Origin of the sequence: Streptomyces sp. NPDC058052, assembly GCF_042885515.1 — a bacterium.
Taxonomy (GTDB): domain Bacteria; phylum Actinomycetota; class Actinomycetes; order Streptomycetales; family Streptomycetaceae; genus Streptomyces.
In genome coordinates this window covers 112,478-153,261 of record NZ_JBHVRX010000019.1, presented here as the reverse complement: position 1 = coordinate 153,261, position 40,784 = coordinate 112,478, and the positions used below count along the sequence as shown (strand labels likewise).

The following is a 40,784-nucleotide window of genomic DNA, read 5'->3' as shown; positions in this document are numbered from 1 at the left end:
GCCTCCGCTTCACCCACCCCGACACCTACCGCACCGCCGCGACGGCCCTCCGCGAAGCGACCCGCGACGACGAGGCACTCACCCTCCAGATCGCCGGCGACGGCAGCCAGCGGGCGCTCCACGCCCTGCTCGACCGCCTCGACACCGCCGGGATCGAGGCGGACGAGCTCACCGTCCACACGCCCGACCTCGACGACGTCTTCTTCGCCCTCACCGCCGTTCCCGCCGCCGTCCCCGCCCAGCCGAAGGAGGCTGTCCGATGAGCACCCTCGCCCTCGCCGTCCGCGACTCGTCCACGATGCTCCGCCGCAACCTCCTGCACGCCCGCCGCTACCCGTCGCTGACGCTGAACCTGCTGCTCACCCCGGTGATGATGCTGCTGCTCTTCGTCTACATCTTCGGCGACACCATGAGCGCCGGCATGGGCGGCGCGGACCGCGACGCGTACGTCGCCTACCTCGTCCCCGGACTGCTCCTGATGACCATCGGCTCCACCGTCATCGGCACCGCGGTCTCCGTCTCGAACGACATGAGCGAGGGCGTCATCGCCCGCTTCCGCACCATGGCGATCCACCGGCCCTCGATCCTCGTCGGGCACGTCGTCGGCAGCGTCCTCCAGTCGGTGGCCGGCGTGGTCCTGGTCGGCGCGGTCGGCGTCGCGATCGGCTTCCGCTCCACCGGCGCCACCGCCGTGGAGTGGCTGGCCGCCTTCGGTCTCCTCGTCCTCTTCGCCACCGCGATGACCTGGATCGCCGTCGGCATGGGCCTGGTCTCGCCGAACGCCGAGGCCGCGAGCAACAACGCCCTCCCGCTGATCTTCCTGCCGCTGATCTCCAGCGCCTTCGTCCCCGTCCACCAGATGCCGGGCTGGTTCCGGCCCCTCGCCGAGTACCAGCCCTTCACCCCCGCCATCGAGACCCTCCGCGGCCTCCTCCTCGGCACCGGGATCGGCCACAACGGCTGGCTCGCCCTCGCCTGGTGCGCCGGCCTCACCGTCCTCGGCTACCTCTGGTCGACGAAGACCTTCGGCAAGGACCCCCGGTAGGACACGAACCGCCCCGAAGCCCTCCCCGCCCCGCCGGCCCTCCCGCCGGCGGGGCGGTCGCGTCGGGTCCGCGTCCGCTCCCGGCCCGGGTCCGCGTCCGCTCCGGGTCCGCTCCCGGTCCGAGTCCGGGCGCGTCCGGCCCGATCCTGTCGAAACTCTGGCCGTCGCCCTGTTTCGGACCGCCGGGCCTCCCGCCGATCATGGAATCCACCGACCGGTGGAACCGATGGAACGAGGGGGAGCCCGAGATGGCCCTGGAGATGCGCGAACGCTGCGAACGCTGCGGGACGACGGCCCTGCCGGCCGACGGACCCGCCCGGATCTGCTCGTACGAGTGCACCTTCTGCGTGCCCTGTACGGACGCGATGTCCGGCGTCTGTCCCAACTGCGGGGGCGAACTCGTCCCGCGCCCGCGCCGGGTGACGTGACATCACTCCCCTGGTCAGGGACATGACGTGCGGTGGGTACGGTGGGGCCCATGAACATGTGGACGCGGGGGGCGGCCGGGGCCGCCATGTGTGCGGTGCTCGCTCTGACGGGCTGTGAGACCTCGGACGTGTCCGTGAAGCCCCAGGACGCGAAGCCCCAGGACGGGGCGTCGGGCGGCGCGGGTGGTGCGGGCGGTGCCGGTGGTGCCGATCTGGCCCTGGTCGTCGGGGAGTGGAAGGAGGTCAGCGGCGGTGACACTCCCTGGACCATACGGATCTCCGCCGACGGCACCTTCTGGACCAGCGACGGCAGCGACACCTGCCAGGGCACGGTGAAGGCCGTGCCCTCCGAGGCCGACAAGGTCTGGCGCCACTTCCTGGCCGACGCGGACTGCGGCTGGGCCGGCCGGCAGCTGGCCCCGCTGAAGCTCGGCGAGGAGGACGGCGAGGAGAAGCTGATCCTCACCAACGACTCGGGCGAGGGATCGAGCGAGAGCTACCGGCGCGCCGGCTGACGACTGACGAGTGCCGGCTGACGGCTGCCGGCCGGCAGCCGTCAGCCCGGCCGGACTACCGCACGACGTCGAAGACCTGCTTCTGGATGCCGTTGGCGTAGGTCTCGTGCTCGACCAGCCTCAGCTTCTGGGCGTCCTTGTCCGCGGTGCTGAACAGCCGCTTGCCGGCGCCGAGGAGGACCGGGAAGACCAGCAGGTGGTAGCGGTCGACCAGACCGGCGTCGGAGAGCGCGCGGTTCAGGGTCGCGCTGCCGTGGACGATGATCGGGCCGCCCTCGGTCTCCTTGAGGGCGGCGACCTCGTCGAGGGTGCGGAGGATGGTCGTCGGGCCCCAGTCGGAGACCAGGTCGTCCTCGGTGAGCGTGGTGGAGACGACGTACTTCGGCATCTCCTTGTACTCGGCGAAGTCCGCCATCCCCGGCCACACGGGGCTGAACGCCTCGTAGCTGACCCGGCCCAGCAGCATCGCGGTCGCCTCTCCCTGCTCGCGGCCCTTGATCTCGTACGCCTCCGGCAGGAAGTCGATGTCCTTGAAGGTCCAGCCGGCGTTCCGGTAGCCCTCCTCGCCGCCGGGGGCCTCGACGACGCCGTCGAGGGAGACGAAGGCAGAGGTGATCAGAGTGCGCATGGCGTGTTCCTCGTCTGTCGGTGCGTCCGTTGCCGTCCGCCGGGGTGTACTCGTTCGTTCTCATGCTGGTGGACCGGAGGCCCCGGCGAAACTCATCGGTCCCCGCCGGCTCTTCTACGCGCCGGGCCTCGGGCTGAAGCCGTCGCGGTACAGCCGGCCGGTCACCGCGTCCACCCACAGGCGCTCCGTCGTGTCCGAGACGCGCGGGTCGAGCTCCTGCGGGGTCTCGTCGTGGACCATGCCGACGATCCATTCCGGGTGCCAGGCGCCGCCCCGCTCGACCGCCCGCAGGTCGTACGCCTCGATCCGGAGGCCCGGCGGCAGCCCCCGCCCCTTCGCACCGGCCTCCAGATGCCGGCGTACGACCCCGGCCGCCTGGTCCGCGCTCTGCTCCGGGTCCGGGAGGTCCAGGCGCGTGGGGCCGAGGGTCACGTCGACGCGGGCGACGCGGCCGGTCCGGTCGACGTGGACGTTCAGGGTGCGGGGCATGACGATGCCGCCGTCCATCCAGCGCCAGGCGGTGACCCAGCCCTGTGCCGCCCGGGGGCCGAACGGGTACGTCGTCGTGTCGCCGGCGCTCTCCGCCCACGGGTAGTGGGCGCGCATGTAGCGGCGGGCGGTCTCGTACGCCTCCGCCTCCGTCCTCGGCGCCGCGCCGGCGCCCGGCACCGGGAAGCCCGGCGCCGAGCCCGGGCCGGTGAAGCCGGGGGTCCCCGGTTCGACGGTCAGGCGCTTGCCGTCCGGCCATGACAGCGAACCCGTGCCCCCGGGGTCCCCGGGGGCCGCGCCGGGAGGCAGGACGCCGAAGACGAGGTGGGCGCAGGGCACGTCCAGGCACGGCTGGTGGAGAACGTTCCGGACGCCGTACCCGTCGCCGAACGCCTCCCGCACCGCCGCCTCCGCCGCCCTGTGCTGGGCCGGACCGGCGGGGGACAGACCCGTGCCGTCCTGGTGGGTGAAGATGATCGCGGTCCTCGCGAGGACCGTCCCGGCCACCAGGAGGACGGCCGCGGCGACGCCCGCGCCGCGCGCCCAGGCCCGCGGCGCGAAGCCCGGGGCGCGCAGCAGGAACAGGGCCGCCAGGGCCGCGCCCGCGAGCCCGCCGAGGACGTTCATCAGGGCGTCCGAGCTGTCGCAGATCCGGCCCAGTCCGTCCACGGAGCCCTGGACGAACTCGATCGCCGGCGGCAGCGCGACGACCCCGACGAGGACCGGCAGCGGGCGGCGGACGGCGCCGAGGGCGAAGAAGCCGAGCGGCACGGTCATCGCCAGGTTCCACCACCCCTGCGTCGTGCGGAAGGGTTCCAGGACGTCGTGGTTGACCACGCAGGTCCCGAGGGCAGGGCCGCTCCCCATGAAGGTGACGCCGAGGATTCCGGTGAGGGTGGCGGCGAGCCCCGCCCACCACGGGCCGCGCGGGCTCCCCCGGCGGCGGGCCGCCCACCAGGCCGCGCCCCCGAGGACGAGGGCGGCCAGCGCGCAGCCGGCGAGGTGGCCGAGTCGGTCCTGGAAGATCGCGGTCAGCACAGAGGTGTTCCTCGGGGGTCAGGGGGTGAGGGGGTGAGGGCCGGGGCCGCCGGCCGGAAGGCGGAGGGCCGCGGACCCCCGCGGCTTTCGGACGTCGTACGTGTTCCACGCCGAAGATCCACGTCCGGTGGCCGGAGCGGCCCGGACTGTCCGGATCCGGGCACCTTTCCGGCCGGATCCCGGCGCCCCTCCGGCCGGATCCGGGTGTCCCTCCGGCCGGATCTCCCGCCGCCGTCCGCACCGGAACACTTTTTCAAGCAAGCATGCTTGATTGTTTCTCGGATCGCTGCCATGCTCCGACTCCTCAGGCCCGTCCTCCCGAGGGGAGCGCACCGTGTCCGACCCCGGCGCCGTCCGTACGGTTCTCGCCGACCTGCGTGCCGAAGGCGATGAACTCGACCTGATCGTCGGAGGGTTGAGCGACGAGCGGTGGGCGCTCGCGACGCCCGCCGCCGGCTGGACCGTCGCCCACCAGATCGCGCACCTCGCCTGGACCGACCGGGCCGCCCTGCTCGCCGTCACCGATCCCGGCGCGTTCGCCGCGGAGGTCGAGAAGGCGCTCGCCGCGCCCGAGCGGTTCGTCGGCGACGGCGCGGAGGAGGGGGCCGCGCTGCCGCCCGCCGAGCTGCTGGCGCGCTGGCGGGACGGGCGGGAGCTTCTGCGGGAGGCGCTGCTCGCGGTGCCTCCGGGCGACAGGTTCCCCTGGTACGGGCCGCCGATGAGCGCCCCGGCGATGGCGACCGCGCGGCTGATGGAGACCTGGGCGCACGGGCAGGACGTGGCCGACGCGCTCGGCGTCGTCCGCACTCCCACCGCCCGGCTGCGGCACGTCGCCTGGATCGGGCACCGGGCCCGCGACTACGCCCATCTCGTGCGGGGCGAGCAGCCGCCCGCCGAGCCCGTGCGGGTGGAACTCGTCGCGCCGTCCGGCGCGACGTGGACGTTCGGGCCCGAGGAGGCCGGACAGCGGGTCACCGGGACCGCCCTCGACTTCTGCCTGCTGGTCACCCAGCGGGTGCACCGGGACGACACCGCCCTGCGGGCCGAGGGGGACGGCGCCGAGCACTGGCTGCGGATCGCGCAGGCATTCGCCGGACCGGCCGGCGCCGGGCGCGCGCCGAAGGGGGGCGCGCGGTGACGCCGCTCCGGATCGGGAACGCCTCCGGCTTCTACGGCGACCGGTTCGCCGCCGTCCGCGAGATGCTGACGGGCGGACGGCTCGACGTCCTCACCGGCGACTACCTCGCCGAGCTGACCATGCTCATCCTCGGCCGGGACCTGATGAAGGACCCGTCCGGCGGGTACGCGAAGACCTTCCTCCGGCAGATGGAGGAGGGCCTCGGGCTGGCCCACGAGCGCGGCACGCGGATCGTCGCCAACGCCGGCGGGCTCAACCCGGCGGGGCTCGCCGACGCCCTGCGGGCGCTCGCCGGCAGGCTCGGCCTGCCGACCCGCGTCGCGCACGTCGAGGGCGACCTGCTGCCGTCCGGGCCGGGCGTCCTGACCGCCAACGCCTACCTGGGCGGCGCGGGGATCGCCGCCTGTCTCGCCGCGGGCGCGGACGTCGTCGTCACCGGCCGGGTCACCGACGCGGCGCTCGTCACCGGGCCCGCCCAGTGGCACTTCGGCTGGGGCCCGGAGGAGTACGACCGGCTCGCCGGGGCCGTCGTCGCCGGACACGTCCTGGAGTGCGGCACCCAGGCGACCGGCGGCAACCACGCCTTCTTCCGCGAGATCGACCCGAAGCTCCTGCTGCGGCCCGGCTTCCCGCTCGCCGAGCTGCACGAGGACGGGTCCGCGGTCGTCACCAAGCACCCCGGCACCGGTGGTGTCGTCGACGTCGGCACCGTCACCGCCCAGCTGCTGTACGAGACGGCCGGGGCCCGGTACGCCGGGCCCGACGTGACCGCGCGGCTCGACACGGTCCGGCTCACCCAGGAGGGGCCCGACCGGGTGCGGATCGACGGGGTCCGGGGCGAGGCGCCGCCGCCCACCCTCAAGGCGGGCCGCTGCCGGCTCGGCGGCCACCGCAACGAGGTCGTCTTCGTCCTCACCGGCCTCGACGTCGAGGCGAAGGCCGCGCTGGTCCGCGAGCAGATCGGCGCCGCGCTCGCCGCCGCCCCGCCCGCCGAGGTCCGCTGGGAGCTGGCCCGCACCGACCGCCAGGACGCGGCCACCGAGGAGACCGCGAGCGCCCTGCTCCGGCTCGTCGTCCGCGACCGGGACCCGGAGAAGGTGGGCCGGGCGCTGACGGGGGCGGCGATCGAGCTGGCCCTCGCGAGCTACCCCGGCTTCCACGTCACCGCCCCGCCCGGCAAGGGCGCCCCCTACGGCGTCTTCGAGACCGCGTACGTGCCCGCCGCCGACGTCCCGCACACGGCCGTGCTCCCCGACGGGACCCGCGTCGCGATCCCCGTACCGCCGGAGTCCCGCGCCCTGGAGGCCGTGCCCGAGCCGGTTCTTCCCGCGCCGCTGCCGCCGGGGCCGGCCGTGCGGGCGCCGCTCGGGCGGATCGCGGGGGCCCGCAGCGGCGACAAGGGCGGGGACGCCAACGTCGGGGTGTGGGTGCGGACGGAGACGGAGTGGCGGTGGCTCGTCCACACCCTGACCGCGGACCTGTTCCGCGAACTCCTCCCGGAGACCGCCGACCTGCGGGTCACCCGGCACGTACTGCCCCGCCTGCGGGCGCTGAACTTCACCGTCGAGGGGCTGCTCGGCGAGGGCGTCGCCTCCCAGGCCCGTTTCGACCCCCAGGCCAAGGCGGTCGGCGAATGGCTCCGCTCCCGGCACGTCGACGTACCGGAGGCCCTGCTGTGACCGCCCGCCCCGACCTTCCGGAGGGACCGCTGTGACCGTCCTCGCCTCCGCCCTCGACACGGGCGGACCCGACTACGAGGCCCACCGGGCCGCCATGCTGGAGAAGCTCTCCGCCCTCGACGCCGAGCACGCCAAGGCGCTCGCGGGCGGCGGCGAGAAGTACACCGCCCGGCACCGCGGGCGCGGCAAGCTGCTGGCCCGCGAGCGGATCGAACTGCTCGTCGACCCGGACTCGCCGTTCCTGGAGCTGTCCCCGCTCGCCGCCTGGGGCAGCGCCTACCCCGTGGGCGCCTCCCTGGTCACCGGCATCGGGGTGGTGGAGGGCGTCGAGTGCCTGATCACCGCCAACGACCCGACCGTGCGCGGCGGCGCCTCCAACCCGTGGACGCTGAAGAAGGCGCTGCGCGCCAACGAGATCGCGTACGCCAACCGGCTCCCGGTGGTCTCGCTCGTCGAGTCCGGCGGCGCCGACCTGCCCTCCCAGAAGGAGATCTTCATCCCGGGCGGGGCGCTCTTCCGCGACCTCACCCGGCTCTCCGCCGCCGGGATCCCGACGATCGCGGTCGTCTTCGGCAACTCGACGGCCGGCGGGGCGTACGTGCCCGGCATGTCCGACCACACGGTGATGATCGAGGAGCGGTCGAAGGTCTTCCTCGGCGGCCCGCCGCTGGTGAAGATGGCGACCGGCGAGGAGAGCGACGACGAGTCCCTGGGCGGCGCGGCCATGCACGCCCGCGTCTCCGGTCTCGCCGACCACTACGCCGTCGACGAGGCCGACGCGATCCGGCAGGCCCGCCGGATCGTCGCCCGGCTCAACCACCGCAAGGCGCACCCGGATCCGGTGGCGGCCGAGCCGCCGAAGTACGACGCCGAGGAGCTCCTCGGGATCGTGCCCGGCGACCTCAAGACGCCGTTCGACCCGCGCGAGGTGATCGCCCGGATCGTCGACGGCTCCGACTTCGACGAGTTCAAGCCGCTCTACGGCCCTTCGCTCGCCACCGGCTGGGCGCGGCTGCACGGCTATCCGGTCGGCGTCCTCGCCAACGCGCAGGGCGTGCTCTTCTCCGCCGAGTCGCAGAAGGCCGCCCAGTTCATCCAGCTGGCGAACCAGCGGGACATCCCGCTGCTCTTCCTCCACAACACCACCGGCTACATGGTCGGCAAGGAGTACGAGCAGGGCGGCATCATCAAGCACGGCGCGATGATGATCAACGCGGTGTCGAACTCGAAGGTCCCGCACCTCTCCGTCCTCATGGGCGCGAGCTACGGCGCCGGGCACTACGGCATGTGCGGCCGGGCCTACGACCCCCGCTTCCTCTTCGCGTGGCCGAGCGCCAAGTCCGCCGTCATGGGCCCGCAGCAGCTCGCGGGCGTGCTGTCGATCGTGGCGCGGGCCTCCGCGGCGGCGAAGGGGCAGCCGTACGACGACGAGGCCGACGCCGGTCTGCGGGCCCTGGTCGAGGCGCAGATCGAGTCCGAGTCGCTGCCGGCGTTCCTCTCCGGCCTGCTCTACGACGACGGGGTCATAGACCCCCGCGACACCCGCACGGTCCTCGGGCTGTGCCTGTCCGCGATCCACACGGCACCGGTCGAGGGCGCGCGCGGCGGCTTCGGCGTCTTCCGAATGTGAGGCACCAGGTGATTTCCACGCTGCTCGTCGCCAACCGCGGCGAGATCGCCTGCCGCGTCTTCCGCACCTGCCGCGAGCTGGGCATCAGGACCGTCGCCGTCTTCTCCGACGCCGACGCCGACGCGCTGCACGTGCGGGAGGCCGACGCGGCGGTACGGCTGCCGGGGGCCGCGCCCTCGGAGACGTATCTGCGCGGGGACCTCGTCGTGGCGGCGGCGCTCGCCGCGGGCGCGGACGCGGTCCACCCCGGGTACGGCTTCCTCTCCGAGAACGCGGGCTTCGCGCGGGCCGTGACCGAGGCCGGGCTGACCTGGATCGGGCCGCCGCCGGAGGCCATCGAGGCGATGGCGTCCAAGACCCGCGCGAAGGAACTCCTCGGCATCGCCCCGCTCACCGACGTCACCGAGGACGACCTGCCCGTCCTGGTGAAGGCGGCGGCGGGCGGCGGCGGACGCGGGATGCGGATCGTCCGCGAGCTCGCCGGTCTCGAAGCCGCGCTGGAGGCGGCCTCGGCCGAGGCGGCGAGCGCCTTCGGGGACGGCGAGGTGTTCGTCGAGCCGTACGTGGAGAACGGGCGCCACGTCGAGGTGCAGGTGCTCGCCGACACCCACGGCACGGTCTGGACCCTCGGCACCCGCGACTGCTCCCTCCAGCGCCGGCACCAGAAGGTGATCGAGGAGGCCCCGGCGCCCGGCCTGCCGGCCGCGCTCGTCGAGGAGCTGTACGAGCGGTCGGCGGCGGCGGCGAAGGCGGTCGGCTACGCCGGCGCGGGCACGGTGGAGTTCCTCGTCGAGGACGTCCCCCGGGCTCTCGGCTCCGCTCGGGCGGAGGGGAGCCCCAGGGCGCACTTCCTGGAGATGAACACCCGGCTCCAGGTCGAGCACCCGGTGACCGAGGAGGTGTACGGCGTCGACCTCGTCGCCCTCCAGATCGCCGTCGCCGAGGGCGCCCCGCTCCCGCCGGAGCCGCCGGCCGCCCGGGGGCACGCGGTCGAGGCCCGGCTCTACGCGGAGGACCCGGCCGCGGAGTGGGCCCCGCAGACCGGCCGCCTGCACGCCTTCGGTGTGCCCGGCGTCCGCGTCGACACCGGCTACGTCTCCGGGGACACCGTGCCGGTGCATTACGACGCCATGCTCGCCAAGGTCGTCGCGCACGCGCCGACCCGCGCCGAGGCCGTCCGCCGGCTGGCCCACGCGCTGGAGCGGGCGGTCCTCCACGGGCCCGCCACCAACCGGGACCTCCTCGTCGCCTCGCTGCGGCACGCCGACTTCCAGGACGACCGGCGCCTCGACACCGGCTTCTACGAGCGGCACCTCGACGCCCTCGCCGTCCCGCCGGCCGGCGCGGAGCACGCGGCCGTCGCCGCCGCGCTGGCCGAGGCGTCCCGCAACTCCGGCCGCTTCGGCGGCGGCTGGCGCAACGTCCGCTCCGGCGACGAGACCAGGGCGTACGGGGAGCACGAGGTCCGCTACCGGCCCACCCGGGACGGCGGCTTCGAGGTCCTTGCCCCCGGGGGAGTGCGGGTCGTCAGCGCCGCGCCCGACCGCGTCCGCCTCGAAACCGACGGTGTCGTACGGGACTTCGAGGTGGCCTCGTACGGGCCGGGGGACGCGGGCGTCGTCCACGTGGGCCCGCACCGGCTCGCCCCCCGCCCCCGCTTCACCGACCCGCGCGAGCAGACCCTTCCGGGCTCCCTGCTCGCGCCCATGCCCGGCACCGTCGTCCGGCTCGCCGACGGCCTCGCGGTCGGCGACCGGGTCGAGGCGGGGCAGCCCCTGCTCTGGCTGGAGGCCATGAAGATGGAGCACCGGGTCGTCGCTCCCGCCTCCGGCACGCTCACCGCGCTCCACGCCGCCCCCGGCCGCCAGGTCGAGGTCGGTGCCCTGCTCGCCGTCGTACAGACCGAAGCACAGGAGGACCAGACAGCATGAGCACCGACATCGAGCCCCGAGAGCACACCGAGCTCCGCGCCGCGGTCTCCGCGCTCGGCCGCCGCCACGGTCCCGGATTCGACCGGGCGGCCCTGTGGGCGGAGGCCGGCAAGCTCGGCTACCTGGGCGTGAACCTGCCGGAGGAGTACGGCGGCGGGGGCGGCGGCATGGCCGAGCTGTCCATCGTCCTGGAGGAGGCCGGGGCCGCGGGCGCCCCGCTGCTGATGATGGTGGTGTCGCCGGCGATCTGCGGCACGGTCCTCTCCCGCTTCGGTACCGACGGGCAGAAGGCGGCCTGGCTCCCCGGCCTCGCCGACGGGTCGCGGACGATGGCCTTCGGCATCACCGAGCCGGACGCGGGCTCCAACTCGCACCGGATCACCACCACCGCCACCCGCACCGAGGACGGCTGGGTCCTCAACGGGCGGAAGGTCTTCGTCTCGGGCGTCGACATCGCCGACGCCACCCTGATCGTCGGCCGCACCTCCGACGCCCGCACCGGCAACCTCAAGGCGTGCCTCTTCATCGTCCCGCGCGACACCCCCGGCTTCGGCCGGCGCCACATCGAGATGGAACTCGACGCGGACGAGAAGCAGTTCGAGCTGACCCTCGACGATGTCCACCTGCCGGCGGACGCGCTGGTCGGCGACGAGGACGCGGGGCTGCTCCAGCTCTTCGCCGGCCTCAACCCGGAGCGGATCATGACGGCCGCCTTCGCGATCGGCATGGGCCGGTACGCCCTCGACAGGGCGGTCGCCTACGCCAAGGAGCGGCAGGTCTGGAAGGCGCCCATCGGCTCCCACCAGGCCATCGCCCACCCGCTCGCCCAGGCGCACATCGAGCTCGAACTGGCCCGTCTGATGATGCAGAAGGCGGCGAAGCTGTACGACCAGGGCGACGACCTCGGCGCGGGCGAGGCCGCCAACATGGCCAAGTACGCGGCCGCGGAGGCGTGCGTGAGGGCGGTGGACGCGGCCGTCCACACCCTCGGCGGCAACGGCCTGACCAAGGAGTTCGGCCTCGCCCGGCTGGTCACGGCGTCCCGGGTCGCCCGGATCGCCCCGGTCAGCCGGGAGATGATCCTGAACTACGTCTCGGCCCACACCCTGGGGCTGCCCAAGTCGTACTGAGCCCGGGGTTCCGGCGGCGCCGGGGGCCGTCCGGCCGATCCTCGGATACGGCCCCCGGTTGTGAAGGTCCTGTGTACGATCCACGGCCACGGCACTCCGCCCGGTGCCGTCGTCCCCTTCACGCCTCTGGAGCCGCGCGTGCACCCGCAGACGAACCCCTACCAGCCCGCCCCGGCGTGGCAGCCCCCGCGCCGGTGGTGGCAGCACCCCGCTCTGATCATCGTGCTGCTCGTCGTGTTCCCGCCGGTGGGCATAGCCCTGGCGTGGCTCGGCCGGTGGACGACCCGCACGAAGATCGTGGCGACGGTGCTGTCCGCGCTCTGGTTCGTGCTGTTCCTGGTCAGCGAACCGGAGAAGAAGAAGGGGACGGGCGAGGACCCGAAGCCTGCCGTGACGTCGTCGGCGCCGGTGACGCCCGAGCCGACGACGGAGCCCCCCGCCACCCGGACCCCGGAGCCGACGACCGAGGCGCCCACGACGGAGGCCCCGACGCCCACGCCGGAGCAGACCACCGGGGCCCCGGCCACGGAGGCCCCCGAGCCGACCACCCAGGCGCCCACCACCCGGGCCCCGGAGCCGGCCCCCACCACCCCGAAGCCGGTGAAGCCGAAGCCGGCCCAGACGACGCGGCCGGCGGAGACCGCCGAGCCCGAGCCGGAGGTCTACTACGCCAACTGCACCGCCGTCCGCGCGGCCGGTGCCGACCCCATCCGCGCCGGCGACCCCGGCTACGGCAGCCACCTGGACCGGGACGGCGACGGCATCGCCTGCGAGTGACCGCCCGCTCGCGGCCGACCCGCCGGCGCGCACGCGCCGGCGGCGCCGAGGGCGGCCCTCGGCCCGGTAAACCATGCAGGCACGCTTGCTTGTTTTACAGGTGGCTGACAGGGTCTCCCCAAGCGGTACCCGCACGAGCGATCCTGGCGACCACCTTCCACCTCTCCAGGGGGCCACGCATGGTGTTCCACAGCGAGTACGAGCCGGTTTCCACCCTGTCCCTCCCCATCCACGACGCCGTCCTCGGCGGCGCCGCGGCCCACGGGGACGCGCCCGCGCTGGTCGACGGGGCCGGGGAGCTGTCCCTCTCGTACGCGCAGGTGGACGCCTTCCACCGGCGGATCGCCGCCGGGCTCGCGGAGGCCGGGGTGCGCAAGGGGGACGTGCTCGCCCTGCACAGCCCCAACACCGTGCTGTTCCCCGTCGCGTTCTACGCCGCCACCCGCGCCGGCGCCTCCGTCACCACCGTCCACCCGCTCGCCACGCCCGAGGAGTTCGCCAAGCAGCTGCGGGACTCGGCGGCACGCTGGATCGTCACCGTCTCGCCGCTGCTGCCGGCCGCCCGGGCCGCCGCCGAACTCGCGGGCGGCGTCGAGGAGATCTTCGTCTGCGACGCGGCGCCCGAGGACGGGGGCGTCCGCTCGCTCCAGGCGTTCCTCGGCTCCACGGCGCCCGAACCGGAGATCGCCGTCGACCCCGCCGAGGACGTCGCCGCCCTCCCGTACTCCTCCGGCACCACCGGCGTCCCCAAGGGCGTGATGCTCACCCACGCCTCCATCGCCACCAACCTGGCGCAGCTGGAGCCGTTCATCCCGATGGGGCCGGGCGACCGGATCCTGGCCGTCCTGCCCTTCTTCCACATCTACGGGCTCACCGCCCTCATGAACGCGCCGCTCCGCCAGGGCGCCACCGTCGTCGTCCTCCCGCGCTTCGAGCTGGACACCTTCCTCGGCGCGATCCAGAAGCACCGCATCAACGGCCTGTACGTGGCCCCGCCGATCGTGCTCGCGCTCGCCAAGCACCCGGCCGTCGCCGACTACGACCTGTCCTCGCTGGAGTACATCGTCTCCGCCGCCGCCCCGCTCGACGCGGCGCTCGCGGAGGCGTGCTCGGCCCGGCTCGGACTGCCGCCGGTGCGGCAGGCGTACGGGATGACCGAACTCTCGCCCGGCACCCACGTCACCCCGCTCTCGGCCGAGAACCCGCCGCCCGGCACCGTCGGCAAGCTGCTGCCCGCCACCGAGCTGCGGATCCTCTCCCTGGACGACCCGGCGAAGGACGCGGCGCCGGGGGAGACGGGCGAGATCGCCATCCGGGGCCCGCAGGTGATGAAGGGGTACCTGGGGCGGCCGGACGCCACCGCCGAGATGATCGACGCGGACGGCTGGGTGCACACCGGCGACATCGGCCGGGTCGACGACGACGGCTGGCTGTACGTCGTGGACCGGGTGAAGGAGCTCATCAAGTACAAGGGCTTCCAGGTCGCCCCGGCCGAACTGGAAGCCCTCCTCCTCACCCACGACGGCGTCGCCGACGCCGCCGTCATCGGGGTGACGGACGCCGACGGGACGGAGATCCCGAAGGCGTTCGTGGTGCGGCAGCCCGCCGCGCCCGGGCTGACCGCCGAGGAGGTCATGGCCCATGTGGCCGCCCGCGTCTCCCCGTACAAGAAGGTCCGGGCCGTCGAGTTCATCGACGCGGTGCCCCGGGCCGCCTCCGGAAAGATCCTGCGCCGCGAGCTGCGAGAGAGCTGAGGAACCGCACATGACCCTGGTCGCCGTCACCGAGGAGCGGGGGATCACCACCCTGGCCCTCGACTCACCGGACACCCGCAACGCCCTGTCGGCGGCGCTCGTCGCCGAACTCGGCGAGGCGCTGGCGGCGGCCGGGAAGGACCCGGGCGTGCGGGCCGTCGTGCTCACGCACACCGGCTCCACGTTCAGCGCGGGCGCGGACCTGAAGGCGCCGCCGAGCCCGTACGCCTTCGTCGACCTGCTCCGGCAGGTCGTGGAGCTGCCGAAGCCGGTCGTCGGGCACGTCACGGCCGGCGGCCGGGCCCGCGCGGGCGGCCTCGGGCTGCTGGGCGCCTGCGACGTGGTGGTGGCGGGGGAGGGGGCGGACTTCGCGCTCACCGAGGTACGGATCGGGGTGGCGCCGGCGGTGATCTCGCTGACCCTGCTGCCGCGGCTGGAGCCGAGGGCGGCGGCCCGCCACTACCTGACGGGCGAGCGGTTCGGCGTCCCCGAGGCCCGGGCGATGGGCCTCGTCACGGCCGGCGACGACCAGCTCGGCGCGATCCTCGACGGTCTGCGGGCGGGCTCGCCGCAGGGGCTGCGCGAGTCGAAGCGGCTGCTCACCGCTAGAGTCCTGGAGACCTTCGAGCGCGACGCGGAGGAGCTCGTGCAGAGATCGGCCACGCTCTTCGCCTCCGCCGAGGCGCGCGAGGGCATGACGGCCTTCCTCGAACGACGGGACCCCGAATGGCGGCTGTGACCGCGCACCGGCAGGACGGACCTGCGCCGTCCGACCGGCCCTCCGCCTCCGACCGGAGCCCTTCCGACCGGCCCTCCGCCTCCGACCGGAGCCCGAAGCAGGACCGGAGCCGGGCCACCCGGCAGCGGCTCCTGGAGGCCGCCGTGGCCTGTCTCGCCGCCTATGGGTGGGCGGGGTCCACGGTGGCCGTGGTCGCCGAGCGCGCGGGGGTGTCGCGGGGCGCCGCCCAGCACCACTTCCCGACGCGTGAGGACCTGTTCACGGCGGCGGTCGAGTACGTCGCCGAGGAGCGCTCGCAGGCGCTGCGGGCGCTGCCCACCGACGACCGGGCGCAGACCGTCGCCGCGCTCGTCGGCCTCTTCACCGGTCCGCTGTTCCGGGCCGCCCTCCAGCTGTGGGTGGCGGCCTCGAACGAGGAGCAGCTCCGCGACCGGGTGACCGAGCTGGAGGCCCGGGTCGGCCGGGAGTCGCACCGCATCGCGGTCGAGCTGCTGGGTGCCGACGAGTCCCGTCCCGGTGTCCGGGAGACCGTCCAGGGCCTCCTGGACATGGCCCGCGGCCTGGGCCTGGCCACCCTCCTCACCGACGACACGGCCCGCCGCGACCGCGTGGTCGCCCAGTGGGCCCGCCTGATCGACGAGGCGCTGGCCTAGGCCGGAGGGCGGACGACGCTGCCTTCCGGACGGCCTAGGACGACAGCACCCCGAAGCGCTCCGCCCAGGCGGTGACGTCGGCCGTGGTGGCGTTGCCGCCGCAGACGACCAGGCCGAGGCGGGCGCCGGGGCCGACGCGGCCGAGGACCTTCCGGGCGGCCGGGAGGAGGCAGCCGGCGGCGGGCTCGGCCCAGACCTTGGCGTGCTCGGCGAGGTCGAGGGTGCCGCGGACGGCCTCCGCGTCGGTGACCGTGACGACGTCCTCGACCAGCGCGGTGACGTGCGCGTAGGTGAGCGGGGAGACGGCGGGGGCGCTCAGCGTGCTGACGACCGAGGAGAGCTCGACCGGCACGGGGCCGCCCGCGGCGAGCGCGGCCGACATGGCGTGCGCGCCGTCGGTCTCCACGCCCCAGATCCGGACGCCGGGGCGGCGGGCGCGCAGGGCGGTGGCGACGCCGGAGACGAGGGCGCCGCCGCCGATGCTGACCAGGACGTCGGTGAGCTCCCCGGCGTCCTCGGCGAGCTCCAGGCCGACGGTGCCCTGGGCGGCGACGACGAGCGGGTCGTCGAAGGGGTGGACGAGGGTGAGGCCCCCGTCGCACAGCTCCTCCATGAGGGCGAAGGCGCCCTTCATGGTGTCGGCGAGGAGGACCTCGGCGCCGGCGGCCTCGGCGCGGGCGACCGCGCGGGCGGGCGCGGACCGGGGCATGACGACGGTGGCGCGGACGCCGAGCGCGCCGGCCATGACGGCGAGCCCGATGCCGTGGTTGCCGCCGCTGACGGCGACGACGCCCGCGGCCCGTTCGGCGGGGCCGAGGGCGAGCAGCTTGGCGGCGGCCCCGCGCGCCTTGAACGAGCCGGTGCGCTGGAGGAGCTCCAGCTTGAGGGTGACGTCGGCGCCGAGCAGCGCGGTCAGTCCCGGGCTGGGGAGCGTCGGGGTCCTGAGGACGTGTCCGGTGAGGCGTTCGGCTGCGGCTTCGACGTCCGCGACGGTGATCAGCACGCCGTCCACTGTGCCGTACGCCTCCCCCCGGCGGACAGATCAGACGCCGGGGATCTCCCGGGCCCGGAAGGCGTCCCGCACGGCCGCGGCCGCGGTGGGCCCGTACATGCGCCCGGCCGTCTCGACGGTCGTGCGGGCGGCGGCCTCGAAGCTCGTGCCGGGCGCGAAGCCGAACTGGGCGTTGACGATGATCCGGTCGGCGGTGCGGGCGCCGAGGGCCTGGCGGATGTCGAAGAGGGCGCGGGACCAGATCTCGCCGTCGGCGTGGACCTCGCCCTCGCGGTCGGCGTAGGTCTTGGTGCCGTCGAGGCGGCGCAGGCAGTGCGGGGCGGCGCTGTAGCCGGTGGCGTCCCAGTCGGCGACGCACGCCTCCTCGGCCTTCATCGGCCAGCCGTACTTCCGGATCGCGTGGTTGCCGACGGCGACGGCGAGGTAGTCGCCGAACGCCTCGCCGATCGAGCCGGCCTCGGTGGAGGTGCCGAAGCCGGGGACCTGGGCGTGGTGCACGGCGTGGCCGTACTCGTGGAGGATCACCTCGGCGTCCTCGGCGTCGTCCACACCGCCCTTGCCGAAGCGGATCTCGGCCTTCTTGTCGGTGAAGTAGGAGTTGTCGGCGCCCCACTGGTTGAGCCGGACCGGCTGGACGCGGTCGTTGGCGCCGGGGAGTTCGGTGCCGAAGCCGAGGCTCTGGAGGTACTCCTGGCCCTCGTTGATCCAGAAGTACGCCATGACCTGCTCGAACTCGTCGTCGGAGCGGTCGTACGAGGCGGCCTGGGCGAGCTTCGCGGGGTTGCCGGTCTCGGAGCGGACGGTGACCCACCTGCCGGAGAGGGCGCCGCTGCCGTCGAGGTTGCGGAGGGTGGCGAGGGCGTAGGCGGAGGCGGGGACGTCGCTCGCGGCGTCCTTGTGGTCGGCGAGGTTCTGGTCGCCGGTGGCCTGGACGGGGTTGACCATGAAGACCCGGCCCTGGGGCGCGGGGGCCGGGGCGGCGGCGCCGGCCGTGGCCGCGGGGGTGAGGGAGGCGGCGGCGAGGGTGACGACGGTGGCGGCCAGGAGGCGGCGGGGGGTGCGGCGGGCGGTCATGGACATCCTCCTGCGCGAGGGTGCGGCGACGAGATGATTGGCATGCGCGTGACATGCGAGGCGGCGATCTTCGCGTACCGGCCGCCCCGGCGGCCAGACCCCGGCCCCCGCGATCCGCTGTGACGCGGGCCACAGGCGATCCGCGCCGTCCGCAGTACGCTGGTCGCATGCCTCTGCTCGTACGCCGCCGCCACGTGGACTTCGTCCGCGTCACGAGCATGAGCTGTCGCCGCGCCGCCTGACCCCAGGGGCCACCACCCGTACGCCCCGCAGGGTCCCTTCACCGACCCCCGTCGACCGGCACCCGCGGCCCCCGCCCCACCCCGGCGGCCGCCCCGGGACCCGTACACCCCGCGGACGCACCCATGAGCCTCAGCGCCACCACCGCCCCCTCCGTCTCGTACGCCTCGCAGCTCCCGATCGTCGACCTCTCGGCCGCCGGCCGCGGACCCGAGGCGCGCCGGCTGCTCCACGCCCAGCTGCACTCCGCCGCCCACGACGTCGGCTTCTTCCAGCTCGTCGGGCACGGCGTGACCGAGGCCGAGACCCGGGCCCTCACCGACGCCATGCGCGCCTTCTTCGCCCTCCCCGAGGCCGACCGGCGCGCCGTCGACAACCTCAACTCACCGCACTTCCGCGGCTACACCCGGGTCGGCGACGAGCGCACCCGGGGCGCCCGCGACTGGCGCGACCAGCTCGACATCGGCGCCGAGCTGCCCGCCCGCGCCCCCGCCCCCTGGGAGCCCCCGTACTGGTGGCTGGAGGGCCCCAACCAGTGGCCCGAGGCGCTCCCGGAGCTGCGCACCGCCGCCCTGCACTGGATCGACCGGCTGAGCGGCGTCGCCGAGCGGCTGCTCCACGAGCTGCTCGCCTCCATCGGCGCGGCCCCGGACTTCTACGACGACATCTTCGGTCCCCGCGCCCACCCGCAGCTCAAGCTGGTCCGCTACCCCGGCAGCAGCGGCGAGGGTGACGACCAGGGCGTGGGCGCCCACAAGGACTACGGCTTCCTCACCCTGCTCCTCCAGGACCAGGTGGGCGGGCTCCAGGTGCAGCGCGAGGACGGGAACTTCCACGACGTGCCGCCGCTGCCCGGCGCCTTCGTCGTCAACCTCGGCGAGCTTCTGGAGGTCGCCACGAACGGCTATCTGCTCGCCACCAACCACCGGGTGGTCTCCCCGCCCGGCGCGACGGAGCGGTACTCCGTCCCGTTCTTCTACAACCCGCGGCTCGACGCCCGGATCGCCCCGCTGGACTTCCCGTACGCCTCCACGGCCCCCGGTGTCACGGCCGACCCGGCGAACCCGCTGTTCGCCGAGTACGGCCGCAACGCCCTGAAGGGGAAGCTCCGCGCGCACCCGCTGGTCGCGGCCCGCCACCACGCGGACCTCCTGCTGCACCCGGAGAGCGGCCCGCTGGTCAGCCGCTGATGTCCGCGATGTCGGCGTAGCCCTCGATCGCGCGCGGGTCCCGCTGCCCCGGGCCCGTGTACCGCGCCGACGGGCGCACGAGGCGGCCGGTGCGCTTCTGCTCCAGGATGTGCGCCGACCAGCCGGCCGTGCGGGCACAGGTGAACATCGACGTGAACATGTGCGCCGGGACCTCGGCGAAGTCCAGCACGATCGCCGCCCAGAACTCGACGTTCGTCGCGAGGACGCGGTCGGGGCGGCGGCTGTGCAGCTCCTCCAGGGCGGCCTTCTCCAGTGCGGCGGCCACCTCGTACCGCGGGGCGTCCAGCTCCTTCGCCGTCCGGCGGAGCACACGGGCGCGCGGGTCCTCGGCGCGGTAGACGCGGTGGCCGAAGCCCATCAGACGCTCGCCCTTGTCGAGGGCCTGCTTCACGTAGGCGACGGCGTCGCCGGTCCGCTCGATCTCCTCGATCATGCCCAGGACACGGGAGGGCGCGCCGCCGTGCAGCGGGCCGGACATGGCGCCCACGGCACCGGAGAGCGAGGCGGCCACGTCGGCGCCGGTGGAGGCGATGACGCGGGCGGTGAAGGTGGAGGCGTTCATGCCGTGCTCGGCGGCCGAGGTCCAGTAGGCGTCGACGGCCTTGACGTGCTTCGGGTCCGGCTCGCCGCGCCAGCGGATCATGAACCGCTCGACGACCGACTCGGCCTTGTCGATCTCGCTCTGCGGCACCATCGGCAGCCCCTGGCCGCGCGCCGACTGGGCGACGTAGGAGAGGGCCATGACGGCGGCGCGGGCGAGGTCGTCGCGGGCCTGCTCGGCGGAGATGTCGAGGAGCGGCTTGAGGCCCCAGACCGGCGCGAGCATGGCGAGCGCGGACTGCACGTCGACCCGGATGTCGCCGGAGTGGACCGGGATCGGGAAGGGCTCGGCGGCCGGGAGGCCGGGGTTGAAGGCGCCGTCGACGAGCAGACCCCACACGTTCCCGAAGGAGACGTGGCCCACGAGGTCCTCGATGTCGACCCCGCGGTAGCGGAGCGCGCCGCCTTCCTTGTCGGGTTCGGCGATCTCGGTCTCGAACGCGACGACTCCTTCGAGGCCCGGTACGAAGTCGGACATCAGGCGGCTCCTTCTATCGATGATCGATCAACCTAACGGCGGTCGCTGGTGGGACTGAACAGTCATCCAGCCGTTGAGTCTGTACGGTTCCGATGATGCGGGGAAGCGTGACATCCGGCACACTGCGCCGAACCGGCGACGAAGGATTGGCGCCCCGCCATGGCGGGCAGACTGGGGTGCTGCGGCAGGATGGCCCCGTGACCGACGCCCTGGACCCCGCCGCCATGCGCGAGCAGTACCGCACCAAGGAACTGACCGCGGCCGACCTCGCACCCGATCCGATGCAGCAGTTCGGGTCCTGGTTCAAGGAGACCGCCGCCAGCCCGGCGATCCACGAGCCCAACGCGATGATCGTCTCCACCGCGACCCCCGACGGACGCCCGTCGTCCCGCACGGTCCTGCTCAAGCACTACGACGACGCCGGCTTCGTCTTCTTCACCAACTACGGCTCCCGCAAGGGCACCGAACTGGCCGCCAACCCGCACGTCGCGCTGCTCTTCCCCTGGCACCCGCTGGCCCGCCAGGTCATCGTCACCGGCCGCGCCGCCCGCACCGGACGCGACGAGACCGCCGCCTACTTCCGCACCCGCCCGCACGGCTCCCAGCTGGGCGCCTGGGCCAGCGAGCAGTCCTCCGTCATCGCCTCGCGGGAGGAGCTGCTGGCCCGCTACGAGGAACTGGCCGCCCGCCACCCGGACTCCGGGCAGGTGCCGGTGCCCCCGCAGTGGGGCGGCTTCCGGGTGGTCCCGGAGACGGTCGAGTTCTGGCAGGGCCACGAGAACCGCCTCCACGACCGGCTGCGGTACGTCCGCGAGGGCGAGGGCTGGCGGGTGGAGCGCCTGGCGCCGTAGGCGTGCCCGGCGGACCGGAGGGCCCCGGGAACGCAGACGACCCGTGGGCCTTTGGTCCCGTCCGCCTAGGTTCGGACGGGAGCCGGCCGGACTTACCGGCGGCCCACGGGTCGGGTGACTGCTTGGGTTTCGGCAGCTGGCCTGCCGAGGTGCACATCGTGCGACGGCAGGCCTTAGCCCGCAGTCACCTCACGAGTCCGAAAAGAAACCATGTTTTCGGATCACCTCCTTTCGCGTGTGGCCCCACCCTACGAACCCCTCGGGAGGGCCACAAGCGATTTATCCGCGTCCCTTCCGCCCGGCCTCAGGCGTCCCGGCGCCGCATCGCCCACCAGCCCGCGAGCAGCGCCGCCGCCGACCACAGGGCGGCCACGCCGAGCCCGGTCCAGGGCCCCAGGCCGCCCACCGGCGTCTGGTACAGGACCGCGCCGCCGGCCCGGTCCGGCAGGTAGTCGGCGAGACCGGCCGACATGTCCCCGATGACGAACGGCAGCATCAGCAGGGCCGGGACCAGGATGCTCAGCGAGCCGACCGCGCTGCGCAGCAGGAACGTGAGGCCGAAGGCGAGCAGCGCCATCAGGGCGAGGTAGATCCCGGCCCCGAAGCAGCCGCGCAGGGCCCCCGGCTCCCCGATGCCGATCGCGTGCTTCCCGGCGAACGCCTGGCCCGCGAAGAACGCCGCGAACGACGCCACCAGGCCCACCGCCAGCGCGGCGCCGCCCACGACCGCCGCCTTCGCCGCGTAGAGCAGACCCCGGTGCGGCACGGCGGCGAGCGAGTTCCGCAGGGCGCCGTTCAGATACTCGGAGGAGACGGCGGTCGCGCCGAAGGCGATGGCCGCGACCTGGGCGAAGTTCGTGTGGAACAGGGCCCGGAAGACCGGGTCCCCCTTGCCGTCCGGCTCGGGCCCGCCCACGCTCACGTACAGCAGCAGGTTCATGCCGAGGGCGACCACGAGGACGGCGACCAGCGAGCCGAAGCTCGACCGGACCGAACGGACCTTGATCCACTCGGACCGGAGGACCGTCCGGACGGTGACCGCGCGGACGGCGGCGGGCGCGGTGGCGGCGGGTGCGGCGGTGACGGACACGATCAGACCTCCTGAGGGGTGCGGGCGGTGAACTCGGCGGCGTCCGAGGTGAGGGCCAGATACGCCTGCTCCAGCGAGGCGCGCTCGTCGGCGAGCTCGAAGACCGGGATGCCCTCGCGGGCGGTGACCGCCCCGATCTCCTCGGCGGAGGCGCCCTCCACCACCCACCGGCCGTCCGCGTCCGCGGCGGCCCCGACCGTCCACCCCTTCGCGAGGAGCGTGGCCCGCAGCCGCACCGGATCGCCGGTGCGCACCCGCACCCGCGCGTGGCTGTGGGCGTCGATGAACTCCCGCATCGGCACGTCCGCGAGGAGCCGGCCCCGGCCCAGCACCACCAGGTGGTCGGCGAAGGTCGCCGTCTCGTTCATCAGATGGCTGGAGACCAGGACCGTCCGGCCCTCGGCGGCCAGCCGGCGCAGCAGTTCGCGGATCCAGACGATGCCCTCCGGGTCCAGGCCGTTGGCCGGCTCGTCCAGCATCAGCACCCGCGGGTCGCCCAGGAGCGCGCCGGCGATGCCGAGCCGCTGCCGCATGCCCAGCGAGTAGCCGCGGATCCGGCGGCGGGCGGCCGCCTCCAGACCCGTCTCCGCCAGCACCTCGTCGACCCGGCGGGCCGGCAGGCCGTTGCTCGCGGCGAGGAATCGGAGGTGGTCGCGGCCCGTCCGGGACGGGTGCGCGGCCTGCGCGTCGAGGAGCGCGCCGACCGTGCGCAGCGGCTCGTCGAGCGTCGCGTACGGGCGGCCGCCGATGGTGGCCGAGCCCGAGGTCGGCCGGTCGAGACCGAGGACGAGCCGCATGGTGGTGGACTTCCCGGCCCCGTTCGGGCCCAGGAACCCGGTGACGCGCCCCGGCTCGACACGGAACGTCAGCCCGTCCACGGCCCGGGCCGCGGACCTGCCGCCGTACTCCTTGGTGAGGTTCTTGACGTCGATGCTGGTCATGGCTCAAGCCTCGCGGCCGGACGGCCCCCGGCCATCCCCTGCCGGAGGGGACCGTCTCCCCCGCGCGGGGGAGCCCCGCCGGCCCGCCCCTTGAGAAGATCACCGAATGCCCGCACCGCTGCTGTCCCTCCAGACCCTCGTACGGCCCCTGGTCCGCGCGGTCACGTACACCCGCTGGCTGCACCTGCTGATCGGCGCGATCGTGCCGCTCGCGGGCGGGCTCATCTACCCGGGCCTGTCCGACCCGACCGTCCTCGACTGGCTGGTCGCGGCGGCCCTCCCCGTCCCGCTGGTCGCCGCGGTCGCCCTGCTCCCCTCGGCCCGCCGCGCCGAGGGCCTCCAGGCCCGGCTGATGCTCTTCCCCGGCAAGCACGCGCGCGTGCGGGGCGGACAGGACGCCGACGGGGCCGCCACCGGCATCTCGGCGACCCCGTCGGCGTCCTGGACCGACCGCGGCAGGACGGCCCTGTGGCTGGTCTTCCGCATGGAGGCCGGGCTCGCGGCCTGGCTGCTGTCGATCTGGCTGCTCCAGGTCGCGCTGGTGCTTGCGGGGGTGTCGGTGGAGGAACCCGTGGTGGGCTCGCTGACCCCGCCCGGGACGTCCACGGCGCTGGCCCCGCTGCCCCTCCTGGTCCTGCTGGCGCTGGTCGTCGCCGGCGGGCGGCTGGAGACCCGGGTCGCCCGCCGGCTCCTCGGCCCGTCGGTGAAGGAGCGCATGACGGCCCTGGAGGACCGCACGGAACGGCTCCTGGAACGCAACCGGATCGCCCGCGAACTCCACGACTCCCTCGGCCACGCGCTCACCCTCGCCGTGGTGCAGGCGGGAGCCGCGCGGGCGGCCGGCGACCCCGCGTTCACCGACCGGGCGCTCGCCACCATCGAGGAGACCGGCCGGGCCGCCCTGGAGGACCTCGAACGCGTCCTGCTGCTCCTCCGCGAGACCGGCACCCGCCGCCCGTCCGGCGCGGGCCCCGGTCTCGACGAGGCGGGCAGGCTCCTCGACTCGGCCCGCTCCTCGGGCGCGCGCGTGGACGCCGAGATCACCGGCCCCGTGGAGGAACTCCCCGGCCCCGTCTCCCGGGAGGCGTACCGCATGCTCCAGGAGGCCCTGACCAACGCCCTGCGCCACGCGGGCCCGGTCCCGGTCGACGTCCGGGTGACGGCGGACGCGTCCCGCCTCCGCCTCCTGGTCACCAACCCGCTGCCCGACGGCCGTCCCCCCGCCGTCCCCGGCTCGGGCAGCGGTTTGCGCGGCATCCGCGAACGCGCCGCGCTCCTCGGCGGCGAGGCGAAGGCGGGTGTGACGGACGGCGCGTGGCGCGTGGCCGTGGTCCTCCCCCTGCGCTGACCGGTCCGGAGCGGGGGCCGCCCGGGAGCTCCCGGACCGGGCCCGGCACGGTCCGGAGGAAACGGCCTAGGCTGTCCGGATGGTGATCAAGGTCCTCCTCGTCGACGACGAACCCCTCGTCCGGGCCGGCCTGCGCGCCGTCCTGGAGGCCCAGCCCGACATCGAGGTGGTGGGCGAGGCCGCGGACGGCGCCGCCGTCATCCCGCTCGTGCGCAGCCTCCGCCCCGACGTCGTGGCGATGGACGTCCGGATGCCCCTCATGGACGGCATCGAGGCCACCCGGGCCGTCCTCCGCACGGTCGACGCCCCGCCGAAGATCCTCGTGGTGACCACCTTCGAGAACGACGAGTACGTCTACGGGGCCCTGCGCGCCGGCGCCGACGGGTTCCTCCTCAAGCGCGCCCGCCCCGCCGAGATCGTCCACGCGGTCCGCCTGGTGGCCGAGGGCGACTCCCTCCTCTTCCCGGCGGCCGTACGCGACATGGCCGCCTCCTACGCCCAGGACCGCCCCGCCAACGAGGCCCACGAGGCCCTGGCCCGGGCGAACCTGACGGACCGTGAGGAGGACGTCCTGCGCCTCATGGCCCGCGGACTCTCCAACGCCGAGATCGCCGCCCGCCTCGTGGTCGGCACGGAGACGGTCAAGTCCCACGTGAGCGCCGTCCTCGCCAAACTCGGCGCCCGGGACCGCACCCAGGCGGTCATCGCCGCCTACGAATCGGGCTTCGTCTCGCCGACGTAGCCCCGGCACCGTCACGACGTCGCCCCGGGGGGAATCCGTTTCGCCGAACCCGGTGTGTTCTGGGTCACGTTCCAGTTGAATGGCCTGCATCAGGGGGTTACCGGGGGGAGTACCAGGTGAGTGCCTTCACGGGGTCCGCGCGGGACACCGCTTCCGTGCCGGGGGCGGGCGGCGATCTGCTGGCCGCGCTGCTCGACGGGATGGACGCGGCGCTCTGCGCGCTGGACGCGGGCGGGACGGTGACGCACTGGAACCGCGAGGCCGAGCGGATCCTCGGCTGGCCGGCGGCGGAGGCCGTCGGGCGGCGCGGGTTCGACGGCTGGGCGGCGCGCAGTGCCGACGCGGAGGGGACGCTCGCCCGGCTGATGGGGGCGATGCGGACGCCGGGACGGCAGGTGCACGAGCTGGCGCTGCTCCGCAAGGACGGCGGCCGGGTGCTGGTGCGCAGCCAGTCGGCGGGGGTGCGGGGCGCCGACGGCCGGCCGGCCGGGGTGTACTGCGCCTTCAGCGAGGTGCACGCGCAGATCGACCTGGAGCGGTCGATCGCGCTGAGCGAGGCGCTCTTCGACGACGCGCCCTGGGGGGTCGTGCTGATCGACGCCGACCTGCGGCCGGCGGTCGTCAACGGCTACGCGGCGCGGGCGTTCGGCACCGGCCGTACGACCCTGCTGGGCAGCCCCCTCGGCGATGTGGTGGCCCAGGGCGTGGAGGAGCTGGAGGGCGCGCTCCAGCACGTGCTGGCGGAGGGCGCCCCGCCGGCGCCCGCGGACCTGTGGGTGACGCCGGCGGCGGCCTCGGGGGCGGGGGAGCGGCGGCGGCGGTGCTGGCGCAGCGGGTTCGTGCGGCTGGCGTCGCCGATGACGGAGGAGCCGGTGCTGCTGGGGGTGGCGTGGCTGTTCCAGGACGTGACGGAGGAGCGGCTCGCGGCGCGGGAGGCGGACCGGACCCGGTTCCGCTGGAGCCAGTTGCACCGGGCGGGCGCGGCGGCGGCCGAGTACGCGGATCCGGCGGAGGCGGTGGCGGTGCTGCTGGACTTCGCGCTGGCCGGCTTCGCCGACCACGGCCTGGTGGACCGGGTCGCGGGCGACCGCCGGCTGACCCGCGCGGTGGCGTCCCCGGCGGGCGCCCCGGACGAGCGCGGCCTCGGCGGCGGCTTCCCGCAGCGGTACGGCCCCGAGCACCCCGCCCTCCAGGCGTGGGACCGGGCGGGGTCGGTGCGGGTGAGCGCGGGCCGGGACGCGGCGGCGTGGGCGGCGGACCGCCACTGGCCGGCGGACACGGCGCACGCGCTGTGCACGGCCCTGCGGTCCCGGGGCCGTACGGTCGGCGTCCTCACCTTCCTGCGGACGGCCGCCCGGGGCGGGTTCGACCGGCAGGACGCGCTCTACGCGGAGACGGTCGCGGCCCGGGTGGCGGCGGCACTGGACGTACCGCCGCTGCCCTGACGGCCGGACGGTCCCGCACGGGTCCGGTGGCTCACGGGTGAGGAGCGTGAGGGGCGGGGGCCGTCAGTGGCGGTAGAAGATCCGGTCCGCGTACTCGGTCATCACGCGGCCGTTCCACTCGTGGCCGCCGTCGACGTTCCCGGAGCGCAGCAGCGGCGGCTCGATCCCGCGCCGGACCAGCTCCTCGGCGGCGGCGGCCATGGTGGCCTGCATCAGGGCGCTGGTGACGACGGTGGAGGCGGGGGCGAACGGCGCCTCGATGCCCTCGTGGGTGAGCTCCGCGTCGCCGACCGCGATCTTCGAGTCGAGGACGATGTCGCAGTGGTCCTTGAGGTACGTCCCCGAGACGTGCCGCGACTTCGTCTCCGTGCCGTACGCCACCGAGGTGACGCCGATGACGGTGAGGCCGAGCGCGCGCGCGTTCATGGCCATCTCGACGGGCAGGGCGTTGCGGCCGGAGAGGGAGATGATGAAGAGGACGTCGCCCGCGGCGGCGGGGGAGGAGTCCAGGACGGCTCCGGCGAGCCCGTCGACGCGCTCCAGCGCGGAGCCGAGCGTCGCCGGCATGACGTCGACGCCGACGACCCCGGGGACGACGAGCAGGTTCATCAGCGCGAGGCCGCCGGCCCGGTAGACGACGTCCTGGGCCGGGAGCGAGGAGTGCCCGGCGCCGAAGGCGAAGAGGCGGTTGCCGCGGGCCACGGCCTCGGCGACGGCGGCTCCCGCGGCGGCGATCTCGGCCGCGTCCTCGTCGCGGACCTGCTGGAGGAGGCCGATCGCCGCGTCGAAGAACCGTCCCGCCAGCTTGCTCTCCGCCGCGCCCGCGGCTGCGTCCCCGGTGTTTCCGCCCGCGTACTCGCCCATGTGAGGAAGCTCCTTGTCGTCGAGGTCGCCGATCACGGTGCGGTCTGGACCATTGCTCTGTCAATACTGCCTCCGCCGCCTCCGTGTCCCCACTTCTCCCGCTCCGGGGCGGGGGCCGCCCGCTTGTCGGCCGGATGCGCAAGAATTGGTGCAGGGCCAGCGCACGACTCATCGAGGGGCACGAATGTCCGGACTGATCGACACCACGGAGATGTATCTCCGCACCATCCTGGAGCTGGAAGAGGAAGGTGTGGTCCCGATGCGCGCCCGGATCGCCGAGCGGCTCGACCAGAGCGGCCCGACGGTGAGCCAGACGGTCGCCCGCATGGAGCGGGACGGCCTGGTCGCCGTGGCGAGCGACCGCCACCTGGAGCTGACCGAGGAGGGCCGCCGCCTGGCGACCCGCGTGATGCGCAAGCACCGGCTCGCCGAGTGCCTGCTCGTCGACGTGATCGGCCTGGAGTGGGAGCAGGTCCACGCGGAGGCGTGCCGCTGGGAGCACGTGATGAGCGAGGCCGTGGAGCGCCGCGTGCTGGAGCTGCTGCGTCACCCGACCGAGTCGCCGTACGGCAACCCGATCCCGGGCCTGGAGGAGCTGGGCGAGAAGGCCGAGGCCGAGTCCTTCCTCGACGACTCGATGGTGTCGCTGGCGGACCTGGACGCCGCCGGGGGCAAGACGGTGGTCGTGCGCCGCATCGGCGAGCCGATCCAGACGGACGCCCAGCTCATGTACACGCTCCGGCGGGCGGGCGTGCAGCCCGGCTCGGTCGTGTCGGTGTCGGAGTCGGCGGGCGGCGTGCTCGTCGGCAGCAGCGGCGAGGCGGCGGAGCTGGACGCGGAGGTCGCGGCGCACGTGTTCGTCGCGAAGCGCTGACGGCGCGGGCACCGCGGGGCACGTCCGAGGGGCGTGGCGCCGCGGTGCGGAGTGCCGTGGGACGTCGGCGGGGCCGGGGGCGCGAGGGCGCCCCCGGCCCCGTTCCGCGTGTCCGGGCCCGTCACAGGTGTGACCGTCCCTCAGGATCGCGGAGTGGTCGCCCTGGGAGAGCACGTGGGGACTGCGCACGAGGGTGTCGACCGCCGGCGCGCCGGAACGGCTGTGGGGCCGCCGGTGACGGATGGGCCACGGACGGGCGACGGATCCGCCGTGCGCCCCGTTTACGCCGGAATGGCCCCGCGCGTGCCCTCGGCGTGCCACGCTGGAACGAGCTGCGTGCGCTGCGTGATGCGCGGAAGGGTGGGGCCATGCGACCGACAGGGGCCGTACGCCGACTGCCGCACGTCCCGGCGGCGTTGTCCGGCTGGTCCCGGACGGTCGCGGGCGAGGTGTCCCGGACGGTCGCCGGCGCGGGGTCCCGGACGGTCGCGGGTGCGGGGTCCCGGACGGCAGAGGGCCCCGGCGCCTCGCGGCGCCGGGGCCTGTCCTCCCCTGTTCCGACCTGGAGCCCCGAGCTCTCAAGGTCGGTCCCCTCGGACCGTTTTCCCCGAGCGGTCCGCCTCCCGTTGAAGATCTCCCCTCGGCCACGCGCGCCAATCCTTGAGCCCCGTCACTCGAACGAGGGGTGTTGCGTGGCAGAGGAGCATTTTCGAATGTGGGTTCGATAGTCTGGCGGGGTTCGACGGGAGAGAGGGGGTGCCAGATCATGGCGCGACGACTCGACGTCACCGGAGCCGACGGCATCCGGCTGGCGGCCTGGGAGTTCACGGCCGAGGGCGAGGCCCGCACGAGGGCCGGGACCGAGGCCCGCACGCCCGCGCGCCCGGCACCGGCGCACCCCGCCGTGAGCATCGCCCGCCAGCCCACCGCCACGGGGGAGCGCGCCCGGCCGGCCGGCCCGCCGGCACCGCCCGCGCCGGACGGTGCCGCGGAGGCCGCCCCGGTCTTACTGCTCCACGGCCTGATGGGCCACGCGGCCCACTGGGCCCCCGCCGCCGGCCTCCTCGCCGGCGGGCACCGCACCATCGCGCTCGACCAGCGCGGCCACGGCGCGAGCGAGAAGCCGCCCGGGGGCCCCTTCACCCGCGAGGCGTACGTGGCGGACGCGGCGGCCGTCGTCGAGCGGCTCGGCCTCGGCCCCGTGACCCTCGTCGGCCACTCCATGGGCGCGCTGACGGCCTGGCAGCTGGCCGCGGAGCGCCCGGACCTGGTCCGCGCCCTGGTCATCTGCGACATGCGGGCCTCCGCGCTCGGCGCGGCCTCGCAGCGCGCCTGGCAGGACTGGTTCCGGGGCTGGCCGGCGCCCTTCCCGTCGCTGGACGCGGTGCACCGCTGGTTCGGCGCGGACGACCCGTGGGTGGAGACGCCGAACCCGGCGCGCGGCGCGTTCTTCGCCGAGGTGATGGCCGAGCGGCCGGACGGCTGGCACCCCGTCTTCGACCCCGCCCAGATGCTGACCTCCCGCGAGACCTGGGTCCACGACGCCCACTGGGACTCCCTCGCCCAGGTCCGCTGCCCCACCCTCGTCGTCCGCGGCCTCGACGGCGAACTGGGCCGCGCCGAGGCCCAGGAGATGGTCCGCGTCCTCCCGCACGGCGCCTACGCCGAGATCCCCGACGCCGGCCACCTCCTCCACTACACCCACCCGGAAGCCTGGGCGGAGGCCGTGGACCCCTTCCTGACGGGCGTCCTGACCCCCCGAACGTGACGGCCGCCCTCTCCGGAGGCTCCCGGCCGGCCCCTCCCGGGGGCCGGCCGTCGCGCGCCCCGCTTCGACCGACCCCCCGTCCGTCCCGCGACCCGCGCGCGGTACCTTCCCTCACGCGACGCGTCGAGAAGGGGAACCCCCGGAGGGTTCGGCTCCGCGTCGGTACCGGAGGGGAACCACATGTCACTGCTGTCCAGGCTGCGCCGCCGCCCGGTGGTCCGGCCCGATGGCCGGGCCGCGAACAAGGCCGGCGCCACGGCGCGTACCACCAGGCCCGCCGCGCTCGGTCTCGCCGTGCTCGCCGCGCTCACCGGCGCCGTCACCACCGCCGCACCCGCCCAGGCGGCCCCCGAGGACTGCCCCAGGGGCTACTTCTGCGGCTGGAAGACGGGGTACGCCGGCGGCGAGATGTTCAAGACGAACAAGAGCATGGCGTCGCTCGGCGCCTGGGACGGCAAGATCGAGGCCGTCTCCAACCGCACGACCCAGTGGGTGTGCGGCTACGACGAGCCCGGCTACATGGCGTCGTACTGGAGCGTCGGCGACAAGGCCCCCGACCCCTCGGGCGCCGGCTGGGGCGGCATGGGCGTGGGCTCGATCAGCTCGCTCAGGTTCGTCCTCACCCAGCGCGAGTGCCACGGCCCCGCGTACACCTCCTGGAACGCGGAGCCGAAGCCCGGCGCGCGCTCCGCCTTCGCCAACCTGAACGGCGACCAGGAGGCGGACCTCCTCGCCCGCGACCGGGCCGGCCGCCTCTGGTTCCTCCCCGGCGACGGCACCGGCAAGCTCGTCGGCGGCGGCTGGAACGCGATGAACGCCCTCACCCGGCACGGCGACTTCACCGGCGACGCCAAGGAGGACGCGATCGCCCGCGAGGCGTCCACCGGCAAGCTGTGGCTGTACCCGGGCACGGGCACCGGCGCGTTCGGCACCCGCAAGCTCATCGGCACGGGCGGCTGGAACGCCATGACCCGCATCACCGCCTTCGGCGACCTGACCGGCGACAACCGCTCCGACCTCCTCGCCGCCGAGAAGTCCACGGGCAAGCTGTGGCTGTACCCGGGCACGGGCACCGGCGCCCTCGGCGCGCGCAAGCTCATCGGCACGGGCGGCTGGACCTCCATGGACGCCCTGACCGCCACCGGCGACGTCACCGGCGACGGCCGGGCCGACCTCGTCGCCCGGCAGCCCGCCACCGGACAGCTGTGGCTGTACCCGGGCAAGGCCGGCGCCCTCGGCTCCCGCGCCCTCCTCGGCGGCGGCTGGAACACGATGTCCGCGCTGGTCGCGGTCGGCGACCACGGCCTCGACGGCCTCAACGACTTCGCCGCGCTCACCAACAACCGCTTCAGGGGCGACGCGTGCTCCTACGAGGGCTGCCTGATGCTCTACATGGGCAAGGGCACCGGCACCTTCCACAGCGGTTACTGGGACGGACAGGACCACGGCTGGCAGGACATGAGCGCCGTCTTCTGACCCCGCCCGCCTCCGAGGGGCGCCCCGGCGACGTACCCCGCCACCCGGCGGGGTACATTTCCCAGCCTCGGCGCGTCGAGCGGAGGAACCCGGCTCCGCGCCGCACATCGGAGGAATCGCATGCGCACACCCCTGCGCCGACGCCTGGCCACCGCGGCCGCGGCACTCGGCCTCACCACGTTCGGCATCCTCGGCGCGGGCGCGGCCCCCGCCCAGGCGGCACCGGCCGACTGCCCGTCGGGCTACTTCTGTGCCTGGAAGACGAACGACGCCACCGGCACCATGTACAAGACCAACGCGAGCGCCGCCACCCTCGGCACCTGGGACAACCAGTTCCGCGCGGTCTCCAACCGCACCAACAAGTTCGCCTGCCTCCACGACGACCCCAACCACGGCTACGGCGGCGACGTCTGGCAGATCGACCCGAACCCGTCCGGCACCGAGTGGGGCGGCGCGGGCAGCACCTCCGTCAGCTCGCTCCGGCTCGTCGCCACCGAGCGCGAGTGCACCGGCCTCGACGCCTACCCGGAGTGGCCCGCGAACGCGCAGGCCAAGGCCCCCGCCTTCGGCGACCTGAACGCCGACAAGGTCGCGGACGTCCTCGTCCGCGACAAGGCCGGCCGCCTCTGGTTCCTTCCCGGCGACGGCAGCGGCAAGCTGGTCGGCACCGGCGGCTGGAACGCGATGAACGCCCTCACCCGGCACGGCGACTTCACCGGCGACGCCAAGGAGGACGTGATCGCCCGCGAGGCGTCCACCGGCAGGCTGTACCTGTACCCGGGCACCGGCAGCGGCTCGCTCGGCAGCCGGGTCCTCGTCGGCACGGGCGGCTGGAACGCCATGGACCGGCTCACCGCCTTCGGCGACCTGACCGGCGACAACCGCTCCGACCTCCTCGCCGTGGAGAAGTCCACGGGCAAGCTGTGGCTGTACCCGGGGACGACCACCGGCAAGCTCGGCGCCCGTCAGCTGCTCGGCACGGGCGGCTGGAACGGCATGAACGCCCTCATCGGCTTCGGCGACATGAACAAGGACGGCAAGGCCGACCTCCTCGCCCGCGAGGCGTCCACCGGCAAGCTGTGGCTGTACCCGGGCAAGCCCGGCGCCCTCGGTTCCCGCGCCCTCATCGGCAGCGGCTGGAACGCGATGGCCTCGTTCCTCGCGGTCGGCGACTACACCGGCGACGGCCACAACGACCTGGTCGCGATCAGCGGCGGCGGCTACTCGTCCAACGTCTTCCAGGGTGCCGGCGTCAAGATCGAGTACCTCGGCCGTGCCACGAACGGCTTCGAGCCCGGCTTCCCGGAGACCGACACCTGGTTCGGCCTGAACGGCGCGTTCTAGGCACGACCCGTGTACGGGCCTCCACCCCGGCCGGGGGTGGAGGCCCGTACGTCTGCTCAGGCCCGCGGCGGACGGACGCCGCCGGGCTCCCGGAACCGCTCGTCGGTCCAGATCCGGCTGCGGAGGTCCGCGCCGCGGACCACCTGCACCCGCCAGGGGTCGATCCGCAGGAGGTGGTACCCGGGGTCGTCCGGGCCAGGTGGGCGGGAGCGGCGGTGGTCCGGGAGGACGGGCGTCTTCCGGGGATCGGGGGTCGGGGGTCGGGGATCGGTGCGCCACCGGACCTCGGGGTGCTACCGGACCGCCCCGGCCGGTGCCGGAGTGTCGGCGGAGCCCGCGGCGGCGGGTTCCGGGCCGGCCGCGCCGGATCTGCCGCGCAGGCCGAAGGCGCTGACGGCGGCGGCGATCAGGGCGGCCGCCAGCGGGACGACGAGGGCGGCCCGGTGGCCGTCGAGCAGCTCCGCGGGGGAGGTGCCGTCGGTGGCCGCGACGCCCACCGCGGTCACGGCGGACAGGCCGAGCGCCGCCCCGAACTGGAAGGACGTGTAGAGCAGGCCGCCGGCCACGCCCTGCTCCTCCTCCGCGATCCCCTCGGTCGCGACGATGGTCAGCGGGCCGTACGCGAGGGAGAAGGCCAGGCCGAGCAGGAACAGGCTGGGGAGCATCGCCAGGTAGGTCCAGTCCGCGCCGATCGGCAGGAAGAGCGCGTACGCGAGGGAGGCCAGGACCAGCCCGCCGAAGATGACCCGGGCGTTGCCGAAGCGGGCCACCAGCCGGGGGGTCAGGGTCGGCGAGAGGACCGCGTCCACGCCGATGACGATCAGGGCGAAGCTCGTCTGGAGGGTCGACCAGCCGCGCAGCTCCTGGAGGTAGAGCACGGCGATGAACTGGAAGCCGAAGAAGCCCGCGGCGAAGAGCATGCCCGCCAGGTTGGCCCGGACGAGGCCGCCGCTGCGGAAGATGCCCAGGCGGACCAGGGGCGAGGCGGAGCGGCGCTCGACGGCGGCGAAGACGGCGAAGAGGGCGAGGGAGGCACCGATCGTGCCGGCGGTCCAGGCGGCGGAGACGTGTGCGGCGCGCTCGACGCCGAAGACGAGCAGCAGGATGGCGGCGGTGACGCTGAGCGCGCCCGCCAGGTCGACGCCCTGGCCCTTCCGGTCGGGCCGCGGCGACGGCGGGATCAGGGAGACCGCGGCGACGAGGATGAGCAGGGAGAGGACGACGGGCGCGAAGAACACCCAGCGCCAGTCGATCGCGGCCAGCAGACCGCCGACGACCAGGCCGACGGAGAAGCCGCCCGCCGCGGTGCCGGAGTAGACGAGCAGGGCCTTGTTGCGCTGCGGGCCCTCCTCGAAGCTCGTGGTGATGATCGACAGGCCCGCCGGGGTCATGAAGGCCGCCGCCACACCGGTCACGAACCGGGCGACGATCAGCGTCCAGCCCTCGGTGGCGAAGCCGCCGAGACCGGAGAAGAGCAGGAAGACCACGAGCCAGAGGACGAACATCCGCCGGCGTCCGAAGAGGTCGGCGGCCCGGCCGCCGAGCAGCATGAAGCCGCCGTAGCCGAGCACATAGGCGCTCATCACCCACTGGAGCGTGCCGGTGGACAGGTCCAGGTCCTCACGGATCGACGGCAGCGCCACGTTGAGCATGGCGACGTCGATGCCTTCGAGGAAGATCGCGCCGCACAGCACGAGGAGCACGCCCCACGCGCGCCCGCTCATGCGGTCGGTGCTGCCCGGACGGGATGGTGATGCGGACATGGCGAAGCCCCTTGTCGGCGAAGGAATGGAGATGCGGGGACGGCCCGCGATCCCGGTCCGCACGCGTGGAGTTCCCTTGAAGTCCACGCCGGGACACAGAGACTGACGGCAAGTCACGGAAAGGGAGGCCGGTTCTCGCTTGTCGTCACCGAAATCATCCGGCAGCCTGGGGAGGCATGGAAGAACGCACTTTCAAGTCACCTGGTCACTGCGCGGGAACCGAGCAGGAGTACGAGGTGCTTCAGTGGGACACCCGCGAGGGGTGCGAGGTGCGCCAGATCCTCGACCGCGTCGCCGACAAGTGGTCGCTGCTGACCATCGCCCACCTGGAGCGCCAGTCGCTCCGCTTCTCCGAGCTCCGCCGCCGCATCGAGGGCATCAGTCAGCGCATGCTGACCGTGACCCTCCGCCAGCTCGAACGGGACGGCCTCGTCCGCCGGACCGTCCACCCTGTCGTCCCGCCCCGCGTCGAGTACGCGCTCACCCCGCTCGGCGCGACCCTCCACACCACCATCCAGGCCCTCGTCGACTGGACCGAGAGCCATCAGCAGGAGATCGCCCAGGCGCGCGCGACCTACGACCGCCGCCAGGAGGAGGTGCTGACCCCGTAGGCCGCCCGGCGGGCGTGCGGACGCACCCAGGTCGCCCTCAGCACCTGTCTGTTCGCGGCTCACCCTCCGCTCGCCGCCACGCGCGCACCCGCCCGCCGGTCCCGGCGGTCATGCCGGTCCCGGGGCGTCCGGGGCCTCCGCGAGCATCGCGCGCAGCCGTCCCGCGGCCGCCGCCACGTCCGTCACGAACGAGTCCCGTCCCGCCGAGACCGCCGCCCGGGAGGCCACCTCCAGGGCGTCCCCCCACGGCCCGGCGAGCTCCGGCAGCAGGTCCGGCGCCGCGTCGCCCGCCCGGCGGACGATCGAGTCGCAGACGAGATGGGTCTCCAGCGCGATCCGCCACGCCTCCGCGACCCGGCCCTCCCGCAGCAGCAGATCCGCCGCCCGCACCAGCAGGGCCGCCTTCGGCGCGAACGCGGAGCCCATCCGCACCCGCACGGACGACGAGTACGACTCGTGCCCCGTCAGCTCCTCCCGCAGCGCCGCCAGTTCGCCCCGGGACGGCGCCGCGTCCCGCCGCTCCCGCAGCAGCTCCTCGCCCGCCGCGAGCGCGTCCGCCAGCGACGGCGGCAGCGGCAGCGCGGCCGCCTCCTCCTCCCGGTCCACCGCCCCCGGCTCCAGTTCGTCGGCGCGCGCCAGCAGCGGCGCGGCCTGCCGCACCCGGCCGGAGAGCCGCAGGTGCAGCCCCTCCCGGGCCAGCGCCCGCCCGAGCCCGCCGACGCCCGCCTCCGCCGTCTCCCGCACCACCAGGTCCACCCCGAGCGCCGCGTCCCAGTCGCCCCGCGCGGCCTCCAGGCGCGAGGCGGTGTCCCCGGCCGCGTCCGCCATGTACCCGGCCTCCTCCCGGCCGAGCCCGCCCCGCTGCCGCGTCAGGTCCTTGTACCGGGCCAGCGACTGCCGGGCGCAGGCCAGCGCCTGGTCCACGTCCCCGACCTTCAGCTGCACCACCGACGCCAGCGCCAGCACCCGCGCGAAGTCCGGGAGCAGCGGATGCGGCGACTCGTACGCCCCCGCCGCCACGTAGGCGCCGATCGCCCGGTCCACGTCCGTGAGCGCCGCCAGCGGGCGCCCCGCCTCCCCGTACGCCCGCGCCCGTCGTATCAGCGCGTCCGCCGCCAGCAGCGGAGCGTTCGGCAGCGCGCTTCTGCCGTACGCGTCCACGCACGCGCCCAGGTCCGCCACCGCCTCCTCGGTCTGCCCGAGCGCGAGCCGCGTCGAGGCCCGCGCGTACAGCAGCGCACCCCGCATGTGCCACAGCCGCGGTTCGTCCGGCGTCGCCCGGCACAGCTCGTCCAGATGGCGCGCCGACCGGTCGAACGCGTCGAGCGCCGCCCCGGCCCTGCTCGGCAGCACCTGGTGACCGACGCCCTGCTCGTACGCCTCCTGCGTCAGCCGGGTCAGCCGCTCGGCCTCCTCGGCCGTCATCCGCACGACCGCTTCCGGGGCCTCCACGGCCCGCCCGCCCGGCGCCCCGCCCGCCGGCGCCGCCCCGGCGCCCTTCCGCCCCCGTCGCCCGAAGAACCCCACGCGAACCTCCCCGTCGTCGTCCGTACCCCTCGCCAGCATCATGTCCCCCACCCCCCGCCCCCGACACCCCTGTGGACGACGGCCTGTGGAAAACCCGTGGTCGCCGGGGATTCCGGCCGGATACGGTCCCCGCCATGACCAGCACCCGCCCCCCGTCCCCGCCGCGCCCGACGACGACCCTCTGGCGCCCCACCGGCCCCGAGGAGCTCGCCCTCGTCCGCGAGCGGGACTGGCGTGCCTGGCCGCCCCGCCTGCCCGACCAGCCGATCTTCTACCCGGTGCTGAACGAGGACTACGCGATCCGCATCGCCCGCGACTGGAACGTGAAGCACAGCGGCGTCGGATACGTCACCCGCTTCGAGGTCGACTCCGCCTTCCTCGCCCGCTACCCGGTCCAGCAGGCCGGCGGCCGCACGATCCTGGAGCTGTGGGTCCCCGCCGAGGAGCTGGACGAGTTCAACGCCCACATCGTCGGACCGATCACCGTCACCCGCGAGTTCCGCTGAACGCGGCGGACGCGGAAGGGCCGGCGGAAGGGCCGGCGGAGGGGCCGGCGGAAAGGCCCAGGGAGGGGCCCGCGGAGGGGTTCGCTGAGGAGTCCACGGAGGGTCCGGCGGAAGGAGCAGCGGAAAGACCAACGGGGTCGCACAACCTTTCGGTTGCTCGTGGGTCTCATGGGGTGGCAGGCGCGTGACGTGCCTGCCGTGAAGGCCGAGTCCTGCCGCCCCAGGAGGAACCGCACGTGCTTCCGTCCCGCCCGCACCGCCGCCGCCTCGCCGCAGCCGTCAGCATCGCCCTCGCCGCGACCACCGGAGTGGGCCTGCTGACCGCTCCCGCCCACGCCGCGCCCCCCGCGGCCGTCGCCGTGAACACCGCCGAGGCCGCCGTCGCGTACCCCCAGGGGAACGAGCACGACCTGGTCGCCGCCGGACTGACCGGCTACCTCACGCGCAACCAGAACAACGGCGACTACGCGTGGCGGCGGTTCGACGGCGCGCCCGGCGAGACGTTCGGCGACTTCACCCAGCTGCGGTCCACCCGGACCGACGACTACCTCGTCGTCGCCGGCCACTCCTCGGTGACCCAGCGGAACCTGACCACCGGCGCCTCGCTCCAGATCCCCGTGTCGATGCGGATCGGCGACGCCGTCTACGCCGGATCCGCCGCCGACGCCGTCTTCACGGCGCTCCGCAGCGACGAGGGCAGCGTGCTGCGCAGCCACACCGCCGCCGGCACCGCCACCGTCTCCGGCTTCCCCGACGGCGCGACGGAGATGTCCGTCACCGGCGCCGACCCCGACCACGCCCTCGTCACCTTCCAGGTCGGCACCACCGACAAGTGGGGTCTCATCGACCTCGCCACCGGCACCGTGGGCGAGATCCACGACCGTACGCGCGCGTCGTCGGGAGGCGATGTCGCGGCCTCCGCGACGCACGTCGCCTGGACCGAGGGCGGCACCACCGCGAACCCGAAGGTGTTCGTCCTGGACCGCGCCACGGACGAGGTGCGGGAGATCCCGGTCCCCGACGCGCCGTCGGACGCGCTCAAGGTCGGACTGCTCGCCGGCTGGGTGGTGTTCGGCGAGGCCGACGGCATCGCGTACGGGGAGCCGAACCCGCTCTACCCGCTCGTCGCGTACAGCCTGACCGACCCCGCCGCGGCCCCGGTGACGCTGCTCGACCACCTCACCTCCGCCGCCGCCGGTCCCGAGGGCAGCCTGTACGTGCGCGGCGGCCTCGTCGGCAAGGGCGAGGGCCTGTACCGGATCGAGGACAAGGGCGGCGCGGAGCCGGAGACCGCCCTCGTGGCCGCGACCGGCGAGCCGACCGAGATCGTGATCGGCCCCGGCGGGCCGCCCGCGGTGGTCGACCTCGACAAGAACGGCGGGAAGGTCTCCTTCGCCTGGGACTTCTCCCGGACCACCGTCGACATCAAGGTCACCCTGCGGCACGTCCGCACCGGCCGGACCAGCCAGATGTTCGAGACCCACCCGTACGTCACCACCGTGCCGTTCACCTGGGACGGCACCGCCGGTTCCCACTACGAGGGCGCCCCCAACGGCGCCTACACCTGGACGGTCGAGGCCAAGCCGCTCAACGGCATCGGCCCCACCGCCACCGCCACGGGCGGCTTCACGGTCACCCGCGCCACCCGGCCGCACGACTTCAACGACAACGCCGGCCTCGACCTGCTGAGCCGCGACACGTCCGGCCGCCTCTGGCGCCAGGACTCCCACTACAGCCCGTACGCCAACGACGGGCAGATCATCGACGTGGACGCGCCCGTGTCCGTCGGCAACGGCTGGCAGATCTACGACCGGATCGAGGCGACCGGCAACCTCGCGGGCTCGGCGGTCGGCGACCTCGTCGCCCGCGACCGGGACGGCGTGCTCTGGCTCTACCAGGGCAACGGCACCGGCGGCTTCGCCACCCGCGTCCGGGTCGGCGGCGGCTGGCAGATCTACGACAAGATCTCCGGCGGGTCCGACCTCACCGGCGACGGGCGCGCCGACGTCCTCGCCACCGACCGCACCGGCGTCCTGTGGCTGTACCCGTCCACCGGGAAGGCCACCTCCCCCTTCGCCACCCGCAAGCGGATCGGCGCCGGCTGGGGCGGCTACACCAAGCTCGTCGCCACCGGGAACATCGGCGGCGCCGCCGCCGGCGACGTCGTCGCCCGCGACAAGGACGGCGTCCTGTGGCAGTACCTCGGCAAGGGCGACGGCACCCTGGCGCAGCGCACGCGCGTGGGCGGCGGATGGAACACGTACACCCACATCGTCGCCGTCGGCGACTCCACCGGTGACGGGCGCGCCGACCTGGTCGGCCTCAGCCCCGACGGCAACTGGCTGTACAAGGGCACCGGGAGCTGGAGCGCCCCCTTCAAGGGCCGTGAACTCATGGGCCAGACCCGCCCGGTGAACGCCGCGCAGCTCGTCTTCTGACGGGACCGGGTGGTCCTTCCGGCGCGCCTCCGCGCCGGAAGGACCACCCGGGGCTCAGCCCTTGCTGACCGCCGCCAGGATCTCCGGCAGGCGCTTCACCATCCGGCCCGACATCAGCTTCAGGGCGCCCCAGGTCAGCAGGGCGCCGTAGGTGACGCCCAGCGGCAGCAGCAGCCACAGCAGGCCGTCCTGGTCGCTCACGCGCAGCCAGACCAGCAGGGCGATCAGCGGCGCGCACAGCAGCGGGCCGCCGAACATGCCGCCGAAGATCGCGGCGACCGCCATCCCGCCCTGGCCCGGCGCCACGTTGCGGCGCGAGTCCTGGGGGACCGCGTACGGGTATCTGACGGACGCGACCACGCCCAGCGCCAGCATCGCGCCCAGCAGGGCGGCCGCCAGGCCGAAGACCTCCGGGAGCTGCGTCCAGCCGCCCGTGACCAGCGCCGTCCCCACGGCGACGACCACCGTGAACGGCACCGTGATCACGAGCATCACGTACACCCGGTCACGCAGCTCCGCGTACGCGTCCGCCGGCGACGAGATCGTCTGCGCCACCATCCAGAACGCCGACGAGTCCTGCCCGAACTGGTTGAACATCTGCACGCCGAGCATCCCGGACGCGAAGCACGCCCAGTAGACCGAACCGGCCTCCTGGAAGGCGTTGAACATCGGCACCAGCGCGCCGACCGCCAGCGCCGACACCCACGCGGCCTTCGTCTTCGGGTCGCGCCAGATGTAGCGGAGGCAACGTTCCATCACCGCACCCGTACGGCCCCCGGGCAGCAGCCGGGCCAGCAGCCCGCGCCCCTCGGCCGGGTCCCGCACCGCCTCCGGCGCCGCCCCGATGGTCGAACCGTCCGGCTCGTCCATCAGCCGCACCAGGCTCCGGCGCCACCACCACAGCAGCGCCACCAGCACGACCACCGCGGGCACCAGCCGCGCCACGGCCACCACGAGGTCCCCGTCCGCGGCCGACCGCACCGCCGCCACCGCGGAGGCCGGCGGCA

The 40,784-nt window shown here is 74.5% G+C and carries 35 protein-coding genes and 1 pseudogene (1 of these 36 cut by a window edge); 25 read left to right on the top strand and 11 right to left on the bottom strand.

Annotated features, from left to right (window positions below; translation table 11 throughout):
* From ACFVU3_RS25235 to ACFVU3_RS25220, 4 genes and pseudogenes are all read left to right on the top strand, one after another.
* Nucleotides 1-263: pseudogene (locus ACFVU3_RS25235) on the top strand (ABC transporter); the annotation flags it as partial.
* Nucleotides 260-1,045: an ABC transporter permease gene (locus tag ACFVU3_RS25230; protein WP_390069519.1), complete on the top strand. Its 786-nt coding sequence runs from the start codon at nucleotides 260-262 to the stop codon at nucleotides 1,043-1,045. The pseudogene ACFVU3_RS25235 and the gene ACFVU3_RS25230, both read left to right, overlap by 4 nt.
* Nucleotides 1,046-1,293: 248 nt before the next feature.
* The gene (locus ACFVU3_RS25225) at nucleotides 1,294-1,473 is read left to right on the top strand and encodes a DUF1272 domain-containing protein (protein WP_390069538.1); all 180 of its coding nucleotides are present in this window, start codon (nucleotides 1,294-1,296) and stop codon (nucleotides 1,471-1,473) included.
* 50 nt (nucleotides 1,474-1,523) lie between these two features.
* Nucleotides 1,524-1,988: a hypothetical protein gene (locus ACFVU3_RS25220; RefSeq protein ID WP_390069518.1), complete on the top strand. Its 465-nt coding sequence runs from the start codon at nucleotides 1,524-1,526 to the stop codon at nucleotides 1,986-1,988.
* Nucleotides 1,989-2,043: 55 nt separating this feature from the next.
* Here ACFVU3_RS25220 and ACFVU3_RS25215 read toward each other — a convergent pair whose 3' ends face one another.
* Together ACFVU3_RS25215 and ACFVU3_RS25210 are read right to left on the bottom strand one after the other, a co-directional pair.
* A complete protein-coding gene (locus ACFVU3_RS25215; RefSeq protein WP_390069516.1) occupies nucleotides 2,044-2,616 on the bottom strand; it encodes a dihydrofolate reductase family protein in 573 nt (190 codons plus the stop codon).
* 114 nt (nucleotides 2,617-2,730) lie between these two features.
* Nucleotides 2,731-4,143 carry a VanZ family protein gene (locus tag ACFVU3_RS25210; protein WP_390069514.1) on the bottom strand — a complete coding sequence of 471 codons (1,413 nt, stop codon included), beginning with the start codon at nucleotides 4,141-4,143 and terminating at the stop codon, nucleotides 2,731-2,733.
* A gap of 334 nt (nucleotides 4,144-4,477) precedes the next feature.
* On the opposite strand from ACFVU3_RS25210, the gene ACFVU3_RS25205 reads away from it, so the two are divergent.
* The 9 genes from ACFVU3_RS25205 to ACFVU3_RS25165 all read left to right on the top strand — a co-directional run bounded on the left by ACFVU3_RS25205 (nucleotide 4,478) and on the right by ACFVU3_RS25165 (nucleotide 15,574).
* A complete protein-coding gene (locus ACFVU3_RS25205) occupies nucleotides 4,478-5,281 on the top strand; it encodes a TIGR03084 family metal-binding protein (RefSeq protein ID WP_390069512.1) in 804 nt (267 codons plus the stop codon).
* Nucleotides 5,278-6,960: an acyclic terpene utilization AtuA family protein gene (locus ACFVU3_RS25200; RefSeq protein WP_390069510.1), complete on the top strand. Its 1,683-nt coding sequence runs from the start codon at nucleotides 5,278-5,280 to the stop codon at nucleotides 6,958-6,960. The genes ACFVU3_RS25205 and ACFVU3_RS25200 overlap by 4 nt, the downstream gene beginning before the upstream one ends.
* Nucleotides 6,961-6,991: 31 nt before the next feature.
* Nucleotides 6,992-8,590, top strand: a complete 1,599-nt coding sequence (locus tag ACFVU3_RS25195; protein ID WP_390069509.1) for an acyl-CoA carboxylase subunit beta — start codon at nucleotides 6,992-6,994, stop codon at nucleotides 8,588-8,590.
* Between the two features lie 8 nt (nucleotides 8,591-8,598).
* On the top strand, nucleotides 8,599-10,521 hold the full coding sequence (locus ACFVU3_RS25190) for a biotin carboxylase N-terminal domain-containing protein (protein WP_390069507.1): 1,923 nt from the start codon (nucleotides 8,599-8,601) through the stop codon (nucleotides 10,519-10,521).
* Nucleotides 10,518-11,651, top strand: coding sequence for an acyl-CoA dehydrogenase family protein (locus ACFVU3_RS25185; RefSeq protein WP_390069505.1), 1,134 nt, complete (start codon nucleotides 10,518-10,520; stop codon nucleotides 11,649-11,651). Before ACFVU3_RS25190 ends, ACFVU3_RS25185 begins: the two co-directional genes overlap by 4 nt.
* Nucleotides 11,652-11,789: 138 nt before the next feature.
* Nucleotides 11,790-12,428, top strand: a complete 639-nt coding sequence (locus ACFVU3_RS25180) for an excalibur calcium-binding domain-containing protein (RefSeq protein ID WP_390069503.1) — start codon at nucleotides 11,790-11,792, stop codon at nucleotides 12,426-12,428.
* Nucleotides 12,429-12,607: 179 nt separating this feature from the next.
* Nucleotides 12,608-14,182 carry a 4-coumarate--CoA ligase family protein gene (locus ACFVU3_RS25175; RefSeq protein WP_390069501.1) on the top strand — a complete coding sequence of 525 codons (1,575 nt, stop codon included), beginning with the start codon at nucleotides 12,608-12,610 and terminating at the stop codon, nucleotides 14,180-14,182.
* A gap of 10 nt (nucleotides 14,183-14,192) precedes the next feature.
* Nucleotides 14,193-14,921, top strand: a complete 729-nt coding sequence (locus ACFVU3_RS25170; protein WP_390069500.1) for an enoyl-CoA hydratase family protein — start codon at nucleotides 14,193-14,195, stop codon at nucleotides 14,919-14,921.
* Complete coding sequence (locus ACFVU3_RS25165) at nucleotides 14,909-15,574, top strand: TetR/AcrR family transcriptional regulator (protein WP_390069498.1); 666 nt, start codon at nucleotides 14,909-14,911, stop codon at nucleotides 15,572-15,574. The genes ACFVU3_RS25170 and ACFVU3_RS25165 overlap by 13 nt, the downstream gene beginning before the upstream one ends.
* Before the next feature lie 34 nt (nucleotides 15,575-15,608).
* Here the strand turns inward: ACFVU3_RS25165 and ACFVU3_RS25160 are convergent, their stop codons facing one another.
* Both ACFVU3_RS25160 and ACFVU3_RS25155 read right to left on the bottom strand, forming a co-directional pair.
* Entirely contained in the window at nucleotides 15,609-16,574 is a 966-nt protein-coding gene (locus ACFVU3_RS25160; RefSeq protein WP_390069536.1) for a threonine/serine dehydratase, read from the bottom strand.
* Nucleotides 16,575-16,616: 42 nt separating this feature from the next.
* Nucleotides 16,617-17,660, bottom strand: a complete 1,044-nt coding sequence (locus ACFVU3_RS25155) for a M4 family metallopeptidase (protein WP_390069496.1) — start codon at nucleotides 17,658-17,660, stop codon at nucleotides 16,617-16,619.
* A gap of 365 nt (nucleotides 17,661-18,025) precedes the next feature.
* On the opposite strand from ACFVU3_RS25155, the gene ACFVU3_RS25150 reads away from it, so the two are divergent.
* Entirely contained in the window at nucleotides 18,026-19,090 is a 1,065-nt protein-coding gene (locus ACFVU3_RS25150; RefSeq protein ID WP_390069494.1) for an isopenicillin N synthase family dioxygenase, read from the top strand.
* Here ACFVU3_RS25150 and ACFVU3_RS25145 read toward each other — a convergent pair.
* A complete protein-coding gene (locus tag ACFVU3_RS25145; RefSeq protein WP_390069492.1) occupies nucleotides 19,080-20,189 on the bottom strand; it encodes a citrate synthase 2 in 1,110 nt (369 codons plus the stop codon). The two genes, ACFVU3_RS25150 and ACFVU3_RS25145, sit on opposite strands and share 11 nt — an antisense overlap.
* 224 nt (nucleotides 20,190-20,413) lie before the next feature.
* Between ACFVU3_RS25145 and pdxH the strand changes: the two genes are divergently transcribed.
* A complete protein-coding gene (pdxH, locus tag ACFVU3_RS25140) occupies nucleotides 20,414-21,040 on the top strand; it encodes a pyridoxamine 5'-phosphate oxidase (RefSeq protein ID WP_390069534.1) in 627 nt (208 codons plus the stop codon).
* A gap of 304 nt (nucleotides 21,041-21,344) precedes the next feature.
* Here the strand turns inward: pdxH and ACFVU3_RS25135 are convergent, their stop codons facing one another.
* Together ACFVU3_RS25135 and ACFVU3_RS25130 are read right to left on the bottom strand one after the other, a co-directional pair.
* Entirely contained in the window at nucleotides 21,345-22,130 is a 786-nt protein-coding gene (locus ACFVU3_RS25135; protein ID WP_390069490.1) for an ABC transporter permease, read from the bottom strand.
* Between the two features lie 2 nt (nucleotides 22,131-22,132).
* On the bottom strand, nucleotides 22,133-23,071 hold the full coding sequence (locus ACFVU3_RS25130; protein ID WP_390069489.1) for an ABC transporter ATP-binding protein: 939 nt from the start codon (nucleotides 23,069-23,071) through the stop codon (nucleotides 22,133-22,135).
* A gap of 106 nt (nucleotides 23,072-23,177) precedes the next feature.
* On the opposite strand from ACFVU3_RS25130, the gene ACFVU3_RS25125 reads away from it, so the two are divergent.
* From ACFVU3_RS25125 to ACFVU3_RS25115, 3 genes are all read left to right on the top strand, one after another.
* Entirely contained in the window at nucleotides 23,178-24,419 is a 1,242-nt protein-coding gene (locus ACFVU3_RS25125; RefSeq protein ID WP_390069487.1) for a sensor histidine kinase, read from the top strand.
* A 79-nt stretch (nucleotides 24,420-24,498) separates the two neighbouring features.
* Nucleotides 24,499-25,161: a response regulator gene (locus ACFVU3_RS25120; protein WP_390069485.1), complete on the top strand. Its 663-nt coding sequence runs from the start codon at nucleotides 24,499-24,501 to the stop codon at nucleotides 25,159-25,161.
* Nucleotides 25,162-25,277: 116 nt separating this feature from the next.
* Nucleotides 25,278-26,606 (top strand): PAS domain-containing protein, encoded by a 1,329-nt coding sequence (locus ACFVU3_RS25115; RefSeq protein ID WP_390069484.1) that lies wholly within the window; start codon nucleotides 25,278-25,280, stop codon nucleotides 26,604-26,606.
* A 63-nt stretch (nucleotides 26,607-26,669) separates the two neighbouring features.
* Here ACFVU3_RS25115 and ACFVU3_RS25110 read toward each other — a convergent pair whose 3' ends face one another.
* Nucleotides 26,670-27,470 carry an SIS domain-containing protein gene (locus tag ACFVU3_RS25110; RefSeq protein ID WP_390069532.1) on the bottom strand — a complete coding sequence of 267 codons (801 nt, stop codon included), beginning with the start codon at nucleotides 27,468-27,470 and terminating at the stop codon, nucleotides 26,670-26,672.
* Nucleotides 27,471-27,654: 184 nt separating this feature from the next.
* Between ACFVU3_RS25110 and ACFVU3_RS25105 the strand changes: the two genes are divergently transcribed.
* The 4 genes from ACFVU3_RS25105 (at nucleotide 27,655) to ACFVU3_RS25090 (ending at nucleotide 32,932) form a co-directional block, all read left to right on the top strand.
* Nucleotides 27,655-28,344, top strand: a complete 690-nt coding sequence (locus ACFVU3_RS25105; protein WP_390069482.1) for a metal-dependent transcriptional regulator — start codon at nucleotides 27,655-27,657, stop codon at nucleotides 28,342-28,344.
* A gap of 766 nt (nucleotides 28,345-29,110) precedes the next feature.
* Nucleotides 29,111-30,112: an alpha/beta fold hydrolase gene (locus ACFVU3_RS25100; protein WP_390069480.1), complete on the top strand. Its 1,002-nt coding sequence runs from the start codon at nucleotides 29,111-29,113 to the stop codon at nucleotides 30,110-30,112.
* A 180-nt stretch (nucleotides 30,113-30,292) separates the two neighbouring features.
* On the top strand, nucleotides 30,293-31,588 hold the full coding sequence (locus tag ACFVU3_RS25095) for an FG-GAP-like repeat-containing protein (protein ID WP_390069479.1): 1,296 nt from the start codon (nucleotides 30,293-30,295) through the stop codon (nucleotides 31,586-31,588).
* A gap of 120 nt (nucleotides 31,589-31,708) precedes the next feature.
* A complete protein-coding gene (locus tag ACFVU3_RS25090; protein WP_390069478.1) occupies nucleotides 31,709-32,932 on the top strand; it encodes an FG-GAP-like repeat-containing protein in 1,224 nt (407 codons plus the stop codon).
* 293 nt (nucleotides 32,933-33,225) lie between these two features.
* On the opposite strand, the gene ACFVU3_RS25085 is transcribed toward ACFVU3_RS25090, so the two are convergent.
* Nucleotides 33,226-34,656 carry an MFS transporter gene (locus ACFVU3_RS25085; protein WP_390069530.1) on the bottom strand — a complete coding sequence of 477 codons (1,431 nt, stop codon included), beginning with the start codon at nucleotides 34,654-34,656 and terminating at the stop codon, nucleotides 33,226-33,228.
* A gap of 215 nt (nucleotides 34,657-34,871) precedes the next feature.
* Here ACFVU3_RS25085 and ACFVU3_RS25080 point away from each other — a divergent pair, with 215 nt between their 5' ends.
* Nucleotides 34,872-35,306 (top strand): winged helix-turn-helix transcriptional regulator, encoded by a 435-nt coding sequence (locus tag ACFVU3_RS25080; protein ID WP_390069475.1) that lies wholly within the window; start codon nucleotides 34,872-34,874, stop codon nucleotides 35,304-35,306.
* Between the two features lie 108 nt (nucleotides 35,307-35,414).
* Here the strand turns inward: ACFVU3_RS25080 and ACFVU3_RS25075 are convergent, their stop codons facing one another.
* Nucleotides 35,415-36,833 carry a hypothetical protein gene (locus ACFVU3_RS25075; protein ID WP_390069473.1) on the bottom strand — a complete coding sequence of 473 codons (1,419 nt, stop codon included), beginning with the start codon at nucleotides 36,831-36,833 and terminating at the stop codon, nucleotides 35,415-35,417.
* A 134-nt stretch (nucleotides 36,834-36,967) separates the two neighbouring features.
* On the opposite strand from ACFVU3_RS25075, the gene ACFVU3_RS25070 reads away from it, so the two are divergent.
* Entirely contained in the window at nucleotides 36,968-37,339 is a 372-nt protein-coding gene (locus tag ACFVU3_RS25070) for a hypothetical protein (RefSeq protein WP_390069470.1), read from the top strand.
* Nucleotides 37,340-37,575: 236 nt separating this feature from the next.
* Complete coding sequence (locus ACFVU3_RS25065) at nucleotides 37,576-39,777, top strand: FG-GAP repeat domain-containing protein (RefSeq protein ID WP_390069468.1); 2,202 nt, start codon at nucleotides 37,576-37,578, stop codon at nucleotides 39,775-39,777.
* Between the two features lie 54 nt (nucleotides 39,778-39,831).
* Here the strand turns inward: ACFVU3_RS25065 and ACFVU3_RS25060 are convergent, their stop codons facing one another.
* Nucleotides 39,832-40,784, bottom strand: the 3' portion of a protein-coding gene (locus ACFVU3_RS25060) for a transporter (RefSeq protein ID WP_390069465.1). 673 nt of this gene lie beyond the right edge of the window; 953 of the gene's 1,626 nt are visible here — the last part of the coding sequence; its start codon lies beyond the right edge, outside the window; it ends in the stop codon at nucleotides 39,832-39,834.

Coding starts and splice junctions, on each gene's coding strand:
- ACFVU3_RS25230 (WP_390069519.1), top strand. CDS start 260: ATGAGCACCCTCGCCCTCGCCGTCCGCGACTCGTCCACGATGCTCCGC.
- ACFVU3_RS25225 (WP_390069538.1), top strand. CDS start 1,294: ATGGCCCTGGAGATGCGCGAACGCTGCGAACGCTGCGGGACGACGGCC.
- ACFVU3_RS25220 (WP_390069518.1), top strand. CDS start 1,524: ATGAACATGTGGACGCGGGGGGCGGCCGGGGCCGCCATGTGTGCGGTG.
- ACFVU3_RS25215 (WP_390069516.1), bottom strand. CDS start 2,616: ATGCGCACTCTGATCACCTCTGCCTTCGTCTCCCTCGACGGCGTCGTC.
- ACFVU3_RS25185 (WP_390069505.1), top strand. CDS start 10,518: ATGAGCACCGACATCGAGCCCCGAGAGCACACCGAGCTCCGCGCCGCG.
- ACFVU3_RS25175 (WP_390069501.1), top strand. CDS start 12,608: ATGGTGTTCCACAGCGAGTACGAGCCGGTTTCCACCCTGTCCCTCCCC.
- ACFVU3_RS25170 (WP_390069500.1), top strand. CDS start 14,193: ATGACCCTGGTCGCCGTCACCGAGGAGCGGGGGATCACCACCCTGGCC.
- ACFVU3_RS25165 (WP_390069498.1), top strand. CDS start 14,909: ATGGCGGCTGTGACCGCGCACCGGCAGGACGGACCTGCGCCGTCCGAC.
- ACFVU3_RS25155 (WP_390069496.1), bottom strand. CDS start 17,660: ATGACCGCCCGCCGCACCCCCCGCCGCCTCCTGGCCGCCACCGTCGTC.
- ACFVU3_RS25150 (WP_390069494.1), top strand. CDS start 18,026: ATGAGCCTCAGCGCCACCACCGCCCCCTCCGTCTCGTACGCCTCGCAG.
- ACFVU3_RS25145 (WP_390069492.1), bottom strand. CDS start 20,189: ATGTCCGACTTCGTACCGGGCCTCGAAGGAGTCGTCGCGTTCGAGACC.
- pdxH (WP_390069534.1), top strand. CDS start 20,414: ATGCGCGAGCAGTACCGCACCAAGGAACTGACCGCGGCCGACCTCGCA.
- ACFVU3_RS25130 (WP_390069489.1), bottom strand. CDS start 23,071: ATGACCAGCATCGACGTCAAGAACCTCACCAAGGAGTACGGCGGCAGG.
- ACFVU3_RS25125 (WP_390069487.1), top strand. CDS start 23,178: ATGCCCGCACCGCTGCTGTCCCTCCAGACCCTCGTACGGCCCCTGGTC.
- ACFVU3_RS25120 (WP_390069485.1), top strand. CDS start 24,499: ATGGTGATCAAGGTCCTCCTCGTCGACGACGAACCCCTCGTCCGGGCC.
- ACFVU3_RS25110 (WP_390069532.1), bottom strand. CDS start 27,470: ATGGGCGAGTACGCGGGCGGAAACACCGGGGACGCAGCCGCGGGCGCG.
- ACFVU3_RS25105 (WP_390069482.1), top strand. CDS start 27,655: ATGTCCGGACTGATCGACACCACGGAGATGTATCTCCGCACCATCCTG.
- ACFVU3_RS25100 (WP_390069480.1), top strand. CDS start 29,111: ATGGCGCGACGACTCGACGTCACCGGAGCCGACGGCATCCGGCTGGCG.
- ACFVU3_RS25095 (WP_390069479.1), top strand. CDS start 30,293: ATGTCACTGCTGTCCAGGCTGCGCCGCCGCCCGGTGGTCCGGCCCGAT.
- ACFVU3_RS25090 (WP_390069478.1), top strand. CDS start 31,709: ATGCGCACACCCCTGCGCCGACGCCTGGCCACCGCGGCCGCGGCACTC.
- ACFVU3_RS25085 (WP_390069530.1), bottom strand. CDS start 34,656: ATGAGCGGGCGCGCGTGGGGCGTGCTCCTCGTGCTGTGCGGCGCGATC.
- ACFVU3_RS25080 (WP_390069475.1), top strand. CDS start 34,872: ATGGAAGAACGCACTTTCAAGTCACCTGGTCACTGCGCGGGAACCGAG.
- ACFVU3_RS25070 (WP_390069470.1), top strand. CDS start 36,968: ATGACCAGCACCCGCCCCCCGTCCCCGCCGCGCCCGACGACGACCCTC.